At 57.6% G+C, this 57,671-nt stretch carries 51 protein-coding genes (1 of these 51 running past the window's edge); 14 read left to right on the forward strand and 37 right to left on the reverse strand.

Going from position 1 to position 57,671, the window contains the following annotated elements:
• Window positions 1-198: 198 nt before the first annotated feature.
• The 7 genes from RBB44_RS24065 to RBB44_RS24095 form a co-directional block, all read right to left on the reverse strand.
• Complete coding sequence (locus RBB44_RS24065) at window positions 199-954, reverse strand: SDR family oxidoreductase (protein ID WP_306150376.1); 756 nt, start codon at window positions 952-954, stop codon at window positions 199-201.
• A gap of 27 nt (window positions 955-981) precedes the next feature.
• On the reverse strand, window positions 982-1,866 hold the full coding sequence (locus tag RBB44_RS24070; protein WP_306150377.1) for a dihydropteroate synthase: 885 nt from the start codon (window positions 1,864-1,866) through the stop codon (window positions 982-984).
• A gap of 72 nt (window positions 1,867-1,938) precedes the next feature.
• Complete coding sequence (locus RBB44_RS24075; RefSeq protein ID WP_306150378.1) at window positions 1,939-2,355, reverse strand: dihydroneopterin aldolase; 417 nt, start codon at window positions 2,353-2,355, stop codon at window positions 1,939-1,941.
• 93 nt (window positions 2,356-2,448) lie between these two features.
• Window positions 2,449-3,621 (reverse strand): mannonate dehydratase, encoded by a 1,173-nt coding sequence (gene uxuA / locus RBB44_RS24080; RefSeq protein ID WP_306150379.1) that lies wholly within the window; start codon window positions 3,619-3,621, stop codon window positions 2,449-2,451.
• Between the two features lie 81 nt (window positions 3,622-3,702).
• Window positions 3,703-4,443, reverse strand: a complete 741-nt coding sequence (locus RBB44_RS24085; RefSeq protein ID WP_306150380.1) for an FCD domain-containing protein — start codon at window positions 4,441-4,443, stop codon at window positions 3,703-3,705.
• The gene (locus RBB44_RS24090; protein ID WP_306150381.1) at window positions 4,440-6,263 is read right to left on the reverse strand and encodes a glycoside hydrolase family 2 protein; all 1,824 of its coding nucleotides are present in this window, start codon (window positions 6,261-6,263) and stop codon (window positions 4,440-4,442) included. Before RBB44_RS24090 ends, RBB44_RS24085 begins: the two co-directional genes overlap by 4 nt.
• A 20-nt stretch (window positions 6,264-6,283) precedes the next feature.
• On the reverse strand, window positions 6,284-7,267 hold the full coding sequence (locus tag RBB44_RS24095; RefSeq protein ID WP_306150382.1) for a TRAP transporter substrate-binding protein: 984 nt from the start codon (window positions 7,265-7,267) through the stop codon (window positions 6,284-6,286).
• Between the two features lie 237 nt (window positions 7,268-7,504).
• On the opposite strand from RBB44_RS24095, the gene RBB44_RS24100 reads away from it, so the two are divergent.
• Genes RBB44_RS24100 through uxaC form a run of 5 tightly spaced genes read left to right on the forward strand, consistent with a single transcriptional unit; the run spans window position 7,505 to window position 14,604 of the window.
• Window positions 7,505-8,029, forward strand: coding sequence for a TRAP transporter small permease (locus RBB44_RS24100; RefSeq protein ID WP_306150383.1), 525 nt, complete (start codon window positions 7,505-7,507; stop codon window positions 8,027-8,029).
• Window positions 8,030-8,047: 18 nt separating this feature from the next.
• Complete coding sequence (locus RBB44_RS24105; protein ID WP_133945654.1) at window positions 8,048-9,349, forward strand: TRAP transporter large permease; 1,302 nt, start codon at window positions 8,048-8,050, stop codon at window positions 9,347-9,349.
• A gap of 8 nt (window positions 9,350-9,357) precedes the next feature.
• Window positions 9,358-11,736, forward strand: coding sequence for a glycoside hydrolase family 31 protein (locus RBB44_RS24110; RefSeq protein WP_306150384.1), 2,379 nt, complete (start codon window positions 9,358-9,360; stop codon window positions 11,734-11,736).
• 11 nt (window positions 11,737-11,747) lie between these two features.
• The gene (locus RBB44_RS24115; protein ID WP_306150385.1) at window positions 11,748-13,175 is read left to right on the forward strand and encodes a mannitol dehydrogenase family protein; all 1,428 of its coding nucleotides are present in this window, start codon (window positions 11,748-11,750) and stop codon (window positions 13,173-13,175) included.
• A 16-nt stretch (window positions 13,176-13,191) separates the two neighbouring features.
• Window positions 13,192-14,604 carry a glucuronate isomerase gene (uxaC, locus tag RBB44_RS24120; protein WP_306150386.1) on the forward strand — a complete coding sequence of 471 codons (1,413 nt, stop codon included), beginning with the start codon at window positions 13,192-13,194 and terminating at the stop codon, window positions 14,602-14,604.
• Window positions 14,605-14,609: 5 nt separating this feature from the next.
• On the opposite strand, the gene RBB44_RS24125 is transcribed toward uxaC, so the two are convergent.
• The 12 genes from RBB44_RS24125 to RBB44_RS24180 form a co-directional block, all read right to left on the reverse strand.
• Entirely contained in the window at window positions 14,610-15,005 is a 396-nt protein-coding gene (locus RBB44_RS24125; protein ID WP_306150387.1) for a RidA family protein, read from the reverse strand.
• 43 nt (window positions 15,006-15,048) lie between these two features.
• Window positions 15,049-15,738: an ABC transporter ATP-binding protein gene (locus RBB44_RS24130; RefSeq protein WP_306150388.1), complete on the reverse strand. Its 690-nt coding sequence runs from the start codon at window positions 15,736-15,738 to the stop codon at window positions 15,049-15,051.
• Window positions 15,735-16,484 (reverse strand): ABC transporter ATP-binding protein, encoded by a 750-nt coding sequence (locus RBB44_RS24135; protein WP_306150389.1) that lies wholly within the window; start codon window positions 16,482-16,484, stop codon window positions 15,735-15,737. Before RBB44_RS24135 ends, RBB44_RS24130 begins: the two co-directional genes overlap by 4 nt.
• Complete coding sequence (locus RBB44_RS24140; RefSeq protein WP_209176695.1) at window positions 16,477-17,460, reverse strand: branched-chain amino acid ABC transporter permease; 984 nt, start codon at window positions 17,458-17,460, stop codon at window positions 16,477-16,479. Before RBB44_RS24140 ends, RBB44_RS24135 begins: the two co-directional genes overlap by 8 nt.
• Complete coding sequence (locus RBB44_RS24145) at window positions 17,457-18,377, reverse strand: branched-chain amino acid ABC transporter permease (RefSeq protein ID WP_209176694.1); 921 nt, start codon at window positions 18,375-18,377, stop codon at window positions 17,457-17,459. Before RBB44_RS24145 ends, RBB44_RS24140 begins: the two co-directional genes overlap by 4 nt.
• A 53-nt stretch (window positions 18,378-18,430) precedes the next feature.
• Complete coding sequence (locus RBB44_RS24150; RefSeq protein WP_306150390.1) at window positions 18,431-19,567, reverse strand: ABC transporter substrate-binding protein; 1,137 nt, start codon at window positions 19,565-19,567, stop codon at window positions 18,431-18,433.
• A 133-nt stretch (window positions 19,568-19,700) separates the two neighbouring features.
• Window positions 19,701-21,320, reverse strand: coding sequence for an AMP-binding protein (locus RBB44_RS24155; protein ID WP_306150391.1), 1,620 nt, complete (start codon window positions 21,318-21,320; stop codon window positions 19,701-19,703).
• A gap of 3 nt (window positions 21,321-21,323) precedes the next feature.
• Window positions 21,324-22,493, reverse strand: a complete 1,170-nt coding sequence (locus tag RBB44_RS24160) for an acyl-CoA dehydrogenase family protein (RefSeq protein WP_306150392.1) — start codon at window positions 22,491-22,493, stop codon at window positions 21,324-21,326.
• Window positions 22,493-23,293 carry an enoyl-CoA hydratase family protein gene (locus RBB44_RS24165; protein WP_306150393.1) on the reverse strand — a complete coding sequence of 267 codons (801 nt, stop codon included), beginning with the start codon at window positions 23,291-23,293 and terminating at the stop codon, window positions 22,493-22,495. The genes RBB44_RS24160 and RBB44_RS24165 overlap by 1 nt, the downstream gene beginning before the upstream one ends.
• A complete protein-coding gene (locus tag RBB44_RS24170) occupies window positions 23,290-23,781 on the reverse strand; it encodes a MarR family winged helix-turn-helix transcriptional regulator (protein WP_306150394.1) in 492 nt (163 codons plus the stop codon). Before RBB44_RS24170 ends, RBB44_RS24165 begins: the two co-directional genes overlap by 4 nt.
• A complete protein-coding gene (locus RBB44_RS24175) occupies window positions 23,781-24,524 on the reverse strand; it encodes an SDR family NAD(P)-dependent oxidoreductase (protein ID WP_306150395.1) in 744 nt (247 codons plus the stop codon). The genes RBB44_RS24170 and RBB44_RS24175 overlap by 1 nt, the downstream gene beginning before the upstream one ends.
• Window positions 24,521-26,842, reverse strand: a complete 2,322-nt coding sequence (locus tag RBB44_RS24180) for a bifunctional salicylyl-CoA 5-hydroxylase/oxidoreductase (protein ID WP_306150396.1) — start codon at window positions 26,840-26,842, stop codon at window positions 24,521-24,523. The genes RBB44_RS24175 and RBB44_RS24180 overlap by 4 nt, the downstream gene beginning before the upstream one ends.
• A gap of 340 nt (window positions 26,843-27,182) precedes the next feature.
• Between RBB44_RS24180 and RBB44_RS24185 the strand changes: the two genes are divergently transcribed.
• Window positions 27,183-27,866 (forward strand): imm11 family protein, encoded by a 684-nt coding sequence (locus tag RBB44_RS24185; RefSeq protein ID WP_306150397.1) that lies wholly within the window; start codon window positions 27,183-27,185, stop codon window positions 27,864-27,866.
• 111 nt (window positions 27,867-27,977) lie between these two features.
• Here RBB44_RS24185 and RBB44_RS24190 read toward each other — a convergent pair whose 3' ends face one another.
• From RBB44_RS24190 to RBB44_RS24215, 6 genes are all read right to left on the reverse strand, one after another.
• On the reverse strand, window positions 27,978-28,718 hold the full coding sequence (locus RBB44_RS24190; protein ID WP_306150398.1) for an SDR family oxidoreductase: 741 nt from the start codon (window positions 28,716-28,718) through the stop codon (window positions 27,978-27,980).
• Window positions 28,719-28,755: 37 nt separating this feature from the next.
• Entirely contained in the window at window positions 28,756-30,210 is a 1,455-nt protein-coding gene (locus tag RBB44_RS24195) for an aldehyde dehydrogenase family protein (protein ID WP_306150399.1), read from the reverse strand.
• A 9-nt stretch (window positions 30,211-30,219) separates the two neighbouring features.
• Window positions 30,220-31,815 carry an ABC transporter ATP-binding protein gene (locus RBB44_RS24200; RefSeq protein WP_306150400.1) on the reverse strand — a complete coding sequence of 532 codons (1,596 nt, stop codon included), beginning with the start codon at window positions 31,813-31,815 and terminating at the stop codon, window positions 30,220-30,222.
• Complete coding sequence (locus tag RBB44_RS24205; RefSeq protein ID WP_209181488.1) at window positions 31,812-32,642, reverse strand: ABC transporter permease; 831 nt, start codon at window positions 32,640-32,642, stop codon at window positions 31,812-31,814. Before RBB44_RS24205 ends, RBB44_RS24200 begins: the two co-directional genes overlap by 4 nt.
• Window positions 32,642-33,589, reverse strand: a complete 948-nt coding sequence (locus RBB44_RS24210) for an ABC transporter permease (RefSeq protein WP_306150401.1) — start codon at window positions 33,587-33,589, stop codon at window positions 32,642-32,644. Before RBB44_RS24210 ends, RBB44_RS24205 begins: the two co-directional genes overlap by 1 nt.
• Before the next feature lie 234 nt (window positions 33,590-33,823).
• Complete coding sequence (locus RBB44_RS24215) at window positions 33,824-35,308, reverse strand: ABC transporter substrate-binding protein (RefSeq protein WP_306150402.1); 1,485 nt, start codon at window positions 35,306-35,308, stop codon at window positions 33,824-33,826.
• Between the two features lie 412 nt (window positions 35,309-35,720).
• Here RBB44_RS24215 and RBB44_RS24220 point away from each other — a divergent pair, with 412 nt between their 5' ends.
• Entirely contained in the window at window positions 35,721-36,293 is a 573-nt protein-coding gene (locus RBB44_RS24220) for a PAS and helix-turn-helix domain-containing protein (RefSeq protein ID WP_306150403.1), read from the forward strand.
• Here the strand turns inward: RBB44_RS24220 and RBB44_RS24225 are convergent.
• From RBB44_RS24225 to RBB44_RS24245, 5 genes are all read right to left on the reverse strand, one after another.
• Window positions 36,290-37,222, reverse strand: a complete 933-nt coding sequence (locus tag RBB44_RS24225) for a 1-phosphofructokinase family hexose kinase (RefSeq protein ID WP_306150404.1) — start codon at window positions 37,220-37,222, stop codon at window positions 36,290-36,292. The two genes, RBB44_RS24220 and RBB44_RS24225, sit on opposite strands and share 4 nt — an antisense overlap.
• 218 nt (window positions 37,223-37,440) lie before the next feature.
• Complete coding sequence (locus RBB44_RS24230; RefSeq protein ID WP_306150405.1) at window positions 37,441-38,241, reverse strand: xanthine dehydrogenase family protein subunit M; 801 nt, start codon at window positions 38,239-38,241, stop codon at window positions 37,441-37,443.
• A gap of 75 nt (window positions 38,242-38,316) precedes the next feature.
• The gene (locus RBB44_RS24235) at window positions 38,317-40,677 is read right to left on the reverse strand and encodes a xanthine dehydrogenase family protein molybdopterin-binding subunit (RefSeq protein ID WP_306150406.1); all 2,361 of its coding nucleotides are present in this window, start codon (window positions 40,675-40,677) and stop codon (window positions 38,317-38,319) included.
• A gap of 138 nt (window positions 40,678-40,815) precedes the next feature.
• Window positions 40,816-41,307 carry a (2Fe-2S)-binding protein gene (locus RBB44_RS24240; RefSeq protein ID WP_133945589.1) on the reverse strand — a complete coding sequence of 164 codons (492 nt, stop codon included), beginning with the start codon at window positions 41,305-41,307 and terminating at the stop codon, window positions 40,816-40,818.
• A gap of 197 nt (window positions 41,308-41,504) precedes the next feature.
• A complete protein-coding gene (locus RBB44_RS24245) occupies window positions 41,505-42,233 on the reverse strand; it encodes a carbon monoxide dehydrogenase subunit G (protein WP_306150407.1) in 729 nt (242 codons plus the stop codon).
• Between the two features lie 222 nt (window positions 42,234-42,455).
• On the opposite strand from RBB44_RS24245, the gene RBB44_RS24250 reads away from it, so the two are divergent.
• Entirely contained in the window at window positions 42,456-43,652 is a 1,197-nt protein-coding gene (locus RBB44_RS24250) for an FIST N-terminal domain-containing protein (protein WP_306150408.1), read from the forward strand.
• Window positions 43,649-45,001, forward strand: a complete 1,353-nt coding sequence (locus tag RBB44_RS24255) for a hybrid sensor histidine kinase/response regulator (RefSeq protein WP_306150409.1) — start codon at window positions 43,649-43,651, stop codon at window positions 44,999-45,001. The genes RBB44_RS24250 and RBB44_RS24255 overlap by 4 nt, the downstream gene beginning before the upstream one ends.
• A gap of 22 nt (window positions 45,002-45,023) precedes the next feature.
• On the opposite strand, the gene RBB44_RS24260 is transcribed toward RBB44_RS24255, so the two are convergent.
• The 3 genes from RBB44_RS24260 to RBB44_RS24270 form a co-directional block, all read right to left on the reverse strand.
• Window positions 45,024-45,728, reverse strand: coding sequence for a response regulator transcription factor (locus RBB44_RS24260; protein WP_306150410.1), 705 nt, complete (start codon window positions 45,726-45,728; stop codon window positions 45,024-45,026).
• A gap of 159 nt (window positions 45,729-45,887) precedes the next feature.
• On the reverse strand, window positions 45,888-46,877 hold the full coding sequence (locus RBB44_RS24265; RefSeq protein ID WP_306150411.1) for an NADPH:quinone reductase: 990 nt from the start codon (window positions 46,875-46,877) through the stop codon (window positions 45,888-45,890).
• A 130-nt stretch (window positions 46,878-47,007) separates the two neighbouring features.
• The gene (locus tag RBB44_RS24270; RefSeq protein WP_306150413.1) at window positions 47,008-47,961 is read right to left on the reverse strand and encodes a GlxA family transcriptional regulator; all 954 of its coding nucleotides are present in this window, start codon (window positions 47,959-47,961) and stop codon (window positions 47,008-47,010) included.
• A gap of 79 nt (window positions 47,962-48,040) precedes the next feature.
• Here RBB44_RS24270 and RBB44_RS24275 point away from each other — a divergent pair, with 79 nt between their 5' ends.
• From RBB44_RS24275 to RBB44_RS24295, 5 genes are read left to right on the forward strand one after another with little or no spacing between them, the layout of a single operon-like run.
• Window positions 48,041-49,201 (forward strand): acyl-CoA dehydrogenase family protein, encoded by a 1,161-nt coding sequence (locus RBB44_RS24275; RefSeq protein WP_306150414.1) that lies wholly within the window; start codon window positions 48,041-48,043, stop codon window positions 49,199-49,201.
• 2 nt (window positions 49,202-49,203) lie between these two features.
• The gene (locus RBB44_RS24280; RefSeq protein ID WP_306150415.1) at window positions 49,204-51,237 is read left to right on the forward strand and encodes an acetate--CoA ligase family protein; all 2,034 of its coding nucleotides are present in this window, start codon (window positions 49,204-49,206) and stop codon (window positions 51,235-51,237) included.
• Entirely contained in the window at window positions 51,227-52,012 is a 786-nt protein-coding gene (locus RBB44_RS24285; protein WP_306150416.1) for a carnitinyl-CoA dehydratase, read from the forward strand. Before RBB44_RS24280 ends, RBB44_RS24285 begins: the two co-directional genes overlap by 11 nt.
• A gap of 11 nt (window positions 52,013-52,023) precedes the next feature.
• On the forward strand, window positions 52,024-52,935 hold the full coding sequence (locus tag RBB44_RS24290; protein WP_306150417.1) for a 3-keto-5-aminohexanoate cleavage protein: 912 nt from the start codon (window positions 52,024-52,026) through the stop codon (window positions 52,933-52,935).
• On the forward strand, window positions 52,932-54,350 hold the full coding sequence (locus RBB44_RS24295) for a carnitine 3-dehydrogenase (RefSeq protein ID WP_306150418.1): 1,419 nt from the start codon (window positions 52,932-52,934) through the stop codon (window positions 54,348-54,350). Before RBB44_RS24290 ends, RBB44_RS24295 begins: the two co-directional genes overlap by 4 nt.
• A gap of 117 nt (window positions 54,351-54,467) precedes the next feature.
• Here RBB44_RS24295 and RBB44_RS24300 read toward each other — a convergent pair whose 3' ends face one another.
• The 4 genes from RBB44_RS24300 to leuD form a co-directional block, all read right to left on the reverse strand.
• On the reverse strand, window positions 54,468-55,775 hold the full coding sequence (locus tag RBB44_RS24300; RefSeq protein WP_306150419.1) for a TRAP transporter large permease: 1,308 nt from the start codon (window positions 55,773-55,775) through the stop codon (window positions 54,468-54,470).
• The gene (locus tag RBB44_RS24305; protein WP_209176666.1) at window positions 55,775-56,281 is read right to left on the reverse strand and encodes a TRAP transporter small permease; all 507 of its coding nucleotides are present in this window, start codon (window positions 56,279-56,281) and stop codon (window positions 55,775-55,777) included. The genes RBB44_RS24300 and RBB44_RS24305 overlap by 1 nt, the downstream gene beginning before the upstream one ends.
• Window positions 56,282-56,344: 63 nt before the next feature.
• A complete protein-coding gene (gene dctP / locus RBB44_RS24310; protein ID WP_306150420.1) occupies window positions 56,345-57,358 on the reverse strand; it encodes a TRAP transporter substrate-binding protein DctP in 1,014 nt (337 codons plus the stop codon).
• A gap of 65 nt (window positions 57,359-57,423) precedes the next feature.
• Window positions 57,424-57,671, reverse strand: the end of a protein-coding gene (gene leuD, locus RBB44_RS24315; RefSeq protein WP_306150421.1) for a 3-isopropylmalate dehydratase small subunit. Its footprint extends 391 nt past the window's final position; 248 of the gene's 639 nt are visible here — the last part of the coding sequence; the start codon falls outside the window, past its right edge — the gene reads right to left on this strand; the stop codon is at window positions 57,424-57,426.

Genomic DNA, 57,671 nt, shown 5'->3' on the forward strand with positions numbered 1-57,671 from the left:
ATCGACCAGTTTTCCGGAATTTAGAGCGCAGCGCCCTGTCGCCAGCGACGTTGCCGCCGTCGATGAACCGGGTTATAGGCCTGCCCTCTTTCCGGGTCAACAGGGAAATTGAAAGTTTTTGAAGTTTTTTGCAGCGCGGGAGGCTGCGGTGGATATTAAGTGAATATTAACCATGAAAACACCGGTATTCCGCCGATTTTAGCCAATGGGCGCATTTCCGAAGCCCATCAAACGCTGTCCGGCATCAACAACAAGGGTATGACCAGTCACCTGTCTGGCATTTAAAAAATACCGCAGCGCACCAACGATATCCTCCGGTCCAAGCCCCGGACCCAAAGGGGTCAGCTTCTGGCGTGCATCGAAGTTTTCCTGGGTCTGATCACTGGGCAGGATCAGGCCTGGCGCAATGGCATTAACCCGAATGCCCTTTGGACCAAGGTCATAGGCTGCCAGCTTCGTTGCGCCATCCAAGGCGAATTTTCCGCAGAAATAGCTGAAGCGTTCCGGAGAGGCCGACTGCATTTGGGTATCGAGCATATTGAGAATGAGCCCCCCGTCCGGAAGCGGATTCTGCTGGGCAAAAGCCTGCATCAAAAACACGGGCGCTGCGGCATTGACGTTCATCAGAAATTGCCAACTGTCGAGCGTCAGATCAGACAGGCAATCCGTGTTGAACGCAGACGCGGAGTTTACCAAAACGGATACCGGCCCACCCAAGGCTTCGGCCGCATCGGAAACTAACGTCCCGGCCGTTTCCGGGTGGCTCAGGTCTTTTTGCAAAAGAACTGACTGACCACCTTCAGCAAGAATACGGTCATGAAGTTCTTCAGCGCCGTCAACCGATGAATTGTAGTGAAGACCGACGGCGTATCCTTCGGCAGCTAGACCTTCTGCAAGTGCCTTGCCGAGCCGTTTGCCCGCACCGGTTACTAGTGCAATCTTTTGGTCCGCCATCGTTTCCCCTTCCAAAACTCAAGCGCTTTACGCGTAATCCTGCAAGTTCAAAACCGGCTGCACCCGCGGAACCTCATGGCTGCGCACCATGTTTGCTTTCGACAGGACAGCGAGGGTGGCTGCACTGGTCTGCGCCACACGAACCTCGTCCCGGAACAGGAAAACATGGCCGGTCAGCTGGACGGTCACCGGCCAGCCCAACTCGCGCAACCGGAAGGATTGCAGAATGCTGTCAGTCTGATACCGGATCCGGTCCGGACCATCCGGCAGATTGAGTGCGAAACCGAACCCGGGATCGACCCAGAGGCGCTCGATGCCCGCGTTCTCCGCCATGGTGACACGATCCTTGAAGAACAGCAGCTGCGCGTCAAAAACCTGGTCAACCGGTGGCAGATCATCGCTGGAGCGTGCGTTTTCTCCAGGCGTGTAACACAAGATCAATCCTGCTTCGTGTTTGGCAATCGCCTCATAGAAACTCTTGTCGTCGACCCGGCCGGTCAGGTTGACCACCCCGGCACCGGCTTCCAGCAGAGCAACGGCGACTTCCGGATGATAGGTTTCAACGGACACAAGGATGTTCTCACTCGCAAGTGCCGACACGGTCGGCCGCATCCGGTCGATCTGGCGTTCTATGGAAACAATGTCCGCTGTTTCACCTGTCGATTCGCCGCCAATGTCAACCATGGCAGCCCCTTCAAGCGTCATGCGGCGCCCCCGGTAAAGCGCTGCCTCAAGAGTGTGGCATACCGTTTCCCGATAGGAGCTGTCCGGCGACAGGTTCAAAACCCCCATTTGGTAGGTTCGGTCCTCGAATGTTTTTCCAAATTTTGGAAAGTCAAAGGTTCGGATCGGGGTATCCAGCGCCTCCCGGTACTTTAGCCAAAGGGGAAGAACGCGGTCTGCGGAAATCATCTAGAAGTATCTCCTGGAAGGAAAAATGCGTGTTCTGGCTGGCAGATAGTTCCGTGCATGGCACAGGCAAGGTCAGGCGCGTCGCTTACGTGAAATCCGGATGCCGACGCCGGCCGCGTCTTCAAAGATCTCAGGTTTTGTCACCTTGACCGTCACATAATCGGCAAGCGGGTTCTGCAAGGCAAAAGCTGCCACCGCCTCGGCCCATTCTTCCACCAGTTCAACATGGCCGCCGTTGGCGACTTTGTCCTGAATGAAAAATACAGTGTCCGCATAAGAGACATAGGATCCGGTCTCGGCGACGATCTTCCGATAGCCAGGCACGGTCCGGATGTCGACATCAAAGCGGAGCCCTTGTGTGCGGCCTTTTTCGCTGTCGAGGACTCCAATTTCGGCGGCCACGAGAAGGCCTTCGATCACAATCGTGTCCCGGCCATCCTCAATGATATCTAATGTGCTCTCGTGATCCGTCTGTGCAGATATGTCCATCGTGCCCTGTTCCTGCTTGCATGCTCGAGACAGGGATGGCGTTTTTAAGCCCCATCGGTCAAGCCGCACTTTCTTGCGAGTTTTCAGAGCGGGTTAACTAGGGGAAGCCTCATAGACATCAACAGTGCGCATGACACCGCGCAATTCTGCAAGTCCGCGCAGACGCCCGATGGCCGGGTATCCAGGTGTCGATGTCTCTTTCAAATCTGAAAGCATACGATGGCCATGGTCGGGACGCATGGGAATGGCCTTACCCCATTTGCGCTCAAGCGTCCGCAGTGCCCGTACGATTGCGACCATGTCGACGTCGCCCGCCAGATGGGCATCTTCATGAAAACTGCGCGGATCCGCTTCGCGTTTTGTGGCCCGCAGATGTGCGAAATGGATCCTGTCGTCCAGGGCGCCAATGATCGCCGGAAGATCATTGTCCGGATGAACGCCGAGAGAGCCAGAGCAGACCGTGAACCCATTGGCTTGAGATGTGTTCAGGCTCTTGATCCGGATGAGATCCTCGAGGGTGCCGACGATTCGCGGCAAGCCGAAAAGCGACCGCGGCGGATCATCTGGATGAATGGCAAGCTTCACCCCTTCTTCCTCCGCCACCGGCACAACAATCTCCAGAAAGTTCGCGAGGTTCTGGAAGAGGCTCGCCCTGTCAATTGTTTTGTAGGCTGCCAGATGCTCCCGGAATGTGTCGAGCGTGTAACTTTCTTCAGATCCCGGCAATCCCGCAATGATGGTTCGAACCAGGCGGTCCTTGTCTTCGTCGGTCCGCTGATCAAGCCACGCTTCAGCAGCTGCAACATCGTTCTGACTGTAGTCGGCTTCAGCGCCCTCGCGTTTGAGGATAAAGAGATCAAATGCCGCGTAGGCAACGAATTCGAACCGCAGGGCCGTCGCCCCATCCGGCAATTCATAATCGAGATCCGTCCGGGTCCAGTCGAGCACCGGCATGAAGTTGTAGCAGATGGTGCGGATGTTCTCACGAGCCAGTGCCCGAACCGTTTCAGCCCAGTTTTCCGCCCAACGCTCCCAACCCGATGCCCCGGTCTTGATGTCCTCGTGGATCGGGATGCTTTCACACACTTTCCAAGTAAGACCCGCTGCCTCAATCATGCGACGGCGTTTTGCGATTTCTTCTTCCGGCCAATAGGTGCCGTTTGGAATTTGATGAAGCGCTGTGACGATACCGGTGGCGCCGGTCTGACGAACATCGCGCAGGGAAATGGGGTCATCCGGACCAAACCAGCGCCAGCATTCGATCATCGCATCTGTCTTTCTTTTTGTTTCATGCCGCCGAACACCCCCCAGTGCCTCCCGTGAACCAGAATAAACTATCCAGCCACGCTAATTCGAGACAGCCGCGGGCTTGTAAAGATACCCGTCAAATTCGGGATCTCCCACATCTGAGAGCTCCAGCAGCGTCAACCGCACATTCTCAAGGTGTTGCCACATGGCTTTACGCGCAGCGTCCGAATTGCGGTGCCGCAGGGCCTCAAGAATTTCAGCGTGATCATCAAGCCACTTGGCGCGGTAACTGAGATCAAATATCCGATCATGCAAGCGGGCCCACATCGGGCTGTTCTCGCGCTTGCTCCAAAGCTCCTCCACCTGTGCCACAAGGACACTGTTTTGGGTGGCTTCAGCAATCTGAAGATGGAATTGCCGATCAGCCAAATAGTCTTCTTCGCCGTTTGCGATGGCTTTCCGCTCCAGTTCAAGCGTGTCCCGCAGCTGAACGATGTCGCTCTTGGTGATCGTGCTCGCTGCAAATCCGGCAATGCTGCTTTCCAAAAGCTGGCGGGCCTGCAAGAGTTCAAAAGGACCAAAATCAGGTTTCGGATTGCTCAGAAAGAGCTTCTCGCCGGTGGCAACATAACTCCCGGACCCTTTGCGCACGTCAAGATAGCCCTCAATTTCCAGCATAATGAAGGCTTCACGAACCAAAGACCGGCTGATGCCAAGTTCCTCGGAAATCTGACGCTCTGTCGGAAACTTGTCGCCTGGCTTGTAACCGTCATGGGCGATCCGCCGCGCAAGGATCTGCGCGATTTCCTGATACCGGCGTTTGTGAGTGTCGCTGGTCATGATGCTTTCCTTGCATCCTCCTGACCGGCCGCGATCTGATGATAGTACTCGGCCAGGATATGAAATGCCTTCTTCTTGGTCTTCTTATCGGCGGCGATCAGGCCTTTATGATTGTAGCCATTTTGAAAGATGTTCTGACGCCGTTCCACGCGGAAATCATACAGGATCCACGGCGACATGCCTTTGACATACGCAAGGCGCCGCAGGGTGGCAATCTGTTTGGTGTAGACTTCCGCCATGTAGTCTTCGCTGAAAAGTCCTGTTTTCGGTCCATTGTCGCCAATAACACCATCAGCCCCGGTCTCGGAGATGACCACCGGGCGATCCGGATCAGAGTTCTCGCCGATTGCCGCCAAATCCTCGAAGTCTTCCTCGTACCAGCCGTAGTACTCGTTGAGACCGATGACATCGATGTGCTGCGCAAGACGGTCTTCAACCCGGTTCCGGGCATGATTGACGAGACAGGCTGCAGACGTCAGCCGTGTCGGGTCGAGCCGTTTCGCTGTCTCAGCGAGGTTCTTCATGAAGTCCAGACGTGCATCTGTGTCCGGGTTTTCATTGCCGACCGACCAAATGACAACGCTCGCCCGGTTACGGTCACGCTTGATCAATTCGCTCAATTGGTTTTCCGCATCCCGGTAGGTTGCCGGGTTTTCAAAATCGATCGCCCAATAGACCGGAATTTCCTCCCAAAGGAGAAAACCAAGTTCGTCGGCCAATTGCGCGGCCAACTCATGGTGCGGGTAGTGCGCAAGGCGCAAGTAGTTGCAACCGAGTTCGCGGGCGTGATCAAACCGGGCACGCAGATCGGCTTCGGTTGTCACCTTGCCCAGCGCAGCATCATCTTCATGCACGGAAATCCCGCGCAGGAACAAGGGTTCACCGTTTAAAACAATGTCGGTCCCGCAGCGTTCGATTTGACGGAAACCAACGCGATCACGGATCTTGTCTCCGCCATAAACAACTTCCGCGTCATAAAGTACTGGTGTGTCCGGGCTCCACAATTGAGGGTTTGCTTCAAACTCAATCTTGCCGTTACTGGATGAATCGAGCGGTATTTCCAACTCCAAGCCAAGGCCCGGAATTGAAAGGCGCGCCGCTTCGCCGCTCGGGGGGCCATCAATGGTCACCTCGGCACAGAGTTTTTCGTAGCTTCCATCCGGCACCAGATAGAGAAAGAAATCCTTGATCAGGCTTTTTGGCGTCTGGAACAGACTGACTTCTCGGTAAATTCCACCGTAGTTGAACCAGTCCGTATTGCGCATTGGAACCCGGTCACGGGTACGGGTGTTGTTGACGCAAGCCATAATCCAGTTCCGGCCGGTTTTTAGCTTGCCGGTGAGTTCAACACAGAACGGGGTCGAGGCACCGTAATGGTTGCCTATGAACTCGCCGTTCAGAAAGATTTTACAGTCGTAAGCCGCCGCACCAAAGCGAAGAAACGTTCGCTTGGTCTCATCGACAACATCAATGTCCAGGGGGCGGGTGTACCAGGCACTGCCTTCGAAAAAATACCATTTTTCCTTCAGCATGGCCCAGTTGGACGGGACAGGAACGGTTTCCCCCATGTAGGGATCGTAGTCCCACGGTTCTGATCTGTTTTCCGGGGCTTCCGGCAGCATGGAAAACCACTTCTGCCGGAGGCCGGTGTCGAGGAGGTCGACGCAAAAGGTCCAATCTCCATCCAGACTTTCCGATGCTCGACCGCCCATGAAGATCAGGCCGTCATGGTTTAAAGACTGGGTGTTAAACGGAACATCATAGTCTTCATCATGCAGCGCTTGCAGCGCATTGTCGGCCAAATGGGAACGTTCGAGCATCGGTCGGTCCTGACTGCAAATTATTGAGGCGCGATCGCCTTGATGCGCTTGATGAGGTCCGCGACTTTTTCGGACTTGGCAGCGGCTTCTTCATGCATCGGCAAGACAGCTTCGATGAACGGGCCCTTGTCGACTTCGATGAACTTCACACCGAGTTCGTTCTTCGCGGTTTCGATGCCCTCTGCAACCATGGCATCCCACTGCTCGCGGTGGAAATCCATGGATTCACGCGCTGCTTTTGTCAGTGCACCCTTGTGATCATCGCTGAGTTCATTCCAGGACTTAGTGGAGATCATCACAACAGACGGGATCATGGTGTGACCGTCATTTGAGTAGACCTTGCTCACTTCGCCGTGGCGGGCGGACGTCAATGCCAGCGGATTGTTCTCGGCGCCATCAACAACACCCTGCTGAAGTGCGCTGTAAAGTTCACCCCAAGCAATCGGGGTTGGGTTACCACCAAGCAGTTCGACCATGCGGATCGCGGACGGGCTCGGCTGGACACGGATCTTCATGCCCTGCAGGTCTGCCGGAGAGTTGATTTCCTTGTTGGCGTAGAACGACCGGGCACCTTCAACATAGTAAGCAACGCCAATGAAGCCCTTGTCCTCTGAAGCCTTAAGGATATCTGCGCCGATTTCGCCGGACAGGACATCATAATAGTGATCATCGTTGACGAAGATGTAAGGCAGGTTCAAAGCGCCATAGGACTCTTCAAAGGCTTCCAGCTCCGAAGCATTGGAGCGGGCCATATCGAGCGCGCCGTTTTGCATCAGTTCCATGGATTCACGCTGCGTTCCAAGCTGCGCGTTTGCATAGATGCGGATTTTCAGATCACCGTTGGTCAACTCCTCCAAGCGATCCGCCATGAATTCCATGGACTTGTGCAGCGGATGGTCTTCCGGGTTGTTGTGATTGAGGCGCAGCGTTTTGGCGTTGGCAGCTGAGCCGAACGCGACGGCGCCCGCGGCCAAGAGAGCCGCAACCTTGATGAACTTCGACATGACTTCCTCCCAGGTGAGGGCTGGACCCGGCTCAGCTCCCTCATGGAACGTTCCGGTATACCCAATTCACGGCTTCAGACGCCGTTGAGGTCGAATTGTTCGTCCAATTTCAAAAATCAGTCAACCTTTTTTGCAAAATTGGTTGACCAATTTTATTTCCTGGCGCAAGTGTAAGGGTGCCAAGCGTGTGGGTGTCCAACTAACCATGCACGCGATTGACAGGCTGGGAGGATCATCGTGACCGCTTTAACCCGAGGGGTGGATTTCGTTCTACGCCTCGTCATCACATCGGCTTTCGCCGTCCTGGTTGTCTGTGTCGTTTGGCAGGTCTTCTCGCGATACGTTCTGGAAAGCCCGAGCACCGTAACCGACGAAATGGCACGGTTCCTGTTCATTTGGGTCGCCCTGCTGGGCGGCGCTTACACTCTCGGCCAACGGCGGCATCTGGCAATTGACCTTATGCCCGTTGTGACGACTGGCAAAGCCAGGTTCGCCGTCAACGCAGGCATCATCGGCGCGATTGCTCTTTTTGCCGGTCTCATCATGATTTACGGCGGCCTCGGATTGGTCAGCCGTACGCTTGAAACCGGTCAGGTTTCGCCAGCGCTCCGCATCCCGATGGGGTTCATCTACGTTGCAATCCCGTTTTCCGGATTTTGCATTCTTTATTACTGCCTGACGTTTTTAGCCGACCTCGTGCGCGATGGCCGCGGCCCCAATGAACAACTTGAACCGCCGGCCCCCGGCGGACCGCTGACCTAGGCCCTGAGGAGCTCATAAATGGATATCCAAGCCGTCGCGGTCCTGTTCGGGACCTTTGTGCTGCTCATGGTTTTGGGCGTTCCGATCGCGTTTTCTATCGGTCTTGCCGCCTTTGCGACTTTTCTCTTGTTCATGTCCTTCGACCAGTCGGTCTATATCGTCGCCCAGCAGGTGGCCTCGGGATTAGACAGTTTCACCCTGCTCGCCATCCCATTCTTTATTCTCGCTGGCAACATCATGAACCGGGGTGGCATTGCCCTGCGGCTAATCGAGTTTGCCAAGGTTCTGGGTGGGCGTTTGCCTGGGTCACTGGCGCACTGCAATGTTCTCGCCAACATGATGTTCGGGTCGATTTCCGGGTCGGCCGTAGCTTCTGCCGCAGCTGTTGGGGGTGTCATGTCGCCCTTGCAGAAAAAAGAAGGTTATGACCCGGCTTACAGCGCGGCTGTGAACATCGCCTCCTGCCCGACAGGCTTGCTTATTCCACCTAGCGCAACCTTCATCGTCTATTCACTGATCACCAACGGGACCTCGATCGCGGCACTGTTCGTGGCCGGTTATGTCCCGGGGATCCTAATGGGTCTCTGCCTCATGCTGGTTGCTGGCATCATTGCAAAGCGCCGCGGATATCCAATCGCGCCGCGGCCCAGCACCCGCGAAGTCATCGACAAAACCCTTGGCGCGGTCCTGCCGCTCGGCCTGATCGTCATCGTGATGGGCGGGATCATCGGCGGGATTTTCACTGCGACCGAAGCCTCAGCTGTTGCTGTCGTTTACACGCTCTTTCTGGCTGTCATCTGGTACCGCGAAATCACCTGGCGCCAGCTGCCCAGCATTATTCTGGAAAGCGCAGTTACCACATCTATCGTTCTTTTGATGATCGGCTGCTCCATTGCCATGTCGAAGGCCATGGCCTTTGCCGACATCCCATATGCAATCTCCGACATCCTTCTCGGCCTATCAGACAATCCGCTTGTACTTTTGTTGATCATTAACATCGCGCTGCTGATTGTCGGCACCTTCATGGATATGACCCCGGCACTGCTGATCTTCACGCCGATCTTCCTGCCGGTTGTCACAGACCTTGGCATGGATCCGGTGCATTTCGGCGTCATGATGACCTTCAACCTATGTATCGGGATCTGTACGCCACCGGTCGGGTCGGCTCTGTTTGTCGGGTGCTCCGTCGGCGGGGTCAAAATCGGGGATGTGATCAAGCCGATGCTTCCGTTTTACGCGGTGTTGGTCGGCCTGCTGCTGGTCGTCACCTACATCCCGCAAATCAGCCTGTTCCTGCCTCAATTGCTGCTCGGGTACTGAGTTCAGATATGAAAGCACTCAAACACTGGACACTGGCCGAACAGACAGAAACTGGCATCGCGCTCCTCGTTGAAGATCAGCATACGCTCGTGATCCGGGTTCTGGAACACGCCCTTATCCGGGTCTCGCTTCTCAAAGACAGGGTTCACCGGCTGGACCGGACCTGGGCGATTGCGCCGAAGGACGATGTTCCCTGGGAAGGACGATCTCGCGATGATCTCAGTGGGTTCACTTATCCGGAGTTCTCGCTCACCCAGGACGATACCCAGCTGCAACTCATGACAGACTGTCTGCGTCTGACCGTCGAAACACCATTGGCTCTCGTCTGGGAGAGCCGGGAAACGCCAAACGCAAAATGGCAGGAAATTGCGCGAGACCGCCCGCAGGACGCCTACATGATAGGCCGCCGCGATCACCGCAAATCTCACTTCATGCGCCGGTTTGATGGCGAACGCTATTACGGTCTGGGTGAGAAAACCGGCTCCCTGGAAAGGTCCGGGCGCCGCTTCGAGATGCGAAATCTCGATGCGATGGGGTATGACGCCCGAACAACCGACCCGCTCTACAAGCACATCCCCTTCACAATCACGGACCGCGGCCCGCTCGGCGCCTATGGGCTTTACTACGACACGCTCGCCCATTGCTGGTTCGATCTTGGGAACGAGAAGGACAATTATCATCCTGCCTTCCGCGCATTCCGCGCTTCTGATGGTGAACTCGACTACTATTTTTCGTGGGGCCCAACGGTGCTGGAGATCGTTAAGCGCCACCACTGGCTCACCGGAGGCACTGCCTTCATGCCACGCTGGGGTTTGGGCTATTCCGGCTCTACGATGGCGTATACGGATTCAGAAAACGCCCAGGAACGTTTGGAAGGGTTTTTGGCAAAACTCGCCGAAGAAGACATGCCGTGCGACAGTTTCCAGATGTCTTCCGGCTACACCGCCATCAAGGAAAAGCGGTATGTCTTTCACTGGAACACGGATCGCTTTCCGAATGTTCGAGCCTTCACCAAAGCTTATGCAGACGCGAACATCAATCTGATCGCAAATATCAAGCCGGTACTTCTGGAAGACCATCCCCTTTTTCCGGAAGCCGAAAAGGCCGGTCATTTCATCAAGGACAGCGAGACCGGCGCTCCAGAGCAATCGCCATTTTGGGACGGAACCGGGTCGCATCTCGATTTCACCAATCCAGCAACCATTGCCTGGTGGCAGAAAAATCTGAAAGAAAAGCTGTTCGACAAAGGCATTTCCAGCACCTGGAACGACAACAACGAATATGAAGTCTGGGATGACGAGGCCGTTTGCACCGGTTTCGGCAAGGAAATCCCCGTTGGTCTGATCCGCCCGTTACACAGCCAGCTGATGACCCGCGCATCCTACGATGCGCAGGTTGCCGATCAGCCGGCAAAGCGCCCCTATCTGATTTCCCGTTGCGCCGCACCGGGCACACAGCGCTATGCCCAAACCTGGACCGGCGACAATTTGACCAGCTGGGACACGCTCCGTTGGAATATTCCGATGGGGCTCGGGCTCAGCCTGTCGGGCTTTTACAACATTGGGCATGATGTCGGTGGTTTTGCTGGCCCGAAGCCGGAACCGGAGCTGTTTCTCCGCTGGGTGCAGAACGGGATTTTCCATCCACGCTTCACGATCCACTCCTGGAATGACGACGGCACTGCCAATGAAGCCTGGATGTATCCGGAGATCACCCCGCTGATCCGCAAGGCTCTCAAGTTTCGGGCCCAGCTAATCCCGTATCTCTACACACTTCTATACCGGGCCGTTACTGACGGCGAACCGATGTTGCGCCCCCTGTGGCTGGATTTTCCGGACGACCAGCTGGCGCAAGCCTCCGAGTTCGAATTCCTTCTTGGGACCGATCTGCTTGTCGCAACGGTCATTGAAAAAGGCGCGCAGAGCCGCTCAGTTCCCCTGCCCGCCTGTCCGGAGGGCTGGTGGGATTTTGCAGGAACAACCTGGTATCCAGGCGGGCAGATGCTGGATGTGCCAGTCACTCAAGACACTGTTCCGCTTTTCGTACGTGGCGGCACGGTGTTACCGATGGCCGGTCCGAATGCGCGCAGTACGGCACAGACTGACAAGACACGATCGTGGCGCATATACCCGCAGGACCCAGATGCCCCAGCGCGCGAGAACCGTGCTTATGATGATGACGGTGTCTCTGCCAATGCTCTTGTCTCAGACCATTGTCTGACACGCATGACCCTGTCACGAAACAGCACAACGGTTATGCTGAACTGGCATATGAGTGGCACTTACAAGCCCGCCTATGATCAAGTCGACCTCTGGCTTGCCGGGTCTTCTCCGCTAGTTGTCAACGGTGCTCCGACCAGCACGGAGACACCCCTTTTCTTTGTTTGAGCCTTTAAATTATGTCCGTAAACCTCTCACTCCCCGACTATGATCGCAGTTTACTTAAGACCCGCGTATTTCATATCGGGTTTGGTGCCTTTGCCAAGGCGCATACCGCGGTCTTTCAAGACGAATTATTGCGCCAAAACAAAAGCGACTGGGGCATGGTGGTTGCCCGATTGAACTCGGGTGGAGGCGAACTCTCCGCGCTTGATAAGGCGGACGGTTTGTTCACGGTTGGTGAAATGTCTGACGATACCCTTGCGCTCAGGCAAGTCGGCGCCGTAGTTAAGACACTGCATCCCCATCGCGATGGCATCGGCGCACTTATTGCCCAGATCTGCGATCCGGATCTACGCGTGATCACTTTGACGATCACGGAAAAGGGCTACGGCCTCACCCGCGGGCACATCGATCTTGAAAATGCTGGCATCGCGGCCGACCTCAAACAGCCAACCGATCCAAAGACGGCCACCGGCCTTTTGGTCGAGGGCTTGCGCCTGAGAAGCCAACAGGAGCTGCCCGGGCTCACAATTCTGTCCTGCGACAATCTCCCGTCTAACGGCAAACTCTGCAGAACGGCCGTTCTTGAGTTTGCCGAAAAACGGGATCTCGAGCTGAAAGACTGGATCTTTGAAAACTGCCGGTTTCCCAGTTCCATGGTCGACCGTATTACGCCGGCCATGACCGAGGCGTCATTTAAGAAACTAACTGGCGCGCTCGGCGCGCCCGACCCCAACGGCATCTTGTGTGAACCGTACAGGCAATGGGTGATTGAAGACAGTTTTGCCGGAGAAAAGCCCAGCTGGGATTCGGCAGGGGCAAGTTTCGTCCCCGACGTCGAACCCTATGAAGAGATCAAGCTGCGAATGCTGAACGGCAGCCACTCGTTCCTGGCGTATCTTGGCGCTCTTGCCGGCAAGGAGACGATTGCCGATTGTATGGCTGATCCTGTCTTCAAAACCGCGACCCAAAACCTCATGATGGGCGAGCAAGCCCCAACTTTGTCCGTTCCAGGTGGCTTCGATATCTCTGCCTACGGCGACGAACTGATCACGCGTTTTTCCAATCTGGCCCTTCGCCACAAAACCACGCAAATTGCATCGGACGGCAGCCAGAAACTGCCGCAACGGCTTTTGGTGCCAATCAGACGTCATATGGAAGCAGACCGCCCCTGGCAGTTGTCTGCGTTGGCCGTCGCCGGTTGGATGCGGTACTGCCGAGGTACTTCAGAGACCGGTGCAGACCTGCCCGTCAACGACCCGCACGCCGGCCGCATCAAGGAACTTGTCGCGGGATCAGACGATGATGATTATGTGCTGAACATGATGTTGCTGGCCGGTATTTTTGGGTCTGACCTTCCTGCCGAGCCCGCTTTTGTCCAGCAGGTGACAGACGCCTACAAAACACTGAAACAAGACGGCGCGCGCGCAGCACTGGCAGCGTAGCTCCAAGGACCTTTTCATGACTGCACCCTTTCTCGGCCCGGACTATCTGCTTGATACCGCGGCCAGCCGTCGCCTCTACCATGACGTTGCAAAGCATCTTCCGATCGTCGACTTTCACAATCATCTGGATCCGGCAGCCATTGCGGAAAATAAATCCTGGGGGTCGATTGGAGAGATCTGGTTGGAGGGCGATCACTACAAGTGGCGCGCCATGCGTTGGAACGGGGTACCCGAAGAGCTCGTGACAGGTACTGCGGACTATCGGGACAAATTCGATGCTTTCGCGCAAACCATCCCGCATTGCCTGGGCAATCCCCTCTATCACTGGACCCATCTGGAACTGCAGCGCTACTTTCAATGGGATGGCATTTTCGGACCCGACACCGCGGATGAAGTCTGGGAGCTCGCCAATGCTGCCATGGAGCAGCCGAGCCATAGTGCCCGGGGCCTATTGACCTCCATGAAGGTCGAATATGTGGGCACGACAGACGATCCGACAGACGACCTTGCCTCACATGCCACCCTGCAATCCGATCCGAACTTTCCGTTTCCAGTGGCCCCGAGTTTCCGGCCAGACAAGGCGCTCGTTCCCACAGCGCCAGGATTTGCCGCTTATTGCCGCAAACTGGGTGAGACCAGCGGCTTTGTAGTCGACAGTTTCGACACGTTGATCGCGGCCTTGCTCAAGCGGCTCGACTTTTTTGTGTCTCTTGGCTGCAAGGCGGCGGATCACGGTCTCAACGATTTGCCGGCCTTTGAAAAGCGGCCTCCGCGTGAACTCGATATCATCCTGCGCAGCGGACAAAACGGCTGGCCCATGTCGGCGCAAGATGCCGCTGACTTTAAAGCAGCGGTGTTGATTGAACTAGGTGAAGCTTATGCCGAGCGCGGCATCGTCATGCAGTACCACATTGGTGTCCTGCGCAATCAGAACAGCCGCCTGTTTAGGGCTCTTGGCCCCGATGTTGGAGGCGATTGCATGTCAGATGCCGGGATCGGTGCGTCGCTCAATTCCGTGCTCGACCTGATCAATTACCGAAAAGGTCTTCCGCGCACCATCCTTTATGCGCTCAACCCGATCCACAACGAGATGCTGGTGACGATTGCCGGTAACTTCCAGGATGGGTCTGAGCCGGGGAAAATCCAGGCAGGGCCAGGCTGGTGGTACAACGATCAGCTGGACGGGATGGAACGGCAACTCACGCAGGTCGCCCAGATGGGCCTACTCTCACGTTTTATCGGCATGCTGACCGATTCCCGGTCTTTCCTGTCGTTCCCACGGCACGAATATTACCGGCGGCTTGTTTGCCGGATGGTCGGTCGATGGGTCGAGGATGGATCTATTCCCGCGCATAATGAGCTGAGCGACGGCCTTATCCGCCGCATCTGCTACGAAAATGCCCGGGACTGGTTCTTGCCCGGAAGTTAGGCCCTTTACTCGATCTCTGCTGTCGCCTCGATCTCGACCAAGGCTTCATCTTCGATCAGACCGGCCACCACGACCATCGACATTGCTGGAAAATGACGTCCCATGACCTTCCGGTAGGTCGCGCCAATTTCGCGCTGACGGGCGAGGTATTCCTTCTTGTCGGTCACAAACCAGGTCAAACGGACGATATCCTCGGCCTTACCGCCAGCTGCAAGAACGACATCAAGTATGTTCCTGAGCGCCTGTTCCATCTGCCCGATGAAATCATGGGTCTCAAAAACCTGGTCGGCATTCCAGCCGATCTGACCGCCGATATGCAAAACGCCCTTGCGGCTTAAGACACCGTTGGCATACCCCTTCGCCGGGGCCCAGCCGTCGGGATGAATGATTTTGTGGCTCATAATGCGTCTTTCTTATTTGCCCGGGACTTAAGAAACAAACTCTCTAGATCCCGAGATATTTTTCTCCGGTCTCCGCGTCCAAATCCGCCATCCGGCCTGACCAAACCGTTCGGCCCCGTTCCAGAATGACACCCTGATCGGCGACCTGCTGCAGCTCTTTCAAAGACTTGTCGACCAAGAGGATCGACAGTCCACTGCTGTTCTTCAGATGGCTGATGGCCGCCCAGATTTCCTGCCGGATGATCGGGGCAAGGCCTTCCGTCGCCTCATCCAGGATGACGAGGATCGGATTGGTCATCAGGGCCCGGCCGATCGCCAGCATTTGCTGTTCACCGCCAGACAGCGAGGCCGCCTTCTGGTTCCGGCGCTCGGCGAGACGCGGAAACAGCTCGGCGATCTTGGCAAAGTCCCAGGCGCCGGGACGAGCTGCAGCGGTCAGGTTCTCCTCAACCGACAGATCGGCAAAGCACCGCCGGCCCTCAGGCACCAGCCCCACCCCAAGGCGTGCAACCTTGTGGCTCGGCATCCCGCCAATCACCTTGTCCTTGAACCGGATTTCTCCGCCGGACGGTAACATGCCGCAAATCGTCTTGACCGTTGTTGACTTGCCCATGCCATTGCGGCCCATCAGAGCGACCACTTCGCCTTCGCCGATCGACAAAGACACGTCAAACAACGCCTGACTGGGACCATAACTGGCCGTGACATTGGAGAGAGCCAAAAGCGCACTCATGCTTCGTCTCCAAGATAAGCATCGCGCACATCTTTGTTCGCGCGGATTTCCTCAACTGTGCCGGTTGCGATGACTTTGCCGTAGACCAGCACGCTGATCCGGTCGGCCAATGCAAAAACAGCGTCCATGTCATGTTCAACCAACAGGATCGGCGCCTGATGGCGAAGATCGCCAAGGAACTCGGTCAGCCGCTTGGAACCCTCCGTACCAAGGCCTGCCATGGGTTCATCCATCACAAAGGCTTTCGGTTTCAGTGTCAGGGCAACGGCCACTTCCAGCTGGCGTCTCTGACCATGGCTGAGTTCTGCCGTGCGTGTCTTTGCATGATCTTGAAGACCGACGCGCTCCAACGCCTCCATGGCCGTGTCCAGAAGATCCTTGTCTTTCAGAACCGGCTTGAAAAAACGCCACGGATTTCCCTGACCACCCAGCGCACCCAGCACCGCATTTTGAAGAACTGTGTCTTCCATCGCGAGTGCCGAGATCTGGAAAGTCCGTCCGAGCCCGGCGCGGGCCCGCAGTTCCGTCGGCAGATCAGTGACGTCCTCTCCCAACAGCTTGACCGTTCCGGTGTCCGGCTTGAGACCGCCACAGATCTGCTTGATCAAGGTCGATTTCCCGGCCCCGTTTGGTCCGATGATCGCGTGGATTTCTCCCGCCATCAGATCAATGGAAACGTCGTCACTGGCCTTCAGCGCTCCGAAGCTCTTGGAGATGCCATGTGTTGCGAGAATTGCCTCAGTCATGGGCCACCTCCCGGCCGAGCAGCATGCCGATAATGCCACCGCGTGCGAACAGCACGACACCCAGCAACAGAACACCCAAATAGATGTGCCAATAGTCAGACAAGTCGCCAAGGATGTGTTCAAGCGCCACAAAGACAACCGCTCCGACAACCGGGCCATAGAGCCGGCCAAGCCCGCCAAGGATGATGAAAATGATCAACTCCCCGGACATCTGCCAGGAGAACATGGTCGGACTGACAAACCGGTTGAGATCGGCAAAGAGAGCCCCGGCGAGACCCGTGATCGCACCGGACAACACGAATGCAACCAGACGCAAGCGCATCGGGTTCAGACCAACGGTTTCGACCCGGTCCGGCACCTGGCGCGCCGCGTTGAGCGCGAGGCCAAAAGGCGAGCGTTGCAATCGTGCGGCAAAGAACATCACTGCAGCAAGGATAACAAAGCACAAGGCATAGAACTGGATCGGAACGAGCGTGTTCACGCCCGGAAAGCCATTGCGGACATAGATCGACAAGCCGTCTTCACCGCCATAGGCACTCCAGCTGATCGCGAAGAAAAAGAACATCTGTCCGAATGCCAGCGTGATCATGATGAAGTAAACGCCGGAGGTCCTCAGTGACAGGAGGCCGATGAAATAAGCCACAACGGACGACAGAACCACGGCGACCAGCCAGATCACCGGCATGGATTTGGTGCCCTCGATAACGAAGGGCCATTCCATCAATGGGGTGTAGGTCTGCGCATGATGGGCAAGGATACCCATCGCGTAGCCGCCAATCCCGAAAAAGACAGCGTGTCCAAGGCTGACAAGGCCGCCAAGACCCAGGGCGATGTGCAGACCGACCGCCGCCAGCGCAAGAATGACAGCGCGGGTGGCAAGGGTCACGGTGAACGGCTCACCGGAAAAATGCGCCCAGAGCGGAACAAGGGCTAGCGCGGCGAGCGCGGCCGAGTTGAACAGTGTTTCCCGGGTCATGCACGCGCTCCAAACAGACCGGTTGGGCGCAACACAAGGACTGCAGCCATCAGGATGTAGATGGACATGGAGGCGATCGAAGACCCGATGGAAGTGGCCGTTGCCGGGCTGAAGAAGAGTTTCATCAGCTCAGGCAGGAAGATGCCGCCGAGCGTATCTGTGAGGCCGACCAGGATCGCGCCAATGAGCGCGCCCTTGATGGATCCAATGCCGCCAATGACGATCACAACAAAAGCCAAAATCAGGACAGGCTCGCCCATGCCGACCTGAACCGACTGGATGGCTCCGACAAGCGCTCCGGCAAGACCGGCAAGTGCGGCCCCCAGCGCAAAGACGATGGTGTAGAGCTTGGCAATGTCGACACCGAGCGCTGCGATCATTTCGCGATCGTTTTCCCCGGCCCGGATCTGGATCCCAAGGCGAGTGCGCGAAATCAGGAGGAACAAACCGGCTGCGACAAGCAATCCGACAATGATCAGCGTCAGCCGGTAAAGCGGATACTCAATTCCGCCGGGAAGTGTCACCGGTCCGGACAGCGCATCGGGAATATCCAAAAAGAGCGGAAAAGAGCCGAACAGCCATCGCGTGCCTTCAGAAAAGATCAGAATCAGCGCGAAAGTCGCAAGCACTTGATCCAGGTGATCCTTCGTATAAAGCCGCCGGATGACGACAAGTTCGACAAGGGCTCCGGCTATGGCAGCCCCGGCCAGCGCCGCAATCAATCCCAGCAGGAATGATCCGGTCGCTCCGGCAACAGCTGCGGCGCAAAAGGCCCCGATCATGTAGAGCGATCCATGAGCCAGATTGATCAGCCCCATCACTCCGAAGATTAGCGTCAGACCTGCGGCCATCAAGAATAACATGATCCCGAATTGGAGGCCGTTCAAAATCTGCTCTATCAGCAATATCAAAGACATGCAGTTCCACCCGAAAGCTGGCCCCGATCCAATGACCGAGGCCAAACATCACCTTACATGTTGCACTCGGACCAATAGGCATCTGAATGGCTGTTCAGCGCCTTGCCGATGATCTTGTTGGTGAAGACATCGCCTTCTTTGATGACTTCCCGCACGTAGATATCCTGAATCGGATGGTTGTTGGGGCCGAATCTGAATTCGCCGCGCGTGCTCTTGAAATCAGCTTCCCGAAGCGCTTCCCGGAAAGCATCCGCATCCTTCACGTCGGCTTTTGCCATTGCGGACAGCAGCAGATTGGCGGTGTCAAACCCCTGAGACGCGTAAAGCGACGGCAAACGGCCGTATTCCGCTTGGAAGCTCTCGACGAATGCATTATTGACCGGAGTGTTGATGTCCTTGGACCATTGGCTGGTGTTGCGGACACCAAGCGCCGCATCGCCAACAGCCTGCAGGATGCCTTGGTCAAAGGAGAACGCCGGGCCAACAACCGGCAGGTCGATCCCGCTGCCGGCATACTGCTTCAGGAATGAGATGCCCATGCCGCCTGGAAGGAAAAAGTAGACACTGTCTGCACCAGACGCGCGGATTTGCGCCAGTTCGGCCGCATAGTCGGTTTGCCCCAGCTTGGTGTAGAGCTCGCCTGCCAAATCGCCTTTGTAAAGACGCTTGTAGCCTGTGAGCGCGTCTTTGCCGGCCGGATAGTTCGGCGCGAGAATGAAGCTGTTCTTGTAGCCTTCGACATTCGCAAACGCACCGGCGGCTTCATGCAGGTTGTCGTTCTGCCAGGCCACATTGAAGTAGTTCGGGTGACACCCCTTGCCGGCCAGCATGGACGGGCCGGCGTTCGGCGACAGATAGAACTTTCCCTGCGCCGTTACGGATGGGATTACCGCCATGGCAAGGTTCGACCAGATGAGACCGGTCAGAACGTCCACATTTTCGGCCTGCACAAGTTTGTCGGCAAGCTTCACGGCAACATCCGGTTTGCGCTGATCGTCTTCGATGATGACTTCAATCTCTTCATTGCCGGACTGCTTGACCGCCAACATGAAGCCATCGCGAACATCGATGCCAAGACCGGCGCCGCCGCCGGACAAGGTGGTGATCATGCCGACCTTCACCGGCTCTGCAGACGCCGCAGCAACGCCGAGGCTGAGTGCGGCAACCGCCGCAAGTAGTGTTTGTTTCATGTTGGTTCTCCTAAAGAATTTGACCTGCTGTTCCCGAGTTACGTGGCTCTGCGGCGTCTTTGACCGTCTAAAACCACGGGGCCATGTGTGATCCCCGACGCTGCCCAAACGCCGGTTTATTCTGAGTGCTGTCCTACAGCTCTTCCCGAAGCCGGAACCTTTGAACCTTCCCGGTCGCCGTTTTCGGCAATGTGTCTGTGAAAATGACGGAGCGCGGATATTTGTAAGGTGCGATGACCGCTTTCACGTGATCCTGCAACGCCTTGGTGAGATCGTCCGTTGGTTCATTGCCGTCAACAAGGACAATGTGTGCCTGAACGATGGACCCGCGATCCGCGTCTGGCGCGCCGATGACGGCGCATTCCAGCACTGCATCATGCGCCAAAAGCGCGGCTTCCACCTCCGGTCCGGCGATGTTGTAACCGGCGGATATGATCATGTCGTCATTGCGCGCTGCAAAGTGTAAATGTCCGTCTTCGCTCATGGAGAAGCTGTCGCCGGTGATATTCCAGCCATCAACGACGTAGTTTTTCTGACGTTCATCCGCGAGGTAGCGGCATCCGGTCGGACCGCGCACGGCCAAGCGTCCGACTTCGCCAGGCGCGACAGGCTTTCCATCCTGACCAACAATCTTGACTTCGTAGCCCGAGACCGGTTTTCCGGTGCAGGCTGGCTTGTGATCGTCAAACCGGTTGGAAACAAAAATATGCAGCATTTCGGTGGCCCCGATGCCGTCGAGCATCGGTTTCCCTGTCTTTGCCATCCAGGCGTCATAGACCGGTGCGGGAAGCGTTTCACCCGCTGAGACTGCCGCCCGCAGGGACGACAGGTCTGCGCCTTCTTCCATCGCCTGCAACATGACCCGGTAGGCCGTCGGCGCGGTGAAACACACCGTTGCCTTGTAGGTCTGGATGATCTCAATCATGTTGGGCGGCGAGGCGTTTTCCAAAAGCGTCGCGGCGGCTCCGAAGCGCAGCGGAAACACAGCCAGACCACCGAGCCCGAAGGTGAAGGCGAGCGGCGGAGAACCAACAAACACATCGTCCGGTGTGACGCCGAGCACTTCCTTGGCATAGCCATCCGCAATGATCAGGATGTCCCGGTGAAAATGCATTGTCGCCTTGGGCAATCCTGTGGACCCGGAAGTAAATCCCAGCAGGGCGACATCGTCCCGGCCGGTATTGACCGCGTCAAACCGGACGGATTTGGTCAGTGCAAGACGGTCGAGTTCGGCATCATGGTTGGACGTGCCGTCAAAGCCGATGACTTTTTTGAGAAACGAAGATGTCTTGGCGCAGGCGACCATCTCGTCCATCAGCCGGGTATCACACAGCGCGAACTCGATTTCAGCCTTGTCGACGATCTTGGCAAGTTCCCCGGCGCGCAGCATTGGCATGGTGTTGACGACAACAGCCCCCGCCTTGGTCGCCGCCAGCCAGCAGGCCACCATCGCCGGATTGTTGGCCGAGCGGATCAGAACACGGTTGCCCGGCTTCACACCCAGATCTTCCACCAACGCATGGGCGAGGCGGTTGGTCCAGTCGGAGAGTTCCTTGTAGGTCCGGCGACGGCCATTGCCGATCAACGCCGTATGATCCCCGAAGCCTTTCTCAACCATCTTGTCGGTCAGCTCGACACCAACATTGATGTGATCGGGATAGTCAAAGCCATCCAGAAGAAACTCCGGCCATTGATCCTCGGGCGGAAGGTTGTCCCGGGCAAAGGTATCCGTATGAGCAGTGGGACCCAGCATTGGCTATCCTCCCTGATTGGCGCTGTCGGCGGCATAAGCGCCAAGTGTCTGGCGTGCAATGACGATTTTCTGGACGTCCGTTGCGCCTTCATAAATGCGCAAGGCCCGAATTTCGCGATAGAGCTTTTCAACGGTCTCACCGGAGCGCACGCCATCACCGCCATGCAGCTGAACGGCCTTGTCGATCACTTGCTGCGCTTGTTCAGTCGCGAAAAGCTTGGCCATCGCCGCTTCCCGGGTGACGCGCGGCGCACCGCTGTCCTTGGCCCAGGCGGCACGGTAGATCAGCAATGCAGCTGCATCCACATCAAGCGCCATATCGGCGATATGCCCCTGCACCATCTGGAGATCGGCGAGCGGTGCTCCCTGGATCTGGCGTGTGCTCACCCGCTCCAGCGCTTCGTCCAACGCCCGGCGGGCAAAGCCCAGTGCAGCGGCAGCGACTGTGGAACGGAAGATGTCGAGCACAGACATCGCGATCTTGAAACCATCGCCCGGATTGCCGATCAGGTCGGATTTTTTTACCCGGCAATCGGTGAAGCGCAGTGTTGCCAGCGGATGCGGGGCAATCGTGTCCAGACGTTCCGCAACTTCAAATCCTGGAAGATCCGGTGTTACAACATAGGCCGACAACCCCTTGGCGCCGGGCGCTTCGCCGGTGCGGGCAAACAGCGTATAAACGTCGGCAATGCCCCCGTTAGAGATCCAGGTCTTTTCGCCATTCAGAACGTAACTGTCGCCATCATCCGTCGCAGTCATGGTCGAGTTGGCGACATCGGAACCGGATTGCGGTTCGGTGAGCGCAAATGCGGAGATCGCCTCGCCGGACCGGGTTTTCGGCAGCCAGGCAGCTTTTTGCTCTGCCGTTCCAAACAGCGACAGGGCCCCAGTGCCAAGACCTTGCATGGCGAGGGCAAAATCGGCCAGCCCATCATGACGCGCAAGAATTTCTCGGGAGAGGCACAGGGTGCGGACATCCAGCGGTGTACCGTCCTCGGAGGCTGTCGGCTGAAGCCACCCGGCGGCCCCCATCGCCTTAACCAAAGACCGGCAGGCCTGGTCGGTGTCAGCATGATCGACGTGAAGATCCTTAGCAAAGGCCTCGAGGTCTTCGGCCAGTTTGCGATGCCGGTCTTCAAAGAACGGCCATGAGAGGAAACTCTTGTCTGCCATCAGTTGCCCTCGAACACCGGTTTTTCCTTGTTGACGAAGGCGTTGTAGGCCCGCTCAAAATCGCCGGTCTGCATGCAGATCGCCTGCGCCTGGGCTTCGGCTTCAATGGCCTGTTCGATGGACATGGACCATTCCTGAGCCAGCATGGTCTTGGTCATCATGTGCGCAAAGTTCGGCCCGGCAACGATCCGCTCAGCAAAGGCGACAGCTTCACTTTCCAACGTATCTGCGGAGACGAGACGGTTGAAAAATCCCCAGCGTTCCCCTTCGTCGGCGCTCATGGAGCGGCCTGTGTAGAGCAGCTCCGCCGCCCGGCCCTGGCCGATGATCCGGGGGAGGATAGCACAGGCGCCCATGTCACAGCCTGCAAGGCCTACACGGGTGAACAGGAAAGCCGTTTGGGCTTCTGGCGTCGCAAAGCGCAGGTCGGAAGCCATGGCGATGATCGCCCCGGCGCCAACGCATACCCCATCGATAGCAGCGATCACCGGCTTGCCGCAATTGACGATCGCCTTGACCAGATCCCCTGTCATCCGGGTGAAGGAAAGCAGTTCCTTCATCGACATCTTTGTCAGCGGGCCGATGATGTCATGGACATCGCCGCCGGAGGAGAAATTGCCGCCGTTCGGCAGGAACACCACGGCATGAATGTCGTCGCGATAGACCAGATCCCGGAACCAGTCGCGCAGCTCGGCATAGCTCTCAAAGGTCAGCGGGTTTTTCCGCTCCGGCCGGTTGAGTGAGACCCGCGCGATGCCGCCATCAACGGACAAATTGAAGTGTTTCGGGGCGTCGGTCATGAGCGGCCTGCCTTTTTCAGTGCTGTCTCCGGTTCGCCGGAAGATCCAAATTGTTCAAAAATCTCGTTGCAAGCGGCGATGGCACTGCGGTCGAGACCGCCCATCAGCTCATCAATCCAGCCCTCGTGCTTGGCGGCCAGATCTGCGAAAACCGCGTGCCCTTCCAACGTCAGCTTGACCCGGTTGGCGCGTTTATCTCCCGGAACCGCCATGCGGACCGCATGACCGTCTTCGACCAGACGCTCAACGATGCCGGTGACATTGCCGTTGGAGACTTTCAGAAACGCGGAAATCTCGCTCATCTTCAGCCCGTCCGGATAGCGTGACAGGGCCGAAAGGACATCAAAACGCGGCAGCGTGGTGTCACATTCATCGCGCAAACGCCGGCGAAGTTCGGTTTCAATGCCAGATGTTGCCTTGAGCAAGCGAAGCCAGAGACGCAGCCGGGATTTGGAGATCGGTTCCGGGGACGTGTCGTGTGCGGCCATCAGATCTCGCCTCCCGAAAGACTGAGCGCATGTCCGTTAACGCTGGCCGCTCCGTCGGAGCACAGCCAAAGCGCGGTTTCGGCAACTTCTCGTGGTTGGACGAAGCGGTTCTGCGGATTGATCTTGCGCAGCGTTCCAGCGGCCGCCTCCCGGTCCATTCCGGTCTTTTCCATGATGTTTTCAATGGAACGCTCCAGCATGGGCGTTTCGAGAAAGCCGGGGCAGATCGCGTTGACCGTGATCCCGGTGCGCGCCAATTCGACAGAAAGCGACCGGGTCAGGCCGACAACGCCGTGCTTGGCGGCGCAATAGCCGGACACATACGGATAACCCTTGAGACCCGCTGTTGAGGCAATCGCGATCATCCGGCCCCAGCCAGCATCCTTCATATCGTCCAGCGCAGCCTGGAAGGAGAATGCAACGCCGGTCAGATTGACCGACAAATTGGCGCTGAAGGCCTCGGGCGACATCTTGGCAAACGGCACGCTTTCCGTTGCACCTGCATTGGCAACAACAATTGAAATCGGACCTTGCTGCTCCCGGGCAGCCTCGAAAGCCAGTTTGATCGCGGCCGGGTCCGAGACATCACACACCTGATAATGCAGTTTCTGCGCGGCGAGCTTTTCCGCATTCCGGCCCATGATGGTGACTTTGGCGCCAGCCGTTACAAAAGCATGCGCGATTTCCGCACCTGCCCCGGATCCGCCGCCCGTCACGATCACATGTTTGCCGGCAAGCGTCATACCTTGCCCACCGTTTCGGCGTTCTTGTCCGCAAGGCGCCACAGCTGGTCGCGGCCTGCGAGATACGGCAGCGGCCAATCGGGTGCCGCACGATCGCCGATCTTCGCCCCTTCATGCAGCGTCCAGTAGGGATCGGTCAGATGCGGGCGGCCGACGGCCACCAGATCCGCGCGGCCTGCCATCAGGATCGAATTTGCGTGATCGGCCTCGAAAATATTGCCGACGGCCATGGTGGTCAGGCCCGCCTCATTCCGGATTCGGTCAGAGAACGGCGTCTGGAACATACGGCCATAAACCGGCTTGGCGTCAATCGTCGTCTGACCAGCGGAGACATCGATCAGATCGGCCCCAGCATCTGAGAACATCCGGGCAATCTCGATCGCTTCGTCCGGTGTAACGCCGTCCTCGCCAACCCAGTCGTTCGCGGAGATGCGGACCGACATCGGTTTTTCTTCGGGCCAAATAGCGCGCATGGCTTTGAGAACTTCCAGCGGATAGCGCATCCGGTTTTCGAGGCTGCCGCCATAGTCATCGGTCCGGACATTCGAGACTGGCGAAATGAAGGATGACAACAAATAGCCGTGGGCAGCGTGCAGTTCGATCATGTCGAAACCGGCGCGGTCCGCCATCTCAGCCGAAGCCACAAACTGATCGCGGATCTGGTCCATTTCCGCGCGGGTGATTTCGCGCGGGGTCGCATTGCGCGACGACCAGGGAATTGCGGAAGCCGAAACCAGATCCCAGTTGCCGTCTTCAAGCGGCAGGTCCATGCCTTCCCAGCCAAGATTGGTCGAGCCCTTGCGGCCGGAATGACCGATCTGGCAGGCAATCTTTGCGTCCGTGTTCTCGTGCACAAAATTGGTGAGGCGCCGCCAGGCGGTCTCGTGTTCTGGCGCATAAAGGCCCGGGCAGCCCGGCGTGATCCGGCCTTCCGGGCTGACACAGGTCATCTCGACATAAACAAGGCCGGCACCGCCCTTGGCCCGTTCGCCATAATGGGTCAGGTGCCAATCGGTCGGACAACCATCCACGGCCTTGTATTGCGCCATCGGCGAGACCACGATCCGGCTCTTCAGCTCCATGCCGCGCAGCTTGAATGGCGCAAATATCGGCGCGCGCGGCGGCGTGTTCTCATTGTCTGCGACCGGCAAGCCTGCGTCCTTGCGGGCCTCGCCCATAAACCAGCTTTCAGCGCTTGCCAGCCATTTCGGATCCCGCTCGCGCAGGTTCTCATGACTGATCCGCTGGGACCGGGTGAGCAGCGAATAGTTCAGCTGGACCGGATCGAGATGGAGGTAGCGCTCGACATTTTCGAACCATTCCAGCGAGTTGCGCGCAGCAGACTGCAGGCGCAAGACTTCCAGGCGGCGCTGATCCTCATAAATCGCAAAGGCCGAGGCCAGATCCGGTTCGCTGTGCAGCAGATCCGCCAGCGAAATGGCGGATTCCAAAGCCAGCTTTGAGCCGGAGCCGATGGAAAAGTGCGCCGTCGCGGCCGCATCGCCCATCAGGACGACGTTCTCATGGGACCATTTCTCACACAGCACCCGCGGGAACTGGATCCAGGCGGAACCGCGAATGTGGTTGGCGTTGGTCATCAGGCTGTGACCGCCAAGATGATCCTTGAAGATCTCCTCGCAGGTCTTGATGCTTTCCTGCTGGCTCATGTCGGCGAAACCAAAGGCTTCGAAGGTTTCCGGCATGCATTCAACAATGAAGGTCGCCGTGTCATCGTCAAACTGATAGGCGTGTGCCCAAACCCAGCCGTGTTCAGTCTTTTCAAAGATAAACGTGAAGGCGTCGGAGAAGGTCTGATGGGTGCCGAGCCAGACGAAGTGGCATTTGCGCACATCGATATCCGGCTTGAACGTATCGGCATAGAGCGTGCGGGTCCTGGAATTCAGACCATCGGCAGCAACGACCAGATCGTAGTCCTTGCGGTAATCTTCGGCGCTGCCAACTTCGGTTTCGAATTTCAATTCGACGCCGAGTTCACGGGCGCGCTCCTGCAGCAAAAGCAAGAGTTTCTTGCGGCCGATGCCGCAGAAGCCATGGCCGCTGGACAGCTGTTTTTCCTGGCCGACCAGCAGCGCGATGTCATCCCAATAGGCGAAATTCGCCCGGATTGTTTCCGCGCTGACCGGATCATTGGCAGCCAGATTGTCGAGGGTTTCATCGGACAGAACCACGCCCCAGCCGAATGTGTCGTCCGCCTTGTTGCGCTCAATCACGGTGATCTCGTGAGAGCTGTCCCGCAGCTTCATCGAAATGGCGAAGTAAAGACCGGCCGGCCCGCCTCCAAGACACACGATGCGCACGTTCATTCTCCCCGGATCTGATCTTAGCCAAAACGTCTAGGACTGATCCTGCGCTCGATTTTCATATATTTCAAGTATGAAATTTTATATTTAAAATATCTTGCGGTGCAGCACGCGCTGAATAAAGGAATTGCGGCGAGTTTGGACGCTTAGCCAAAAATGCTCTGCGAACGAGTGGATCCCGGATCGCCGCTCCGCTGCGTCCGGGACGACGGCCAACGGCAGCATCAGCCCACCCTTAGCCCATCGATAATAACCGCTTTGACGAAGCGCACAGGCGGTTCACACTTCCACAACTTCTGGGATTTATAGGACGAAAGACAATTTTTTGGATTTCCTTATGCCGGTTCATCTATCGCTTGAGTACCAAGACTATTCCACACCCATGTTCGAGTTCGTTACAGAGCCAGAGAATATGGCGCTGATCGGCCTAAGCGTTGGATATCCGGTCGATGCCGGTCGTTTTGCAACGGTTGCCCGGCAGCAAAAAAATAAGAAGATCCACGATGTTTTTCCTCTGCCCGGCGTCAATGCGGTCAGCGAACGGTTCAAAGAGATTGTCGAGTCATACGAGCCGGGGGTTCATCAGTTTTTTCCCGTTGAATTGTTCGACAAAGCGGGCGATCGCGTGCCGGCCAACTATTACATCTTCAATTGTACCGTTTGTGTCGATGCAGTGCTTGTTGAACACTCCGAGGTGCGCTGGAGCCAACGGCGAGTTGAGCCCTATGATCCATTCCCCCGTGTGAAGCATTTGGACGAGGAAATCCTCAGTGCTCAGGAGATATCTGAACATCATGTTTGGTGCGGCGGTCTCTTTGAAACCAATGGCATCTATGTTTCGGATGCACTCTTTGACGATCTGAAACGCGCCAAGATCAAATACTTCAAGGAAAAGCCTTTGGAGGCGATCGATGTCGCCTGGCGCCCTGAAGACAACATCCAACCGATCCTTGACTGGGTAAAACAGAACGGCCTGCCAACTGAGGGCCGAGTATCCCGGTTTTTGAAAAACTACGTTTAGCAGCAAGCCTGCCAGTTTCTCCGTCGCCACTGCCAGACTTGATCCACTGCTGTCCGGTTCAGCCAAACGACCCTTTATCGGCAGAGCCGGGCAATTTCCGCACCACTGCCCTCAAATGCACCGCCCACCATCAACTTCCATGGCAACGCCGGTGATCATCGAGGCTTCGTCCGAGCAGAGATAGCAGGCCGCGTTGCCGAGATCTTCCGGGGTGGAGAAGCGGCCGATGGGAATTGTCGAGAGGAATTTCGCACGCATTTCCGGGGTGTCCTCGCCCATGAAGCTTTTCAGGAGCGGGGTTTCGCCGGCAACCGGGCAGAGCGCATTGACGCGCACGCCCTTCGGTGCCAGTTCGACGGCCATCGTCTTCGTTGCGGTGACCATCCAGCCCTTGGAGGCATTGTACCAGTTGAGGTTCGGGCGCGGGCTGAGACCGGCCGTGGATGCGACATTCAGGATCGCGCCGGAGCCGCGCTCGATCATTCCCGGCACAAAGTGCTTGGCCATCAGATAGACCGACTTGCAGTTGACCGCCATCACCCGGTCGAATTCGTCCTCGGTGACGTCCTGCATCGGCTTCGGCAGATGGGTGATCCCGGCATTGTTGACCAGAATATCGACACCGGCGAGCTTGGAGGCTGCGGTCTCTGAAAGCGCCACCACGCTGTCGTTGCTGGCCACATCGGCCTTGGCGGCAAATCCGCCAACCTCTGCGGCGACTTCTTCAGCCAGATCGAGATTCAGATCCGCGATCAGTACCTTGGCGCCCTCAGTCGCGAATTTGCGCACGATGCCAGCACCAAAGCCGGACGCACCACCGGTGACAATCGCTATTTTGCCCTGCAATCTCATGGGTCCAACTCCCTTAAATCATTTATCGTTTTGAAGATCAGCCGTGATAGGCGGCGACCGTTTTCAGCGTGGTGAAGCCATAAAGCGCTTCAAAGCCCTTTTCCCGGCCATGCCCGGACTTGCCCATGCCGCCGAAGGGAAGTTCCACGCCGCCGCCCGCGCCATAATTGTTGATGAAGACCTGACCGGTGCGGATTTTTTTGGCAAGCCTCATTTGACGGGCGCCGTCCCGGCTCCAAATGCTGGCAACAAGGCCATAGTCCGTGCCGTTGGCAATCGCGACCGCTTCGTCCTCATCATCAAAGGGGATAATCACCTGAACGGGGCCGAAAATCTCATCGCGCGCCAGAACATGGTCCGGCTTGACCCCAGCGAACAGCGTTGGCGTCACGTAGCTACCGCCTTCCGGCGCATCCTGCAAAACGCCTTCAGCGGCTTTTTCCAGATCCGCGCCCCGGTCGATGAAGGTCGAGACAATGCCCTGTTGCTTTTTCGAGATAAGTGGCCCGACATCCAAATCGGAGAGCGCCGGTCCCACCTTGAGTGCGCCGTAGCGTCCAGCCATGCGCTCGACCACTTGGTCATAAAGCCCACGCTGAACCAGAATGCGGGAGGAGGCCGAACAGGTTTGGCCCGCGTTCTGAATCCCGGCATTCACCAGGAACGGCAGGGCCGCGTCGAGGTCGGCATCATCAAACACGAGCTGCGGTGATTTTCCCCCAAGCTCCAGGGTGACCGGAATGACGTTTTTGGCAGCTGCCGTTTGAATGTGCACGCCGGTCGCAACGGAGCCGGTGAAGCTGACATGATGAATGCCCGGATGAGATGAGAGTGCGGCGCCCGCCTCTGACCCGAGCCCCGGCACAACATTCAACACCCCGTCCGGCAAACCCGCTGCCTTGGCAAGATCGGCAAAAGCAAGGGCTGTCAGACAGGCATCTTCGGCCGGCTTCAGAACACAAGTGTTGCCGGTCGCAAGGGCAGCGCCAATCGACCGGCCGATGATCTGCATCGGATAGTTCCACGGAACGATATGACCGGTGACGCCGTGCGGTTCGCGTAGTGTGTAAACCGTGTAGCCGTCGAGATAGGGGATCGTTTCGCCGTGCAGCTTGTCCGCCGCACCGCCGTAAAACTCGAGATAGCGAGCAAGGGCAACCGCATCGGCGCGGGCCTGTTTGAGAGGCTTGCCGACATCCAATGCCTCGATCCGCGCCAGGTCCTCAACCTTCTCAAGCACCAATTCGCGGAGCTTGAAGAGGATCCGTCCACGCTCGACCGCTGTCGTTTTGCCCCAAACGCCGTGCCGGGCCGCTTCGGCGGCTGCAACGGCGGCGTCAATGTCCTCCGATGTACCCCGGGCAATTGCACCGATCTCTTCCCCCGTTGAGGGATCGAAAAGCGGCAGCATGCCACCGCCTGAAGGCGCGGTCCACTCACCGTTAATCAGGCACTTGGCCGGATCAAACCAGAGATCCAACTCGTTGCGCATCGTTCCTCCTCAGGCCGCTGTGATATCGGCCGGCAAAACCGGCGCGGCGGCGACCAATTGTTTTGTGTAGTCGTGTTTGGGCGCATCGAAGACAGCGCCGGTCGGGCCTTCCTCAACGATTTCGCCGGATTTCATGACCAGCACCCGATCGGTGATCGAGCGGACCACGGACAGGTCATGGCTGATAAACAGATAGGTGAGATCGAGCCGGTCACTCAAATCCGCCAGCAAATCCAGGACCTGCGCGCGGACGGAGACATCGAGCGCGGACACCGCTTCATCCAGAATAATCAAATCCGGTTTGATGATCAGCGCCCGGGCAATCGCGATCCGCTGGCGCTGGCCGCCGCTGAACTCGTGGATGTATTTGTGCCGGTCCTCAGCGGTCAGGCCGACGCTCTCCAGCGCCTCGGCAATTGCCCGGTCCCGCTCCGCGCCCTTCGGTGGGTTGTCCAACAAATGAAATGGCTCGGTGATCAGACGTTCAACCTTCCAGCGCGGATTGAAGCTGCCGTAAGGATCCTGAAACACCACCTGCATCCTGCGGCGGACCGCAAGGTTGGCGTGATGGTGGGTGAAGACCGGTTGGCCATCGAACAGGATCTCGCCGCCCTGAACTTCTTCAAGACCCAAAATGGCCCGGGTCAACGTAGACTTGCCGCAGCCCGATTCCCCGACAAGACCAAGGCTTTCGCCCTTTTTGATCTCAAAGCTGACAGTGTTCACCGCCCGGAAGTGGACGGTCTTTCCCCACCAGCCGTGGGTGTGTGTGACATAATCCCGGACAACATTCTGGACCTTCAGAAGTGGCGTCTCCTGTACAAGCCCCTCCCGGTCCGGCACATGACTTGAGGCGGCAAGCAAAGCCTTGGAATAGGGGTGCTGCATGGTGCGGAAGACCGTGTCTGCAGGTCCCGCTTCGACCACTTCACCGTCCTTCATGATCACCAGATCATCGGCAAGATCCGCAACAACCGCCAGATCATGGCTGATCAGCATCAGCCCCATGTTGTCTTCCGACACCAGCTTTTTCAAAAGCTCCAGAATTTGAGCTTGGGTGGTAACGTCCAGCGCAGTCGTCGGCTCATCCGCGATTAAGAGCTTTGGCCGCAAGGCAATCGCCATCGCGATCACCACCCGCTGCCTCTGGCCGCCAGAGAGTTCATGCGGATAGCGGCTCAAAGGAAACTTATCTTGCGGCAGCTCTGCCCGGCGCAGCGCTTCGGCGGCCCGGACCATCGCTTCAGATTTAGAAACGTTTTCGTGCACCAGAATGGTCTCAGCCACCTGCGCCCCGATGGTTTGCAGCGGGTTGAGCGCAGTCATGGGCTCCTGAAACACCATGCCGACATCCCGCCCGCGAATGCGGCAGAGTTCCGGCTCGCCAAGGGTTAGAACATCTTGCCCGGCGAGCGAGATCTTGCCGGAGCAGGCGGTACCATTTGGCAAAAGTTGCATGACGCTGAAAGCCGACATGGACTTGCCGGAGCCGCTTTCCCCAATCACGCCCAGGATGCGGCCCGGCGCAACCTGCATGGAAACATCTTTGAGAACCGGGATCCCGTGGATGGACAAGGAGAGGTTTTGGATATCCAGAAGGCTCATACGCGCGCCCTCCGCAGTTTCGGATCGAGAAGATCCCGAAGGCCATCACCCATCAGGTTGAGACCGAGCACCGTCAACAGGATCGCAAGGCCTGGAAAGAGTGCCAGATGCGGGGCCAGGGAAATCATCGTCTGACTGTCGGCGAGCATCCGCCCCCAGCTCGCTGTTGGCGGCTGAGCGCCGAGACCGACATAGCTCAATCCCGCCTCGGCGAGGATGCCGAGAGAGAACTGGATGGTGCCTTGCACGATCAGCAAGTTGGCAACGTTCGGCAGGATGTGTTCCATCGAAATCCGCGCCGGGCCTTTGCCCGCCACTCGAGCCGCCAGAATGTAGTCTCGGTTCCACAAGGACAGCGCGGCGCCGCGCGTTAGCCGGGCAAAGACCGGAATGTTGAAGATGCCGATCGCGATGATGGCGTTGAGCGCGGATGCACCGAAAACCGCTGTGATCATCACCGCGATCAAAAGGCTCGGGAAAGCAAACACCAGGTCGTTGGCGCGCATGATTACTTCATCCAACCAGCCGCCTTTGCGGGCGGCGGCGGCCAGACCAAGAGGCACCCCGACAGACATGCCGATGCCGACCGCGACCAGCGCGACGGCAATGGACGTGCGGGCACCGACCATGATCATGCTCAAGATGTCCCGGCCAAACTGATCCGTGCCCAGCCAATGCTCCCAACTTGGCAGCTTCATCCGGTTGGCGATGTTCAAGACGGTCGTGTCATACGGCACCCAGACAAGACTGATCAGCGCAGCAGCAACGAACACAAGTGACAAAAACAGGCCCGGCAACAGGGTGCGGCTGTGAAAAAGGACACTCATCAGCGGCGCCTCCGCAGGCGCGGATCAACCCAGGCATAGGCCATGTCGACCGCGAAATTGACGACGATTACCGCGAACACCAGAAGCATCACCACGCTTTCAACGACAATGAGATCGCGGGCGCTGATCGACTGGAACACCAGACGGCCGAGGCCGGGCAAAAAGAAGACATTTTCTATGATGATCGCCCCAGCCAGCAGGAAGGAGAATTGCAGGCCGAGGATGGTGAGCACCGGGATCAGGGCGTTGCGAACGGCATGCCGCCAGAGCGCCTGCCCTTTTGTCAGCCCCTTTGCGCGTGCTGTCCGGATAAAATCCTCCCCAAGCGTGTCCAGCAAACTGGACCGCATCACACGCGTCAGGATGCTAGCCTGAGGCAGTGCAAGTGCGATCGCGGGCAAGGTCAGAGCCTTCATGCCTGCGAAGACCCCGGCATCCCAGCCCGGAAATCCGCCCGCGGAAAACCAACGCAAATTGATGGCGAACACAAGCACCATCAGCATTGCAAACCAGAAGTTCGGGACTGCGACGCCAAGCTGGGTCACACCCATAACAGACGCATCGGCGGCCGAGCCTCTGCGGGAAGCCGCCCAAATACCAGCCGGAAACGCAATCAGTGTACTAAGCGTCAGAGCATAAAGCGCCAGCGGCAGAGAGACCCACAACCGGTCACCGATCATCTCGGACACGGGCGTCCGGTAGGTATAGGAAACACCAAAGTCTCCAACCAACAGCCCGCCGGCCCAGGACAGGTACCGTTGAAAGATGGAGCCCGTCAGTCCCAGTTCTTCGCGGAGCGCCTGGAGCGTGTCTTCCTGCGCATTGAGGCCGAGCATGTAAGCTGCCGGATCGCCCGGCACGACTTCGAGCGCCAGAAAAATCACAATCGACGCAGCGACCAGGCTCAAGCTCAAAGACAACAGACGTTTTAGAAAATAGTGGAGCATGGACTTTCTGTTCGGCAACCGGCAAAGGCCGCCCTTGCCATGGCGTTAACTTCGGCTAGGAACGCCGAGCCGGCGCTATGTCATCTGATTTCAATCTCTTCGCAAAACCAAGAGACTGAAGGCTCACCTTGAGGAAGCGTGGCACGGGTTTCACTGTGCCAAACCCCTCAAGGTGATGCTTAACCCCGCGTTCCGGTGGGTTGAAACGCTTGAGGAGTTAAGGTCGCGTCAGGATCACTCCTCCCAATATACAGCCGTCATATCTGCCGCAGGGGTTGGCTGGTTGACCCAAAGACCCTGTATCTTCGCATTTGCCACCGTCGGGAAGGCCAGCTGGAACAGATAGCCGTTCACATAGTCCTTAGAGAGCATTTCCTGAGCCTGTTTCAAAAGCTCGGACCGCTTTTCCGGATCGTTTTCGGCGGTGAGGTTTTCAAAGAGCTTCTGGAACTCGGGATTGTCGTACTGGAAGTAATAATCCGGGCGGGCATAGATACCGATATCCATCGGTTCTACGTGACTGACGATTGTCAGACCATAGTCCTTGCCTCGGAACACTTGTTCCAGCCACTGCGCCCATTCCAGATTGGAGATCTCGGTTTCAATGCCGACAGCGCGCAGCTGCGCGGCAATGATTTCTCCGCCCCGGCGGGCATAGGAGGGCGGCGGCAGTTTCAGGGTCGTCGTAAATCCGTCCGGGTAGCCCGCTTCCGCCAGAAGCTTTTTGGAGAGTTCCGGGTCGTAGGCGCTGTTGGCGGTCAGATCGACATAGTCGGGATTGTGCGGGGCAAAGTGTGTGCCGATTGGCGTGCCATAGCCGAACATGGCGCCATCAATAATCGCCTGACGGTCGATGGCATGCGCGATCGCCTCGCGTACCTTAACGTTGTCGAGAGGCGGCAGCTTGTTGTTGGTCGAAAGGATCGTCTCTCCTTCGGTCGATCCAACCAGCACTTGAAACCGCGGATCAGCCTCGAATTGCGGAAGGTTTTCAGGTGCAGGAAAACCAACAAACGCATTGACGTCTTCCGCCATCACAGCGGCGAAGGCTGCGGTCGGATCGGAAATGAACTTGAAGGTCACATTGTCCAGTTTGGCAGGCGTGCCCCAATAGTCAGCGTTTTTCTCAAGATCGATCCGGTCACCCTGAACCCAATTCGAGAACCTGAATGCGCCCGTACCGATCGGGTTGGTTTTGATGTTTTCAATAGACTCCGGCGCAACGATCACCGCATCGCCCCAAGCCAAATTGAACAACAGACTGCCATTTGGCGCTGAGAGCGTGACCGCCACGGTCTGCGGGTCGACAACTTCAACGGACTCAATGCCGGTGAACAACGCTTTTTGCGCATTCTGACTGTCATCAGATCGCGCGCGATCCAGACTGAATTTCACGTCTTCGGCCGTCATATCGGTGCCATCGTGGAACTTGACGCCGGACTGCAGTTTGAAAGTGTAGGTCTTGCCGTCTTCGGAAATCTCCCAGCTCTCTGCGAGGCCGGGCAAAATGGATCCGTCCGGTCCGAAGCGGGTCAGTCCTTCAAAGACATTTGAATAAAGGACCGAATCAATAGCGCCGGCAGCCGCACTGGTCGGGTCCAGGTGCGGTGGTTCCAGCTGCATGGCCACCGTAATATCGCTCTTTGCATGGGCCAACCCCATGCTGGCAGACAATGCCAAGGCACTGATCAGGCCTGTTCCGACTTTTCCCAAACGCATAGCTACTCCCCTTTTGCCGTCCCGCTTAGTGCGGCTGTACCAGCAGCTCGACCAACGAACCCGCGACCGCCTTCACTGACACAAGCGTATCAACTACTCCGGCACCGTCGTCCGGCTTTAGCGCCACACCCAGAGTGCCAGGTCCATAGCCTACACAATTTTTGAGTTTGCCGGTCCGGTCAACAAGCTTTTGATCCTACATGCCGCCTCTGATGAGGTGGCTGACCCGTTTGCCCGCGGTCATAGGGATCGCGCACTCCAATGCATCCGCCCACTGTGGCCTGCTTTCGGTCATGCCCGGGACCATCCGGTGAAAATCGCACACATTGTAGCAAGCTCATTGTTGGCAACTCATCGATAAACTATGCTACGAACTACCTACGGTTCCTACACCGTACAATCACGGTGACTTATGCTTGAGCTCGACCAAATAGCCTACGACCATGCCCCGATGGGTCTTGTTCTGACCGAACATCGGGTTATCCGTACCTGCAACTACACATTTGCGCAGATGTTCGGATATGAGAAGGAAGTTCTGATCGGCCAGAGCTTTCGGCTGCTCTACGGAACGGATCACGAGTTTCATCAGGTCCGAGACATCGGACTGGGACCCTTGCGACAGTCCTTACCGTATTCGGATGAGCGGCTGATGCGGTGTGCCGACGGAAACCGGATCTGGTGCCGGTTCCGCGCACGGACGCTGACACCTGAAGATCCACTGGCGCGGACCGTTCTGAGTTTTGCCCTGATAGAAACAAAGGACAGCGGCCCACAGCTCACCAAACGGGAGCGGGAAGTTGTCCTGTTGTTGTCTCAGGGCAAGACGAGCAAGGAAATCGCCCGCGACCTTGGCCTTTCGCCACGCACTGTCGAAGATGTACGCGCCCGGCTTTTGAAGAAATTCGAAGTCAAGAACGTTGCTGTTCTGCTCGCCCGTTTGGCAGGCCTGTCTGGGCTCTCAGGGCCTAGCTCTCCAATGAGCTAGAGGCGCGCGGCCTTCTCCGCTTCATAGAGCGAAAGGACGTCCGTCCGGCGGCAGAGTTCAGTGCCGGACGTCAAGGCCGTTGCAGCGCCAGCCGCCACCCCCAGCCGGAAAGCCTCCTCCATCGGGTGTCCTTCCGTCAACGACCAGACCAGCGCGCCAACAAAACTGTCGCCCGCACCAACGGCTGACTTTGCGGCAACATGCCGGGCCGGCACCCGCAAGACAGTATCCTTGTTGACAAGAAGCGCGCCCTTTGTGCCCAGCGTGACTGTGACGTTTTCTGCAGCGCCTTTATCAACCAGCTCCTTCGCGAAATTCCGCACGCCGTCTTCGTCAAGCGGCCGGCCTGCAAGCTTTTGAAGTTCGCCCAAGCTTGGTTTGAACAAAAAGACGTTTCCATGATCCAGCGCAGCCTTCAAGGCAGCGCCGGACGTGTCGATCACAAACCGCCCCCCACGCTGAACCACTGGATCAATCATCTTCGCATAGGTGTCTTCCGGGACACCGCGCGGCAAGGATCCGCTGGCCACCACATAGTCCGCATCGGTTTCACCAAGGAGATCCATGATCGGCTGGAGCTCGCCGCCAGCCACCTCCGGTCCTTCCGGTACAAAACGGTATTCTATACCTGACGTTTCCTCGTGAACCGCGAACGCCATCCGGACGGGATTCGAAATAGGAAACCGGTGTAGGGCAATTCCGGTTTCGGCCAGAAAAGCATCCAGCAGAATTCCCGTTGCACCACCGGAAAGATAGGTCAGTTCCGGATTTCCTTCGAGTTCGGAAATCACCCGCGCAACGTTGACACCGCCACCGCCCGGATCCTGCCGCTGATTGGTGGTGCGCGTCTTGTGCATGGACTGCACCCGATCTGCATCACAGGAAACATCGATGGTGGGATTGAGCGCGATGCAAAGAACTTTGGTCATGGGATCCGTTTCGCTGGTGTCCCACTTGTTTTGCAAAAGCTGGGGTCGTTCTCAAGTCCGGTGAACTGCGCAAAAGAAAACCCCTCTCCGATTGGGGAGAGGGGTTCGGGACTTTCGACTTCGGCTGTTGCTTCCCCGGCCGCGCGCCGGGGTTCAGCTTCGGTGAGGTCCCGGCTCACGGCCGGGACAGCACACACCGAAGGACTGAAAGCCAGTTATCACCCAGCCGCTGCCACAGCCCGTTTTGCCATGACCGTGACCAGATTGGCGCGGTAAGCAGCCGAACCATGCAGATCCGACAAGAGATCATCCGCATTCGGCGCAATACCGGAGACCGCGTCTGCCGACCAGTTGCTGCCAAGAGCCGCTTCCATATCGTTCATACGGAAAACGCCGTCTTGCCCGGCTCCGGTAACAGCAACCTTCACCGACCCATCTGAACCCTGTGCCACGAAAACACCTGCCATGGCATAACGGGATGCCGGGTTCGGGTATTTGGCATATGCGCTCTTCTGAGCGCCCGGGAACTTCACGGACTGAACCACTTCGTCTTCGTCCAGAGCGGTCTCGAACATCCCGGTGAAGAAGTCTTCTGCGGAAAGTTCCCGCTTGTTGGTGACAACAGTCGCACCCAACGCCACAAGCGCGGACGGATAGTCAGCGGCGGGATCGTTGTTGGCGATGGAACCGCCGATCGTACCCATGTGACGGACCGCCGGGTCACCAATGCCGCCTGCCAGAGACGCAAGGCCCGGCAGTTTGGATTTGACGATATCGTTGGACGCGACTTCCGCATGGGTGGTCGCCGCGCCGATGGCGACCCCGTCGCCGTCAGCGCAGATGCCCTTCATTTCGGCTATCTGAGTCACATCCACAAGATCGGACGGCGCCGCGAGGCGCTGCTTCATGGTTGGCAGCAGGGTTTGGCCGCCGCCCAAGATCTTGCCGTCGTCAGCTTTTGCAAGCAGGTCGGCGGCTGCGGCAGCAGAACCGGCCCGGTGATAGGTTGTTTCATACATTTCAGGGTCTCCCCAAAATAACTTCTCAATTAGGCGGGCGGCGCGAACCGCCCGGAATGATGTTCGCCAACGGCCTTACTCGGCTGCCTGCTTCAGGCCGGACTGCGCCAGCGCCCAGACCCGCTCCGGCGTTGCCGGCATGGTCAGGTCATTGGAGCCCAAAGCATCCGTGATCGCGTTGATCACAGCTGGTGGAGAGCCGATCGCCCCCGCCTCGCCGCAGCCTTTCATGCCAAGCGGATTGCCTGGGCACTCCGTGACATGGGTGGAAAGCTGGTAGGACGGAACGTCATCTGCACGCGGCATGGTGTAGTCCATGTAGGATGCCGTCAGAAGCTGACCACCTTCGTCATAGGCGGCATTTTCAAGGAGCGCTTGGCCAATGCCTTGCGTGATGCCGCCATGGACCTGCCCTTCAACGATCATCGGGTTGATGATCTTGCCGAAGTCATCCGCAGCCGTGAAGTTGACGATTTCCGTCTTGCCGGTTTCCGGATCGATCTCCACCTCGCAGACATAAGTACCTGCCGGGAAAGTGAAGTTGGTCGGATCGTAGAATGCGCCTTCTTTCAAGCCCGGCTCCATGCCCTCCGGCAGGTTGTGCGCGGTATAAGCCGCAAGCGCGACCTCGGTGAAGGTCAGCTTCTTGTCGGTGCCAGCCACCTTCAGCTCGCCGCCCTCGATCTGGATGTCACCTTCGGCGGCTTCCATCAGGTGCGCTGCGATCTTCTTGGCCTTGGATTCGACCTTGTCGAGCGCCTTGACGATCGCGGACATGCCCACGGCTCCGGAGCGGGACCCATAGGTGCCCATGCCGAACTGCACTTTGTCGGTATCGCCGTGGACGATGGAAACCGAATCGGTGTCGAGGCCAAACCGCTCACTGATCAGCTGGGCAAAAGTGGTTTCGTGCCCCTGACCGTGGCTGTGCGAGCCTGTCAGAACCTCAATGGTGCCGACCGGATTGACCCGGACTTCAGCCGATTCCCAAAGACCGACACCAGCACCGAGTGACCCGACCGCTGCAGACGGCGCAATGCCGCAAGCTTCAATGTAGCAGCTGAGGCCAATGCCGCGCAGCTTGCCACGAGACGCGGCTTCCGCCTTGCGCGCGGCAAAACCGTCATAGTCTGCTGCCTTCAAGGCCGCATCCAGCGTCGCATCATAGTCGCCGGCGTCGTAACACATGATAACCGGGGTTTGGTGCGGGAAGGCCCGGATGAAGTTCTTCCGGCGGAACTCCGCCGGAGACAATCCGACCTCACGTGCCGCCGTTTCCATCATGCGCTCAACCAGATAGGTCGCTTCCGGACGCCCAGCGCCGCGATAGGCGTCAACCGGGGTCGTATTAGTGTAGACCGCTTTCACGTTGGCGTGGATGGCCGGAATATCGTACTGGCCCGACAATAGCGTTGCGTAGAGATACGTCGGTACGGACGACGAGAACAGCGACATGTAAGCGCCAATGTTCGCAACCGTTTTAACGCGGAAGCCAAGGATCTTGTTGTCGGCATCAAGCGCCAATTCCGCCTCGGAGCGGTGGTCACGGCCATGCGCATCGGTGAGGAACGCCTCGGTGCGATCCGAGACCCACTTGACCGGGCGCCCCACGCGCTTGGACGCCCACAGGCAGACCATTTCTTCCGGGTAGATATAGATCTTGGACCCGAATCCACCGCCGACATCCGGCGCAATCACCCGAAGTTTGTGTTCCGGCGCAACGGCGTAAAACGCGGACAGCACCAAACGGGCCACATGCGGGTTCTGTGATGTTGTGTAGAGCGTGTAATGCTCTTCGGCATCATCATATCCGGCAAGCGCCGCGCGCGGCTCCATCGGGTTCGGCACCAGACGGTTGTTGTGGATCTCCATCTTGGTAACGTGAGCGGCTTTTTCAAAGGCTTCGTTCGTTGCAGCCTCGTCGCCAATTTCCCAATCGAAAATCAGATTACCTTCGGCTTCCGGGTGGAGCTGCGGCGCGCCGGGCTTCAGGGCATCGAGCGGATCGACGACGGCGTCCAGTTCCTCGTAATCGACAACAACCGCATCCGCAGCATCGCGTGCCTGGGCTTGGGTATCGGCGATAACAACGGCAACAGCCTGACCGACATGACGGACGATCTCCGGCTCAAGGGCGCGCCAGCCGCCCATTTTCATCGGTGTGCCGTCCTTGGAATGGATCATCCAGCCGCAGATCAGGTTGCCGATCCCGTCGCCAACCAGTTGATCTCCGGTCAGAACGGCATCAACACCGGGCATCGCCAAAGCGGCCTCGGCATCAATACCCGTTACTTTCGCATGAGCATGCGGTGACCGCACAAAAGCGGCATAGCCCATGCCCGGCATGGTCATGTCATCGGTGTACTTGCCCTTGCCGGTGATAAAACGCTTGTCTTCTTTGCGCAGGGCGCGGGCGCCAATCCCTTCTACTGCCATCACTCTCTCCCTAAAACTGTGTGGCTTTGGCCTCAACCATCTGTGCTGCACCGTTCCTCCCGGCAGCACACGGACAGTCAGGCCGTGTATCGGTCCCATGCACCGCAGTGCATGCGAGATTGCTGCGAGTAACTGGTGTTACTCGGCGGCCTGGGCCATTCCGGCCATTTGGTCAGAAGCGGATTTGATCGCCTTGACGATGTTCTGATAACCGGTGCAGCGGCAGATGTTGCCTTCCAGCTCGTGGCGGATGGTTTTTTCATCCAGATTGCCAGCACCATGGCGGTTGATCATGTCGATCGCGCTCATGATCATCCCGGGTGTACAGAAGCCGCATTGCAGACCGTGATGCTCGCGGAAAGCTGCTTGGACCGGATGCAGATTATCCGCACTGCCGACGCCTTCCAGGGTCACAACCTCGGCGCCATCGGCCTGAGCGGCCAGCATGGTACAGGATTTAACGGCCTTGCCGTTTACATGCACCACACAGGCTCCGCACTGCGAGGTATCGCAGCCCACATGGGTTCCGGTCAAACCGCGCACATCCCGGATGAACCCGACCAGAAGCGTGCGGTCCTCCACATCTGCCGAAACGGACTTGCCGTTCAGCACCATCGACACTTTTGCCATGAATTCTTCTCCCTCAGATACTTCCAGATCGGAACACCCGCGTCCAAAGGGTCTTCTGATCCGATTTCCTCCGGCTTAGCGCCGGTTGTTCGGCTTGTCCGGTCCCGCTCTGGTGTCCAGTTCCGGATCCTCCATCCAGAGACTTTCCAAAACACCGGACCAAACGTCAACTGCCGCCAAAAGGGCGGCAGTCAAATTCAGCTAGCCAAGGCCAACACGACAATGAGGCCTGCCAAGGCAATCAGCCCCCAGACCATGGGGCCACCAAAGGCACCACGCCCGGCCGCCGCTTCAATGTTTTCTTCCGCCTTGTGCAACTGGTCTTCGACGGCATGTTCAGCTTCTTCCAGAGCGTGAACGACCCCTGAAGGGGTGTCTTCAACGGCAAGCCGCTTGGCTTCTTCTGCAACGCCGGGATCCAATTCCTCCGCGTTTCCAGCAGACGCCTCTGCAACCGTTTCGGTGGTTTCTTCTGCTGCCGGTGCAGGACCGGCAACGGCTTCAGAGAACTTTGCGAAAAAGTCTTCCGCCATTTTCTTCGCAGTGGAGTCGATCAACCGGCTGCCAAGCTGCGCCAGCTTGCCGCCAACTTGCGCTTTGGCGGTGTATTCCAGCAACGTGCCGCCTTCGACTTCGGTCAGCTTCACGTCTGCGGAGCCTTTCGCAAACCCAGCGACGCCGCCCTTGCCTTCACCCACAATCGTATAGCTCTCCGGAGCATTGATGTTCTCAAGGGTGACCGCACCTTTGAACTTGGCTTTCACCGGACCAATCTTTGAGGTCACGGCTGCCGTCATTTCGGTGTCGGATGTTTTTTCGAGGGATTCACAACCGGGAATGCTGGCTTTCAAAATCTCCGCATTATTCAGTGCGGCCCAGACAGCATCCCGAGACGCTGCAATCACCTGACTGCCCGATATGTCCATTGTGGTCCTCCAAAGCCGATTTTTTTCTAAAATCGTTGGTTCATAGAAAAGAACAGAGTGCTGTCCCTGTACACTGTACTTTAGGTCACGCCCTCCAAATCCGATACCGCGACCAGAGCAGGAACCAGGCTCGCTTTACAAGTCTTCGTTTCAACAGCTACAAATTTATAGTGGTGACGGCAAACCCGGAGACAAGAGGCCGCTGTCATCCGGGAGGATACTTTGGACGCGAATGCCTGGACGCAATTCGGCTGCGGGGTCGTAGCTTTGACCGCTCGCCAGCCAGACGATGCTCGATTTTGGGCAGATCTGGAAGCCGCCGCTCAATCTTCGGCGTATTCCCTTGGATTAATCTTTTATTCCCAGGACAGTTTTCCGGCGGACCTGTTACGGTCGAAAATGGCTGAGTACGCTGTCGGTTTGCCCTATGCAGCGTGTTCAACAGCCGACGAAATTGGCGGTGTAGATGAGGGCGCCGGCCGGTGTCTGGCCATCTTGTTTCCGAAAGATCAGTTTGCGATCACGCCATTCAGGATCAACGGGATCCGATCCATCGGATTTGACCGCATCGTTGCCCAGGTGAAACGCGAACGGCAGGCCTTTGAACACGACCCGGCACCATTTCCAGGCACGGAAGACAAAGGCGACACCTTTGCCCTATGCCTGATCGACGGTCTTTCCGTTGTGGAGGAGATGGTCACCGCCGCCCTGCACTGGGCTTTGGAGGACATCCCTCTGCTTGGCGGCTCCGCTGGCGACAGCATGCATTTTGCAAAGACATCCCTGATCCTTAACGGGGCAGCCGGGGATGATTGCGCCATCGTCCTTTTGTGCCGCAGCCGCATCCCTTTCAAGATCTTCAAGACCGACAACTTCATTCCGACCGACCGAAAGCTGGTTGTCACCCGCTCTGATCCGGCACGCAGGATTATCTACGAATTCAACGCCGCTGAAGCCGCGTCCGAGTATGCCCTCGCTGTCGGGCTTGATCCTTCGTCGCTATCTCCGCTGAGTTTTGCGTCCCATCCGCTCGTGGTCCGGGTCGGCGGTGAGTATTACTGCCGCTCGGTGCAGAAGGTAAACCCGGACGGGTCGCTCTCCTTCTTCTGTGCAATCGACGACGGGATTGTCCTGACCGTTGCCGAGCCCACGGGCATGAGCCGGTCAACGCGGGAAGCATTCGAGAGTGTCGATGCGGAAATCGGCGGCATCGATTTTGTGCTCGGGTTCGACTGCGCCCTTCGCCGGATAGACGCGCAAAACCGGCAGGCGACGCAGCGCATCAATGCGATCTATGACGCTTACAATGTGCTCGGCTTCAACACATACGGTGAGCAGTATCTGTCGATGCATCTCAATCATACGTTCACCGGAATTGCCTTTGCGAAACCCCCAGCCGAACCGGAAACGCCATCATGAGCCTTTATGATATCGATGACCCGGTCCGGCTGAAAAAGATAAATGCAGCGCTGGTCAATCGCGTTGAGCAGGCGGTCGATCAACAACGCAACGCGTTTTCGCTGTTTGAAACGGCCATTTCCCTTGAGGGTCAGATCCGGAAGCGAACCGATGAACTGACATCCGCCTTACGCCGCGTGGAAGAAATCAACGTCGAGCTCGCCCGCCAGAAAGACATCTCCGAGCGGGCCAACCGGTCGAAGACACAGTTTCTCGCGGCTGCCAGTCACGACATTCTGCAGCCGCTCAATGCAGCCCAATTGACAATCTCGTCGCTCTACGACCTCCAGCAATCGGACAAGGCAAGAGCCATGGTTGCGCAAGTCGAGCGGTCTCTCGATACGATGAATGAGCTCTTGCGCACGCTGCTTGATATTTCGCGTCTGGATGCCGGCGTGACGATGCCGCGGTTCACTTCCGTGCCGATTCCCCCAATTCTGGACAGTCTCCTGTCCGATCTTCGGCCCATGGCCGAAAAAAAGGGTCTGCGGCTGCGGGTGGCCGTCACGAATGACTGCGTCTACACCGACCGGCTCATGCTGCGACGCGCCCTTCAGAACCTCATCTCCAACGCCATTCATTATACGGACAAAGGCGGTGTATTGATCGGCACCCGGCGGCAGGGAGACCGGATTTCAATTGAAGTGATCGATACGGGTCGCGGAATTCCGGAAGACCAGCAGGAAAAGATCTTTGAGGAATTTCATCGCGGACCACTATCAGAGGGAACCGCAGATCAAGGAACCGGACTGGGCTTGGGCCTTGCCATCGTCAATCGTCTTGTGACCGCGCTCAATCACGAGGTCTCCGTTCAATCCTCTCTCGGAAAAGGCAGCGTCTTCCGCATCAGTGCGCTTAGGGCCTCCACCCCCCCGGCGTTGCAAACTGCAGAAGCTCAGCCGTCGGCCCCGCCCGCAGCCAAGGGCAACCTGTCCGGGCGCAAGATATTGGTTCTGGAAAATGACCCGGCTGTTATTGAGGCAATGGAGGGGCTGCTTGCGAACTGGGGCTGCGAATTCAAGGTTGGGCGGTCCACACGGGATGCGCTGGAAGCATTGGAAAGCTTACGCTGGATCCCGGACCTGATCATCGCCGATCACCATCTGGATCATGGCAATCTCGGAACTGAAACACTGGCCCAGCTTTTTACTATCCTGCCAACCAAAGTGCCGGCAATCCTTGCGACGGCCGATGCCTCCGAAACTGTTGTTGAAGAAGCCAAGCGGCTTGGTGTTGAACACATGCCGAAGCCTGTGAAACCGGCGCAATTGCGGGCACTGGCAACGCATCTGATCAACGGCGGCGAATAGTCTCTATCAGCTATTGAACTGATTAGGCGGGCGCAGCCGCTGTTGACAGCTCGAACGGACTGGCGGTGCCCAGCGCCTCAAGGCGATTGACCTCAATGACGGCCTGCGTCCGGCTGGAAACACTCAATTTGCGCAAGATTTCAGACACGTGCGCCTTGACCGTGGTTTCGCCAACCGACAACTCATAGGCAATCTGCTTGTTGAGAAGGCCATTGCAGATCATTTGCAACACACGGATCTGCTGAGGCGTCAGGCTGGACAGCCGTTCGATCATCTTGCGAGTATCATCGTCAATTGGGTCTTCCGCACCATCTGCGTAGGTTTCCGGCACATAAACTGCCCCGTTCATAACCTGTTGAATGGCATCGGCCAGCGTCGTCTTCTTCGAGGATTTCGGAATGAAACCAGCCGCACCATAAGCCAGCACTTGCGCAATGATCGGCGGATCCTCAGCCCCTGAGACGACCACGACCGGAAGGCGCGGATAATGGGTTCTCAAATGCAGAAGCCCGTCCATTCCCTTGACGCCGGGCATCGATAGATCCAGGAGCGCCAGATCAAAGCCAGAATCGTCCTGCAAGAGCTGGTTCGCCTCATCAAGTGAGGCTGCATCGAGCGTATCTGAGTTCGGATAGGCAAGCTCAACGGCACTGTGCAACGCTTCGCGAAACAGCGGGTGATCATCGATGATCAGAAATTTACTGGCGCTGCCGGTCTCCATGGACATTGCTGCGGACCTCCCTTCCGCGTCTTGATATCTGCCGCCTCATGGCCACTGTGCTTGTTATCCGGCCACGGTGCGAACAGACCACCAGTCTTTCGCGGTCCCTGTCCGAACTCAACTGTTCTTTAGATCAAGTACAAGAACCGTGACGAATGCGTTAGCCTATAGATCCGCGACCTTGATCACCGTCGTACCGATTTTGGTGCCAGCTTCCACAAAGGCATGGGCTTCGGCAGTCTGGTCCAGTGAGAACGTACGGGCAACTGGATGCTGCAATTCGTTGTTGGTCAGCCAGCCGGTGATGTCCACAACAGCAGCGGTTCGCGCGGCTTCGGGCAGGACATAGACCAGCACCATCCGCAAGGTCTGCCCGGCAAACATCATTGGGTAAAACGGAAGTTTCGGTTCCGGGTCCGCCATGGAACCATAGGCAGCAACCGTTCCGTTCTGCGCCAGCACCTTTTGCGTGACGGAGAGATTGCCTCCGAACTCCACCTCGACAATCCGGTCAACACCCTTTCCATCCGTTGCGTCCAAAATGGCTGCAGCAACATCTTCGGTGCGATAGTTCAAAACGAAATCTGCGCCCATCTTCAGCGCGTGCTCAGCCTTTTCCTCAGAGCTGACGGTGGTGAACACCCGGGCACCGCGCAGTTTGGCCATCTGGATGGCATAAGACCCCACAGTTCCGGCGCCGCCGGTCACCAAAATATCCTGGCCGTCGATCGGACCATCGGCAAAGAGGCAGCGGTGCGCGGTCATTGCAGGAATGCCGAGACAAGCGCCCGCCTCGAAACTTGCCTCCGTCGGCAGATAAACCGCTTGCTCCTCGTGCAGGGCGACCAGCGTGGCGTTCGATCCATGTGGCCGTTTCCAAGCCGCATTCCAAAGCCAGACCCGCTCGCCGATACGCTCTTCATTCACACCTTCACCAACGGCCACGATCCGGCCGGCACCATCGCTGTGCGGAATGATGCGCTCAAAAGCCATCGCCCCCCGCGCACCTGCCCGAGATTTCACATCCGAAGGGTTGGGAGCTGAAGTTGCCACCCGCACCAGAACTTCGCCTGGAGCCGGTTTGGGATCGTCGAGATCTCCAACGATAATCACCTCGGAGGCAGGTCCATTTTTTTCGTAGTACGCAGCTTTCATGTCTTTGTTCCTGCTCTTGGTTTTGGCGGGTGACCGGTTTGCGGGTCATTGAGCACCAATATGGTGTGCGAATAGGACCTAGCCCGAAAATAAAAGTGTTTTCCCGGCATTTTTCTCATTGATCCACCCATCACCGCTCCTTCCTTGGAGGAGATCCGAATTCAAGCCGGTAGGCGCGGGTCATCGCACTGGCGTTTTGGTATCCGCAGCGCACGGCGATCTCCGCGATGGTCAGATCCGTCGACTGAACCAGACGGCGCGCTTCCCTAAGACGGATCGATTTATAAACCGCCAACGGCGTCATTCCGAACTCGGACCGAAACCGGGTTTCCAGCAGACGCTGGTCAACTTTAAGTCTTCCTGCAACAGCGGGAATAGCGAGCGGAGTTTCAATGTTCCGCCGCATCAACGCGGTTGCTTCGCGCATGAGGGCATCACCGGAACGTACCGGCAACAGGTCCGGACGCTCGCCGCTGCTGCCGTGCATGAACAGCGCAGCCACTTCCAGCGCAAAGAGCGGACTGTGGTCTTTCTTGATAATCTCCAGCATCAATTCAAATGTCGTAGACGCCCCGCCACAGGAGGCAATCCGGTCTTCCAGCACAAACCGGTCTTCAACGACATCGACATCGGGAAAGGTTTCGGAAAAACCTGCGAACTCGTCCCAGTGAATGGTGACCCGAGCATTCTCTAGGACGCCGGCGGCCGCGAGCATCCATGCACCCGTGTCGAGACCTCCCAGCAGCTTGAACCGCGCCCGGGCCGCCCGAAGGATCTGATGCAGCTTTGGCGTTGAAAAGGCCTTGAAGCCGTAACTTGGCATAACAAACAGGTAGTCGCCGCCCGGCGGCGCGTGCTGCCACTTGAGCGTTTCAACTGGCAGGCCGCTGGACGACGTCACCGTGCCGCCCTCGACGCTGGCATGCTGCCAGGAATAGAGCTGCTTACGCGCGATGGTGTTGGCGGCGCGGAAAGGCTCGACAGCGTTCGCCAGGCAATGGTTCGAAAAGTTGTCGAACAGCAGCACGCAAATTGACCGACCCTGCGGAATATTCTCGTTTTCAGTTTTTCTCAAAACCTGCATGATTTCTTACCAATACTGCACAGACGATCAGCTTGCTTTCTCTCACTCTCAATCCATCAAATCAAGAGAGGCGCTGGCGATGCATTTTGGCCTGACCGAAGAACAAGAAATGATCGTGTCCACCGTACGGTCGTTCGTTGAGAACGAAATCTACCCGCATGAGGAGATGGTGGAAAAGACCGGCCAGGTGCCCCATGAGCTTGGAGAAGAGCTGAAACAAAAGTGCATCGATCTCGGATTTTATGCCTGCAACTTTCCGGAAAGTGTTGGCGGAGCGGGCCTCAGCCACCTCGATTTCACGCTTGTGGAGCGCGAGCTTGGCCGTGGGTCCATGGCGCTTAACCATTTCTTCGGCCGTCCACAAAACATCCTGATGGCGTGTGAAGGCGAGCAGAAAGAGAAGTACCTGCTCCCGGCTGTGCGCGGCGAGAAAATGGACGCGTTGGCCATGACGGAGCCGGACGCCGGGTCCGATGTCCGGGGCATGAAATGTCAGGCCGTACGCGATGGCGGGGACTGGGTGATCAACGGCTCCAAGCACTTCATTTCCGGGGCCGAGCATGCCGATTTCTTTATCGTCTTCGTGGCTACCGGCGTGGACGAGACGCCAAAAGGACCGAAAAAACGGATCACCTGCTTTCTTGTAGACCGCGGCACGCCTGGTTTCGAAGTGCGCGACGGCTACAACTCCGTCAGCCACAAGGGCTACAAGAATTACATTCTGTACTTCGACCAGTGCCGTTTGCCGGATGCGCAGGTGCTGGGTGAAGTCGACGGCGGCTTTGAGGTCATGAACGAATGGCTTTATGCCACGCGCCTGACCGTTGCGGCCATGAGCGTTGGCCGCGCACGCCGCTGCTTCGACTACGCGGTGAACTATGCTGCCGAACGCAAGCAATTCGGCCAGTCCATTGCAAAGTTCCAGGGTGTTAGCTTCCAGGTCGCCGACATGATCACCGAGATCGACGCGGCGGACTGGTTGACACTTGCTGGGGCTTGGCGTCTCGACCAAGGCTTGCCCGCCAACCGGGAAATTGCCAGTGCCAAGGTCTATGCGACCGAGATGCTGGCACGCGTGACCGACACCACGCTGCAGATCTTTGGCGGCATGGGTCTGATGGATGATTTTCCGATCGAACGTTTCTGGCGCGATGCGCGGGTTGAGCGGATCTGGGACGGCACAAGCGAAATTCAACGACACATCATCAGCCGGGACATTTTCCGTCCGCTGGGAGCATAAGGATGCGGTCCTTGAACCGGCTGCTGAACCCGCGCTCGATTGCGGTTGTGGGCGGGGGCACCTGGTGCGAAAGCGTCCTCAAGCAGTGCCGCGCCTTTGGCTACACGGGCCAATTGACGGCCGTTCATCCAAAACGCAGCGAAGTCGCCGGTTTTCCGGCGATCCCGTCTCTTGATCAGTTGAACGAGGCACCGGATGCGATTTTCGTCGGCGTCAACCGGCATGCGACCATCGAAGTGATCCGTGAGGCAGCGAAACTTGGCGCAGGCGGTGCCGTTTGTTTTGCGTCCGGTTTCCGGGAAGCTGCGGCAGAACTGGAAGACGGCGCCAACCTCCAGCAAGAACTGGTGGCCGCAGCCGGTGACATGCCGATCCTCGGGCCCAATTGCTACGGGTTCATCAACGCGCTGGAAACCGCATCGCTCTGGCCGGATCAGCACGGCCTTGCGAAAGTTTCCAGCGGCGTTGCCATTATCTCGCAAAGTTCCAACATCGCCCTGAACCTCACCATGCAGGCGCGTGGCCTGCCGATTGCCTACATCATGACAGTCGGCAATCAGGCGCAGTCGGGATTGTCTCACATCGGCGAAGCTTTGCTTGATGATGACCGCGTCACAGCGATCGGTCTTCATATCGAGGGGATCGACGATCTCCCGTCCTTTGAAGCCTTCGCGAGAAAGGCCTGGTCCTGCGGAAAACCGGTCGTGGCGCTGAAGACCGGCCGTTCCGATCAGGCTCAGGCCGCCACGGTCTCGCATACGGCCTCGATTGCCGGCTCGTCCGCAGGCGCGACGGCCCTGTTTGACCGGCTCGGTATTGCAGAAGTCCAGTCACTGCCGGTGCTTCTGGAAACACTCAAGCTCCTGCACGTCCATGGACCGCTTAAATCTGCGCGGATCGCATCGCTCTCCTGTTCCGGTGGCGAAGCCAGCCTCATGGCGGATCTCGGACTTACCCATGATGTTGTTTTTCCAGACCTCACCCAGACGCAGTCAGACGCTCTGAGAAAAGCGCTCGGGCCCAAGGTCGCCCTCGCCAACCCGCTCGACTATCACACCTATATCTGGGGTGACTCGGATGCGATGACGGCCACGTTTGCCGCCATGATGGCCGGAGATCTGGCGCTTGGCCTCGTGGTCCTGGATTTCCCACGGGAAGACCGCTGCGATGGCGCCGAGTGGGAAAAGGTGATCGGCTCCATCGAAGCGGCCGCCAACCTGTCGAACAAGCCGATGGGCATTGTCAGCTCTTTGGTAGAAGCACTGCCGGAGACCATTGCGGTAGACCTTATCGACCGCGGCTTGGTTCCCTTTTCAGGCATGGAAGAGGCCCTTGCAGCCATCGCCGCGGCTTCAAATATGAGCCCCCCTCCGGCTGATAACGTCTTCACCTCACCACCATTGACGAACCCTGAAACCCTGAGCGAACACGAAGCCAAGCGACAGCTTGAAGCTTTCGGGATCCGCGTCCCCAAAAGCGCTTCCGCAGCCTCCCCGCAGGAGGCGGCAGAAGTGGCCGAACATGTTGGTTTTCCCGTTGTTTTGAAAGGGCAAGGCATCGCGCACAAAAGCGAAGCCGGGGCGGTGGTTCTCAATCTCAATTTCCAGGAAGATCTTCAGTTGGCAGCGGAAAAAATGTCTGTCGGGACTTTTCTCGTGGAGGAAATGGTCACCGGCGCGCAGGCAGAGCTCCTGATCGGCATCGTGAGGGACCCTGGGCACGGCCATGTTCTCACCATCGCTGCCGGGGGCGTTTTGACCGAACTCCTGCAAGACGGCGTGTCCCTCACCGTTCCCGCAGGCCGCTCAGAAATTGAAAAAGCTCTCGGAAGACTGAAAATCTCAAAAGTGCTCGCCGGCTACCGCGGCCGGCCTGCTTGCGACCTTCCTAAGATTCTCGATACGATCATGGCTCTCCAAGACTACGTTCAATCCGGAACGGTCGAAGAGGCCGAGATAAATCCCCTCCTTTGCGGCCGGGACTTTGCGATTGCGGCCGATGCCCTCATCAGATGCGGACAGAATCATGACGGATAACCCAATAAAGACAAGCGTCACCGGCCATATTTTGGAGGTCACGCTGGACCGGCCAAAGGCCAATGCCATCGACCTCAAAACAAGCCGGATCATGGGAGATGTCTTCACTGACTTTCGCGACAACCCGGATCTGCGGGTGGCGATCGTAACAGGCGCCGGTGAGAAGTTCTTCTGCCCGGGCTGGGACCTTAAGGCTGCCGCAGACGGTGATGCGGTGGATGGTGATTACGGCACAGGCGGCTTTGGCGGATTGCAGGAATTGCGCGGCCTCAACAAGCCAGTAATCGCGGCCGTCAATGGTATTTGCTGCGGCGGCGGGCTGGAGCTCGCCCTGTCTGCCGACATCATTCTGGCTGCCGATCACGCCACTTTTGCCTTGCCGGAAATCCGCTCCGGCACAGTGGCCGATGCCGCCAGCATCAAGCTGCCCAAACGCATCCCGTATCACATTGCCATGGAAATGCTCCTGACCGGCCGCTGGATCGAAGTCGAGGAAGCTGCCCACTGGGGTCTCGTCAATCACGTCTATCCGGCTGCCGACTTGATGACAGAGGCACGAAAGATGGCCGAGTTGCTCGCCTCCGGCCCACCGCTCGTCTACGCCGCGATCAAGGAAGTCGTGCGTGAAGCGGAAGACATGAAATTCCAGGACGCCATGAACCGCATCACCAAGAGCCAGTTCGAAACCGTCGAACGCCTCTATCGATCGGAAGATCAACTTGAGGGCGCCCGCGCCTTTGCTGAAAAACGCGACCCGGTCTGGAAGGGCCGATAAAAGGGGAAACCATGCCACTTCAAATGAATCGGGATGTCTTCATCACCTGTGCCGTCACTGGCTCCGGCTCAACCCAAGACAAATCGCCTCACGTTCCGCGAAGCCCGAAGGAAATCGCAGACAGCGCCATCGATGCAGCCAAGGCGGGTGCTGCAGTCGTTCACTGCCATGTCCGCGATCCGGAGACCGGTGCCCCCTGCCGCCGTCTGGACCTCTACCGTGAACTCACGGACCGCATTCGCTCGGCCGACGTTGATGTGATCCTCAATCTGACAGCGGGAATGGGCGGCGATATCGTTTTCGGATCAACCGAAGCTCCATTCCCTGTGAACGAGGCTGGCACAGACATGATAGGGGCGAGCGAGCGTATGGCGCATATCGCCGAGTGCCTCCCGGAAATCTGCACCCTTGACTGCGGCACCATGAATTTTGCCGAAGCCGATTATGTCATGACCAACACTCCCGGCATGCTCCGGGCCATGGGCGGCATGATGACCGAGCTCGGCGTCAAGCCGGAAATCGAAGCCTTTGACACCGGTCATCTCTGGTTTGCCAAACAGCTGGTCGAAGAAGGCACGTTGACATCCCCGGCCCTCGTTCAGCTGTGCATGGGTGTTCCCTGGGGCGCGCCAAACGATCTCAACACCTTCATGGCAATGGTGAATGCGGTTCCGCAAGACTGGACCTGGTCAGCCTTCAGCCTTGGCCGCGATCAAATGCCCTATGTCGCAGCTTCCGTTCTGGCCGGCGGCAATGTTCGCGTTGGCCTGGAAGATAATCTCTTCCTGGAAAAGGGCGTTCTTGCCACCAATGCCCAGCTTGTCGAAAAGGCGGTCGGCCTCATTGAAGGCATGGGCGCCCGAATAGCTGGCCCAGACGCCGTGCGAGAAACACTGGGTCTGACCAAGAGGGCACCAAAATGAAGGCGGCAATCATTGGCGGCGGCGTCATCGGCGGAGGTTGGGCCGCAAGGTTTCTCCTGAACGGCTGGGATGTTGCCGTTTTTGATCCTGATCCGGACGCGGAACGCAAGATTGGCGAAGTGATCGCCAATGCGCGGCGCAGCCTTCCCGCCCTTTATGACACGGCGCTGCCGGCCGAAGGGACCTTGAGTTTCCACTCCGCGATGGCAGATGCTGTTCGGGACGCAGACTGGATCCAGGAGAGCATTCCAGAGCGGCTGGACCTGAAACACAAGATCCTGGGAGACCTGAGCGCACTGGCGCCGGAGACCGCGGTCATCGGCTCATCAACATCCGGCTTCAAGCCATCGGAGCTGAACGAGAAAGGCGCGCGCGCAATCGTCGCCCACCCGTTCAATCCGGTTTATCTCCTGCCGCTCATTGAGCTGGTTGGAGAGGCTAGGGCCTGCGAGACGGCTGCGTCCATTCTCCTCTCGATCGGTATGTTCCCCCTGATGGTCCGCAAGGAAATCGACGCTCACATTGCCGACCGGTTTCTGGAAGCAGTCTGGCGCGAGGCCCTGTGGCTGGTCAAGGACGGTATTGCCACCACTGAAGAAATCGACGAGGCCATCCGGATGGGTTTTGGCATCCGATGGGCGCAGATGGGCCTGTTCGAGACCTATCGGGTTGCCGGCGGTGAAGCTGGTATGAAGCATTTCATGGCCCAGTTCGGCCCGGCCTTGAAGTGGCCCTGGACAAAACTGATGGACGTCCCGGAGTTCACCGAAGAGCTGGTTGACTTGATCGCGGGGCAATCCGATGCGCAATCCGGCCATATGTCAATCCGCGAGCTGGAGCGCCTGCGGGATGACAATCTCGTCGGCATGATGCGGGCGCTTAAAAAGACGGGTAGTGGCGCCGGAGGCGTGATCCAGCGCCATGAGGCAGAATTGCCAAAACCTGATGCCACGGATTTGCCGATCACCGCTGACCGGCAAATCCCTGTCAGCTGGACCGACTACAACGGCCATATGAACGAGACACACTATCTCGAGGCCGGGTCACTCGCGACAGACCGGTTCATGGAGCTGATCGGCGCGGACGCAGACTATATCGCGTCGGGCAAAAGCTATTTTACCATCGAAACCCATGTCCGCTATCTCAGCGAGCTTCACGCCGGTGACAGGCTGATCATCCGCACCCAGGTGCTTAAGGGTGAAAGCAAGAAGCTGCACCTCTTCCACTTCCTTTACGGGCCGGACGACACGCTTGCTGCGACCGTTGAAACACTGTTGTTGCATGTGGACCTGACAACCCGGGCAAGTTCGCTGCCGGATCAAAATGTTTTGGAGCAATTGCAGTCCTATCATCACGCCCATGCGGCGCTTGGACAGCCAGAGGGAGCGGGACGATCCGTCGGCCAAAAGGCCTGACTTCAACAGTATGTACACCGCACAACTAAAAAAAACCCGCCTCTTTGGGCGGGTTGATTTGTTGCTTTAGCCTGTGCCGAAATTCACGCTCAAGTACGTTGCTGTCCTTTGTGGTCGCTACAAGGCGGGCAGCCATAGCGCCAGGCCAGGAAACAAGACCAGCAATGCGACAACCAGCAGCGAGCAGCCAATGAATGGGAAAGCCGAGGTGTAAATGTCGCGCATGGTTGTGCCAGGGGGCGCGACCCCCTTCATCACAAACAACAGCAGCCCGAATGGTGGTGTTGTAAAGCTGATTTCCAGCGACAAGAGCATGATCAGGCCGAACCAGATCGGATCGAAGCCCAGCGTCAGAGCAAGCGGGAAGAAAATCGGCACGGTCAGCAGCATGATGGAGATCTGTTCCATGAACATGCCGAGGATCAAAAGAACCGCAAACATAACGAGCAGCATCGCGATTGGTGCCAGCTCAAAGGATGTTGCCCAGTTGACCAACCCGCGGGAGGCCCCCGAAAATGCAAGCAACTGGCTGAAAGTGGCCGAGCCGAACACGATCAGATAGGCCATCAGGGTGACCCGAAGCGCACCGGTGATTGATTTGCGCATAGCCTCCCACGTGAGGCAGCGGAAGACGGCAGCCAGAACGAGAACGCCCAGCGCGCCGAAGGCAGCCGCCTCTGATGGCGTGATGAAACCATTGATCATCAGCGTGATAATAATGACCATCACGCCCACCATCGGAACCACCTCGCGCACCAAGAGCGAGATTTTGGCACCGATCGACATCGGTTCCACGTCATAGGCCGGTGCAGCGGACGGATCGATTTTCGTCTGAAGCCAAATGGTGGCGATGTAGAATCCTGCCAGGATGAGCCCCGGAATGACCCCTGCAATCAGCAAGGCCCCAACATCAATCTGCGCAAGCGTTGCCAAAAGCACGGCAAGAGCAGATGGCGGGATGATGATGGCCAAACCACCGGTCCCAAGGATCGGACCAATGCTCATATGGGTCTTGTAACCGCGCCGGTTCATCTCCGGGACCATGAGCGAGCCAAGAAGCGCGGTCGATCCCATGGACGAGCCAGAGAGAGTTGAGAACGCTGTCCCGCCCATGACGGTGACATAGCTAAGGCGCCCCGGAAGCCGGCCGAGTAACTTGTCGATGGCCGTGAACATACGGTTGCCGAGACCCGTATGAAAAAAGATCTCCCCCATCAACAAAAACAATGGGATGGGGACCAGGGCGAACTTCGTCATGGACCCAAGGCCATTGTTGAGCAGCTGGCCAATGCCGCGCTCCCCGCCCATGAAAATCCAGGCTCCCACGATGTTCGCCGCGAGAAACGCCAAGGCGACCGGCATCCCGATCGCCATGAGGGCCACGATCACACCCAGCAAAAGGGCGAGCGCCTCATACCATTCCATTATTCGTGTATCCCTGCTTCACCGGTATGGAGGGTGTCCGGCCCGGCGACAAAGCGCGAAAACTCTATTGCCATCAGCCCGAAGCTGACGGGAAAGGAGATCGTGAGAAGCCAACGGGGGTAATAATAGGCACGCGTGTCATAATCACCGCGCTCGATATTTTTCAAAAACAGTTCAACGCCTTGCCAGGCCAAAATGAGGCATACAAGGACACAGGCGAGCGCAACACTCCGGCTCACAACGTTCCGGACGGCAGGTGGCAAGATCGACGTAATGAGCTCGATATGCACATGCCCTTTTTCGCGCACCAGCCACGGCGCACCCAGCATGGTCATATAAAGAAGTCCGTATTCGGCTGACGTAAACAGCCAGGCAAACGGCTGCATACCCATATTTCGCATGAGCACAGAGCCGACCACCGATACCATCAGCCACACAAGCGTTGCCCCGGCTGCAATCGCCATTGCATCGATCAAGGCGTTATAGGCTTTCTTAAGTGCTGTCATGAAGACCGCCTGCTCCAGCAAAAAAGAGGGCCCGCGGTCCCCGCGAGCCCATGTTTCAAATGCTTATTTTGCAGCGTCGAAATCGTAGAACAATTCGATCAAACGGTCGTAATTGTCGGTACCGCCCGGCTGTTCTGCCATCAGGCCCTTCATGCGCTCCCACGTCTTTTCGCGGGCTGCTGCGAGGTAATTCGCCTTGGCTTCGCCTTCCAATGAAACAGAGATCATGCCGGCAGCATCAAGAGCTGCAAAGTCCTCATCCCGCTTCTTGCGCAGAGCCTCAACACTGTCCTTCTCATGCTGAATGGCGACGTCCTGCAGGATCTTCTTGGATTCGTCAGAGAGGGAATTCCACTTCTCCAGGTTCACGATCACGCCAAGATCAGTGGAGAAGAAGCAGGGCTCGATCCGGTAGTTCAGGAACTCATTCCATTTCAGATCGATCAGACCGATCTGGGTCCAGCCGGTTGCATCGACAACGCCCCGCTGCAGGGCAGCATAGACTTCACCGGTCGGCAAATCGATCACTTGTGCGCCGAGGTAGTTGGAGAAAAACGCGTTGTAGACGTTGTTGCCGCGCAGCTTCAGGCCTTCCACTTCAAGATTGCCGTCGGCATCAAAGGTCGGCTCGTCGCGGGTCCAGAGATTGTAGCAGACACCACTGTCGAACCAGCCGAGATATTTCAGGCCCATTTTTTCCTGGTGGATCTGATCAATCAGCTCCGTACCGCCGTTCTGACGGGTCTCAACAGCGGTCAGATTGGAGCCAACCATCGCGTCTTTTTCCGGCAATGCACCGCCATAAAAGGAACCCGGCGTGTAAACCATGTCGACAATGCCGTCACGTACAGCATCCGGCTGCTGGAACATGCCGATGGCTTCCGGACCGCCGCGCACATCAATCTGGATCACGCCCTTGCCAGCTTCGTTGACCTTGTCGACGAAGGACAGGAAGCTTTTGGTGTAAATCAAAGTTTCCGGGAACGCATGAACCGCGGAAATCCTGTCTTCCGCATGCGCGGTCGCTGTGAACAGTGATGCACTGGCAACCAAGCCAGCTACGAGGATATTTTTCATAGTCTCACTCCACTTTGCGGGACGTCCCTCTGTTGGTCCCTATGTTTTCAAGGCTGGCCCCTCAGCTATTGGCTCTCATTTACTTGAGAGTTCTGGTCTTCCGCGTTGGGCCAAACCCAGGAAGAAGTTGTTCTGCGATCTTGCTTGTGTTTCTCGATCGCGAGTTCGTGCTGCAGTGTCAGATCGATGTCGTCCCACCCGTTGATCAGCTTTGTCCGCCAGCTGTTGTCGAGTGAGAACGGGACTTCGGACCCACCGACGATGATGTGTCCGTGCTCCAGATGAATGTGTGCCGAACCACCGCCTTCGTTGA

The sequence above is a fragment of the Roseibium sp. MMSF_3247 genome, from assembly GCF_030733765.1.
In the GTDB taxonomy this organism is placed as follows: domain Bacteria; phylum Pseudomonadota; class Alphaproteobacteria; order Rhizobiales; family Stappiaceae; genus Roseibium.

Bases quoted from the DNA above. Each gene is read 5' to 3' on its own strand.
- RBB44_RS24095 (WP_306150382.1), bottom strand. From the start codon at position 7,267: ATGTCGAAGTTCATCAAGGTTGCGGCTCTCTTGGCCGCGGGCGCCGTC.
- RBB44_RS24185 (WP_306150397.1), top strand. From the start codon at position 27,183: ATGCCGGTTCATCTATCGCTTGAGTACCAAGACTATTCCACACCCATG.
- RBB44_RS24230 (WP_306150405.1), bottom strand. From the start codon at position 38,241: ATGTATGAAACAACCTATCACCGGGCCGGTTCTGCTGCCGCAGCCGCC.
- RBB44_RS24295 (WP_306150418.1), top strand. From the start codon at position 52,932: ATGAAGGCGGCAATCATTGGCGGCGGCGTCATCGGCGGAGGTTGGGCC.
- RBB44_RS24220 (WP_306150403.1), top strand. From the start codon at position 35,721: ATGCTTGAGCTCGACCAAATAGCCTACGACCATGCCCCGATGGGTCTT.
- RBB44_RS24125 (WP_306150387.1), bottom strand. From the start codon at position 15,005: ATGAGCCACAAAATCATTCATCCCGACGGCTGGGCCCCGGCGAAGGGG.
- RBB44_RS24140 (WP_209176695.1), bottom strand. From the start codon at position 17,460: ATGACCCGGGAAACACTGTTCAACTCGGCCGCGCTCGCCGCGCTAGCC.
- RBB44_RS24275 (WP_306150414.1), top strand. From the start codon at position 48,041: ATGCATTTTGGCCTGACCGAAGAACAAGAAATGATCGTGTCCACCGTA.
- RBB44_RS24155 (WP_306150391.1), bottom strand. From the start codon at position 21,320: ATGCTGGGTCCCACTGCTCATACGGATACCTTTGCCCGGGACAACCTT.
- RBB44_RS24110 (WP_306150384.1), top strand. From the start codon at position 9,358: ATGAAAGCACTCAAACACTGGACACTGGCCGAACAGACAGAAACTGGC.
- RBB44_RS24260 (WP_306150410.1), bottom strand. From the start codon at position 45,728: ATGTCCATGGAGACCGGCAGCGCCAGTAAATTTCTGATCATCGATGAT.
- RBB44_RS24145 (WP_209176694.1), bottom strand. From the start codon at position 18,377: ATGTCTTTGATATTGCTGATAGAGCAGATTTTGAACGGCCTCCAATTC.
- RBB44_RS24165 (WP_306150393.1), bottom strand. From the start codon at position 23,293: ATGACCGACGCCCCGAAACACTTCAATTTGTCCGTTGATGGCGGCATC.
- RBB44_RS24130 (WP_306150388.1), bottom strand. From the start codon at position 15,738: ATGAGTGCGCTTTTGGCTCTCTCCAATGTCACGGCCAGTTATGGTCCC.
- RBB44_RS24065 (WP_306150376.1), bottom strand. From the start codon at position 954: ATGGCGGACCAAAAGATTGCACTAGTAACCGGTGCGGGCAAACGGCTC.
- uxuA (WP_306150379.1), bottom strand. From the start codon at position 3,621: ATGATCGAATGCTGGCGCTGGTTTGGTCCGGATGACCCCATTTCCCTG.
- RBB44_RS24300 (WP_306150419.1), bottom strand. From the start codon at position 55,775: ATGGAATGGTATGAGGCGCTCGCCCTTTTGCTGGGTGTGATCGTGGCC.
- RBB44_RS24265 (WP_306150411.1), bottom strand. From the start codon at position 46,877: ATGAAAGCTGCGTACTACGAAAAAAATGGACCTGCCTCCGAGGTGATT.
- RBB44_RS24255 (WP_306150409.1), top strand. From the start codon at position 43,649: ATGAGCCTTTATGATATCGATGACCCGGTCCGGCTGAAAAAGATAAAT.
- RBB44_RS24210 (WP_306150401.1), bottom strand. From the start codon at position 33,589: ATGCTCCACTATTTTCTAAAACGTCTGTTGTCTTTGAGCTTGAGCCTG.
- RBB44_RS24190 (WP_306150398.1), bottom strand. From the start codon at position 28,718: ATGAGATTGCAGGGCAAAATAGCGATTGTCACCGGTGGTGCGTCCGGC.
- RBB44_RS24075 (WP_306150378.1), bottom strand. From the start codon at position 2,355: ATGGACATATCTGCACAGACGGATCACGAGAGCACATTAGATATCATT.
- RBB44_RS24115 (WP_306150385.1), top strand. From the start codon at position 11,748: ATGTCCGTAAACCTCTCACTCCCCGACTATGATCGCAGTTTACTTAAG.
- RBB44_RS24175 (WP_306150395.1), bottom strand. From the start codon at position 24,524: ATGACGCTTGCCGGCAAACATGTGATCGTGACGGGCGGCGGATCCGGG.
- RBB44_RS24200 (WP_306150400.1), bottom strand. From the start codon at position 31,815: ATGAGCCTTCTGGATATCCAAAACCTCTCCTTGTCCATCCACGGGATC.
- RBB44_RS24240 (WP_133945589.1), bottom strand. From the start codon at position 41,307: ATGGCAAAAGTGTCGATGGTGCTGAACGGCAAGTCCGTTTCGGCAGAT.
- RBB44_RS24285 (WP_306150416.1), top strand. From the start codon at position 51,227: ATGACGGATAACCCAATAAAGACAAGCGTCACCGGCCATATTTTGGAG.
- RBB44_RS24085 (WP_306150380.1), bottom strand. From the start codon at position 4,443: ATGACCAGCGACACTCACAAACGCCGGTATCAGGAAATCGCGCAGATC.
- RBB44_RS24215 (WP_306150402.1), bottom strand. From the start codon at position 35,308: ATGCGTTTGGGAAAAGTCGGAACAGGCCTGATCAGTGCCTTGGCATTG.
- RBB44_RS24245 (WP_306150407.1), bottom strand. From the start codon at position 42,233: ATGGACATATCGGGCAGTCAGGTGATTGCAGCGTCTCGGGATGCTGTC.
- uxaC (WP_306150386.1), top strand. From the start codon at position 13,192: ATGACTGCACCCTTTCTCGGCCCGGACTATCTGCTTGATACCGCGGCC.
- RBB44_RS24280 (WP_306150415.1), top strand. From the start codon at position 49,204: ATGCGGTCCTTGAACCGGCTGCTGAACCCGCGCTCGATTGCGGTTGTG.
- RBB44_RS24135 (WP_306150389.1), bottom strand. From the start codon at position 16,484: ATGACTGAGGCAATTCTCGCAACACATGGCATCTCCAAGAGCTTCGGA.
- RBB44_RS24270 (WP_306150413.1), bottom strand. From the start codon at position 47,961: ATGCAGGTTTTGAGAAAAACTGAAAACGAGAATATTCCGCAGGGTCGG.
- RBB44_RS24170 (WP_306150394.1), bottom strand. From the start codon at position 23,781: ATGGCCGCACACGACACGTCCCCGGAACCGATCTCCAAATCCCGGCTG.
- RBB44_RS24225 (WP_306150404.1), bottom strand. From the start codon at position 37,222: ATGACCAAAGTTCTTTGCATCGCGCTCAATCCCACCATCGATGTTTCC.
- RBB44_RS24195 (WP_306150399.1), bottom strand. From the start codon at position 30,210: ATGCGCAACGAGTTGGATCTCTGGTTTGATCCGGCCAAGTGCCTGATT.
- RBB44_RS24150 (WP_306150390.1), bottom strand. From the start codon at position 19,567: ATGAAACAAACACTACTTGCGGCGGTTGCCGCACTCAGCCTCGGCGTT.
- RBB44_RS24105 (WP_133945654.1), top strand. From the start codon at position 8,048: ATGGATATCCAAGCCGTCGCGGTCCTGTTCGGGACCTTTGTGCTGCTC.
- RBB44_RS24290 (WP_306150417.1), top strand. From the start codon at position 52,024: ATGCCACTTCAAATGAATCGGGATGTCTTCATCACCTGTGCCGTCACT.
- RBB44_RS24205 (WP_209181488.1), bottom strand. From the start codon at position 32,642: ATGAGTGTCCTTTTTCACAGCCGCACCCTGTTGCCGGGCCTGTTTTTG.
- RBB44_RS24090 (WP_306150381.1), bottom strand. From the start codon at position 6,263: ATGCTCGAACGTTCCCATTTGGCCGACAATGCGCTGCAAGCGCTGCAT.
- RBB44_RS24070 (WP_306150377.1), bottom strand. From the start codon at position 1,866: ATGATTTCCGCAGACCGCGTTCTTCCCCTTTGGCTAAAGTACCGGGAG.
- RBB44_RS24160 (WP_306150392.1), bottom strand. From the start codon at position 22,493: ATGGCAGACAAGAGTTTCCTCTCATGGCCGTTCTTTGAAGACCGGCAT.
- RBB44_RS24305 (WP_209176666.1), bottom strand. From the start codon at position 56,281: ATGACAGCACTTAAGAAAGCCTATAACGCCTTGATCGATGCAATGGCG.
- dctP (WP_306150420.1), bottom strand. From the start codon at position 57,358: ATGAAAAATATCCTCGTAGCTGGCTTGGTTGCCAGTGCATCACTGTTC.
- RBB44_RS24235 (WP_306150406.1), bottom strand. From the start codon at position 40,677: ATGGCAGTAGAAGGGATTGGCGCCCGCGCCCTGCGCAAAGAAGACAAG.